The sequence below is a fragment of the Pseudarthrobacter sp. NPDC058329 genome (assembly GCF_042879835.1).
Classification (GTDB): domain Bacteria; phylum Actinomycetota; class Actinomycetes; order Actinomycetales; family Micrococcaceae; genus Arthrobacter.
This window is the reverse complement of the sequence record NZ_JBHVZR010000024.1, coordinates 1-47,323: the sequence shown is the minus strand read 5'-3', so window position 1 is coordinate 47,323 and position 47,323 is coordinate 1. Positions and strand designations below refer to the sequence as shown.

Here is a 47,323-nt window from a genome sequence, read left to right as displayed (position 1 = left end):
GATCCATATTGCGATTCTTGCATCACAGTCAGTCCGCGAAACGACTCGGTGCCGTTTGGGCATCCGTCACCGAACGCACCGTTAGCCGAACCCTCAACGGGATAGTCTCTCCCAACGCCCTATGACCGGCGTCAGGGGTGTGACTGGCCAGTTGAACCACAGGAAGACGCAACTCTTAGAATCGCTCTCGCGGCGGAATAGCTGCTTTGACTTCATGGCGCGGAGAGATGCGGAGCGATGCCATGACGATCGACCTTTTGCTGCTCGCTCCCAACTAGGTCAGCGCCCGTCGGGCAACATCGACCTGAGTTCTTCTGCACGAGAAGCGCTGCGCTGGCGCTGGCGTCGGGTGAAACTTCGAGCCTGCATATCTAGGACTGCCCGGCTGCCGACCGCTCCCACGCCCAACAGTTGACCCACCCGACGAATTGCTTCGTCCACGTCCCCTGAATCCTCAATCACTTGAAAGACCTCGTCACGCCGATCCATCGCCTGCATCAAAGCTTCGAGGATCATCAATTCTTCCCTGTGCCGCTCATCCTGATCCATATTGCGATTCTTGCATCACAGTCAGTCCGCGAAACGACTCGGTGCCGTTTGGGCATCCGTCACCGAACGCACCGTTAGCCGAACCCTCTACGGGACAGTTTGGTGCTGGCGCTGGTTCTAGTGGCTATTCATATCAATTTTCTGATCACACCTTGCGGCCGTGGCACTGAACGCCGAGGCCTAGACTTGGCCCAATATCCATTTCGTAGGAATGCTGATCAGGATGTTTGAAACTTTTGCCAACAGCTTTACGCCATCGTCCATGGAGTGCGCCCCCTCAAGACATACGACTGAAGATGCGGTTCCAATCCTCCAAGATCTTTTTGAGGAATATGGTGGAACTACTTTCGATGGCGGTCTTTACCGAGTCCATAGCGCCGCATCCTCCCGAGAAGCTTCGGAAGCCGCTGCGTACGCATTCCCCGCTCTCAAGACCGCCTGGGTATGCTTTGGTTTTGACTGGCTGGGACGCCAGTTTGCCCTCGACTTTCATCGAGGAAGTCCAGAGAACCCTGAGGTAGTGCTCCTGGAACCAGGAACCGGAGAAGCATTAGAGGTACCCGTCGCTTTTTCTGACTTCCACGACTACGGGCTTTCCCGCTACAGGGACTCCTGTCTTCTACCGGACTTCTTCCGAAACTGGCGTGCATCGGGAGGACAGGAGCCAAAATTCAATCAATGCATCGGCTACAAAACGCCCCTGTTCCTCGGAGGCAGCGACGACGAATCAAATTTGGAACTAACCGACATTGACGTTTACTGGTCAATCACAGGACAACTCATCGTCGCCACCCGCGATCTTCCGGATGGTGCTTCCATTTCAAGTTTGGGGATACGCAACTGAGGCAGAGGCTTCCTGTGATGCCCTTAGCGCCAAGGTCCCATCCCTGGGCCTTGCAGGTTGAGCGTCCTAGTACCCAACCCTCAGTGGGACGACGGGGCCGGCCAGCTGGCCTGCTGGGTGTCAGCTTTCGTGGCTCTGTCCGCGCTGCTTCAAGAGGGCTCTTTGCTCCTCATGTTTGTGTAACGGGAGTGACTATGACACTGCCAATCGAGCGGTTCACTCCCCACAGGAGGACAGAACCGTCATCTTTCCTGACGGCTATGGTTTGTTTGACTGCCAAGATGTCGATGTTCTCGGGGTAAGCGTGCCCCGTCTTGGTGCTGAATTCTTCTCCAAATCTGCGGTTGATAAGAGGCCGAAGCAGTTTCTGCTTACGGGATGCATAGAACGCGAACCCAGCGGTGAGGACGAGGGCTACCCCCATGATGGCGAAGCTGATCTCTCGGGGAACCTCGATGTTTCCGAATGATAAAACGAGCGACAGGATCCAGAAGACTAGAAAGAGTAATCGCCACGAAACGTCCAGCGTTTTGTATTTTCGCATCTCGGGCAAGTCGATCGTGAAAGTGTTCGAGTCATTACCCATGGATCTCCCCCGATTCGGTGATGGGCAAATCCTATTACCCCGTCGTTTAGGCGAGAAGGCTAGTCGGGATCCTAAGGCCAGGCCAAGGGCCCGTAAGGGGCCGGTCCCGCAAATGTCCCATTAGACGGTGGCTGGCCGCGACGCTTCTACGCACCTTACGACCGCAATGCTTCTCCGCCGCGTTTGAGGAACCTCCAATGGGGCAATAAGTCACATCCGCTTTTGGAAATAAGTGATCAGCGGCGGCACTGAAATCAGGATGGTGACTGCCGCTCCAGCCGTTATATAAAGGATCTCCGCTTCTGGAAAGAGCGCGCGAAGGCCAAAAGAGATAAAAATGCCCGCTACTAGCCCAGAAATACAGAGAAGCAAAAGCTTTGGGAAGCCTGGTTCGCCCGCCATGTCGACCTCCTTGGTCACTGTCCTTCTCTCAACATGGTGAGGGGCTGCTTGAGGTGACCTTCACCCTGTGGTGGGCCAATCCTACGCGCCGTTTGAAAGCCAGCTGCTGATAGGCCTTTACTGTCCCATTTGAGGGTCCCTCACCGCGACAGTAGTTCTCTGACCTGCGGTTTTACACTGCGGCCGTTCAAGGTACTGCGTATACCCCGCCCGTAAAAATGCCCGGTGAAGGTAGCTCAAACGCGACACTCCAAAACAGGCCGCACTCGGCACTGACCGCCCCCCCTTGGCCGTGCCCCGGGTTGAGCCTTATGAACTGCTTTTCAGGGTGCCACGGTAAGGCGTGCAGGCCCTGAGCGCGCATTCAGTTACCTTCATAAGAGCCTGTTGCGACGATGGTTGGAAACCGCCCAGCCTGAGCTGTGCGGAGGGCTCCGCCTGCCCGCCAGTGGGCATAACCGTTCCCGCAAGCCCTGGGTTCCGCTGCGCTCCACCCAGGAACCGGTCCTGCGCTGCGCTCCGGACTGTAGAGCGTTGTTTGCCCTGCATCTGGCTGGGTTTGTTCTCCGCACCTAAACTGCCCGCAGGCCGGGGGCCCGACAGGGCTGGCCCGGTCCTAACCCGCCGGCTTTGTGTCTGCCGAGGAGGCCTCTGCCGGAAAGCTGCGGAGCATGGCGGCCATGCTCCGCACGCTCGCTGGGTCTTCCTGCCAGGGCTTGCCGTTCCGGGTGCAGGCATGAAAGCTTTTCACGGCCGAGTCCTTAGCCGCTACGGCGAGGTCGGCCCAGGCCTCCTGTAGTTCCGCCAGCTGCGCCGGCGTCAGCGGCTCCGGCACTGCCGGATCAATGACGGCTGTTGAACCTGCCATGCCGTCGGCTATCGCCGGGCGTCTCTTAAAAAAGCTTCGCAGCCACATAGCCCTTGCCCCTCTGAAGTAGATGTCCCGCCAGGAGGAGAACTCCCCCGAGTTCCGCTGCACCTGGCGAGATCGCTCCTACGCTACCAATGCGGGCAGGATCCCCGGCAAGAAAAGAGAGGGCGCGCATTCCAGGGAATGCGCGCCCGCTGCTTTGCAAACATCCTGCTGCTTACGCCTTCGAGCATCCCACAATGGGGTCGCGGTTGATTCTTAGGCCCGCCGCCACCGGCCAACTGGGGGGAGTGGCCGATGACGGAGGACAGTCTCATTTTACGCTCGCCAAGCCTGGTTTCCGCTGGCGCTTCAACCAGTTGAGGGGCGTCCGCTGGCGCGGCCGACTGTTGGGTGTTGCCGGTCGTCGCAGAGCTCCTGCCCGTCATCACCTGTTGTTTAGAAGCGTTTTTTGTGGCTGTCCTGCGGATCATACGGTTCCGCTCCGGCTCAAGCTCCTGACCCTTCGTTCCTCAGGGCCCTGCGGCACCGGGATTCTTCGACGGCGCTCCTGCGTCGCTTATTCCCTTACGAAGATTCCCGGCACCTTGCCCTGGCGGGAGGAGACGCCTCCGTCGGCCCCGTAGAGCACTTCGTGCCAGCAACAAAAAACAACTGGGGGAGCGGGGAAGCTGGCCGGTCACCATTGGCCGCCCCACCCACCAACCCTTTCGGCAAAAAAGGAGCACCACCACATGAACGCAATCACGATCAAGACCGTGACCACCGCTGACACCGGCGAAACCATCGACAACGTGCCAGCACTGGGCGATTACCACATGAACGACGGCTACGACTGGATGGACCTCATCAGCGAGCACGGCTGGGCTGTGATCCCCAGCTGGGGTTGTGACGGTTGGGATTTGGGCCAGTGGCCTTACGTCATGGTCGCGGGGATTCGCACCGCCGATGAGATCGGCAACCTGTTCGGCATGGCCACCTACTGCGAGGGCGACGTTCGAACGACGTTCTACCGGACCAAGGCGAGGTTCTGGGATGCCATCACCGAGCAGGCGTTCTTCCACTGGAAGAACGGTCAGGCCCAAGGCCCGGAGGACCTGCCCGAAGCCGCTGCCGAACTGCCTAGCCGCTACCGGATGCCCTCCATGTTCCAGGAAGCGGCCTAACCATCGCCACCAGCCGGTGCCCCGCCCACAGCGGCGGGGCACCGCACCCCCAAAAAACACCATCACCTGAGAGGACGAACTACCGATGAGCACCTGCACCGCCCTAATCATCCCCGCGGACCTGAACGAACCGGCCCGCATGGAATCCATCGACGCCGGTCTGGACAACCTGCAGACCCTCGTTGAAGGCAACATCGAAGCCGTCAGCGGCGACGACTGGCATTTCTACCTGAACGAGGAAGGCAAAATTCGAGGCCTTGACCCCAACCGCCGCGCCGCGCTGCTGGTCCTTGAAGCCACCGGGGCCCTGTTTGACGTGTATTGCGGGAACGTCGTGGTCCTGGGCGAGACACCCGACGGGGACGAGGGCGATGTACCCGAGCACCTGATCGACCTCGCACAGCAACTCTTCGGCCTGCGCGAAACAACGCCCTAAGCACAGGCGGGATGCTCACTGACTCAAATGAGTGAGTGAGCATCCCGCTAATGAAGGATCGACCACTCGCCCAGGGTGCGCGGGCGGTCCGCCGCTAGTGGCCGGCTTTGGGTGGGTGGTTGCCGGCGGCGGACCGCCATTTCCGCCAACGAACCCGTGCGGTCACCTGGTGCGTGCGGCAAGCCCGAGCAGGGGCGGACGTTGGGAAGGATCCGTGGGGACGAACGAATGCAGCTCGCAGGGCTCGCTCCGTTTGGGCGTCCGCTGGCGCGGCCGACTGTTGGGTGTTGCCGGTCGTCGCAGAGCTCCTGCCCGTCATCACCTGTTGTTTAGAAGCGTTTTTTGTGGCTGTCCTGCGGATCATACGGTTCCGCTCCGGCTCAAGCTCCTGACCCTTCGTTCCTCAGGGCCCTGCGGCACCGGGATTCTTCGACGGCGCTCCTGCGTCGCTTATTCCCTTACGAAGATTCCCGGCACCTTGCCCTGGCGGGAGGAGACGCCTCCGTCGGCCCCGTAGAGCACTTCGTGCCAGCAACAAAAAACAACTGGGGGAGCGGGGAAGCTGGCCGGTCACCATTGGCCGCCCCACCCACCAACCCTTTCGGCAAAAAAGGAGCACCACCACATGAACGCAACACCCACGCTCGAAATGCTCGACCCCGCCACGCTCACCGTTGATATCAACGTCCGCAAGGACGCCGCGTTGACCGCTGACTTTGTTGCCAGCATCAAGGAACATGGCGTGATGGAACCGGTGATCGCCCACCGGAAGGACGACGGCACCGTGCACGTCCTGATGGGCCAGCGCCGCACCCGCGCCGCTGTCGAAGCCAAGCGCCCGGAAATCCCGGTGATGATCATCGACTCACCCGAGGAAGCCGAGCGGATCGTGACGCAGGTGGTGGAGAACATTCAGCGCGCCGAACTGACCGAAGCGGACGAAGCAGACGCCTATCACCAGCTCTCACTGATCGGTGTTTCAGCGGCAGCGATCGCGAATAAGACCGGCCGGACCAAGACCACCGTGGAGGGTGCTTTGAAGGCCAAAGCATCCGAGGCCGGAGCCGCCGCCCTGGGCAAAGGCTGGAGCATCGAGGAAGCGCTAATCATGGCTGAATTTGAGTTGGACGAAGAGGCCACCCTTGAGTTGGAATCGGTCATCATGGACGAACCCGACCAGCTGCACCACGTCGCGCAGCTGCTGCGTGACCGCCGCGAAAGCGCCGCCGCACGCGCCGCGCTGATTGAGGAATTGGAAGCCCAGGGCAAGGCCATCGTTGAGGACGCTGGACACTACGCGGATGAGGAAAACCTGTATGTCTCAGCGGCCAACAGGGCGGACGGTGAACCGGCCACCGACGAGGACGCGAACGCCTATGTGGTCAGCACTGACTACCGGGGCCAGCACCATGCCAAGCCAGCCATCACGGGCTGGAAGGATCTTGGTTTTACACCGAAGTACGAACGCTACGACGGTGGCAGCAATGTGCAGAAAGGTCCGATGACCGAGGAGCAGAAGGCTGAGCGGAAGACCCTGATAGAGAACAACCGAGCCATGGTTTCGGCTACGACGGTACGCCGAGGGTTCGTCAAAACCCTGTTGTCGAAGAAACAGGCACCCAAGGGCTGGCAGTACTTCACCGTCCACGCGATCACCCACCACTCTGAAACGGCCAGCGGGTACGAGGGGGAGGTGGCCGCTGACATGGTTGGTGCGAAGGTCGAAGGGTCCAAGAAATGGGGTTGGAACCCGCTGCGTGATCACGTGGCAAAATCTGCGACCCGGCCCGAGTTCTCCCTGATCGCACTGGTGTGCGCAGGATATGAGAGGACCATTGCCAAGGACTCATGGCGGTCCCCGTCTCAAACCCATCGTGACTACCTGAATCAGTTGGTCCTTTGGGGTTACACGCCCTCGACCGTTGAACTGCTGATTCTCGACAGCGGCAAGGCCAGCGAGGTTGCCGCCGCCTAAACTGGCGCACGCTTTGCCGGGCGGTATCCTGTCGAACCCGCCCGGCAAGGCCCTCCGGGCACTCACCACGAACATGCCGGACACCTCACAAAAGTGGGGCGGTCCGCCGCCGCGTGCGAACCACAGTAGCCACTCACCAACGACGGACCGCCGTTCAGCGCCACCAGCCGAGCATTCACCAGGTGCCGCGCTGCCAGGAACAACGACGCACCTTACCCGCTCCCACACACCTGACGAAAATTTCAGCTACGCTGAACCTAGTTTTCCTTTTGCCGAAGGACAAAGAACGACCGGCCCACAGGCCGGTCGTTCCTTGTTTAACCCGCAAAGCAGGTCACGCGTTTTCTTGGTGATCCGAGGCCACGCATTCGCGAACCTTAGCAGGCACCTTCCCTGTCCCTGCATGGCACGCTATAGAGGCTGTGCACAGCCACCGCTCACCCATGGCGGACGTGCGCACCGGGTGGTGACGTGGTGGTTGTGTGCAGGTGGTCCGATGGGTCCCGTCGTCCAGGTGTGTGCGGGAAAAGCAGCGGAGCGATTGGGCTTTTGCCGTGCACAGGTGGGCGAGGGGCAAGCTACCCGACCGAGACGCTTTCTGCCCCTGCGGTTTCTGCCTGGGCAGACGTTGAGCGGCGGGGCTTGATGGTCCCGCGCGGGCGGCCGCCGGCCTTACGGGCCGGAGCATCGATGCCGAACCCTCGAAGGTCCGTTTCGGTCCAGTCCGAGCGGAGCGCGGCGGCATAGTCCTTTGCGTACTTCTGTTCAGCGGCGGCGAGCAGTTCGGCTGCCTCGCGCAGTTCAACGCCGCTGGCAGCAACGGTCCTGACGGCGTCTACTTTCCGGTCACGGGCGGCGTCGATTTTGGCTGCCGCTTGGGCGGCAATTGCGTTGATGTCCATGCCACGAGCGTAACCGCCCAGGGCCGGTGGCTGGTGGAGGTTAAAGCTGTGTCGGCACACGGGTGCCGAAAACCAGCCAAAGCAACCTGCCGGAGCAAGCTATGTGGTTATGTGCCATAACCGCGTGTCGATCCACGGCCTTCGGTCGTGGTTCGGCGACACTGGAGTGGCGGCCCGGAGATTCCGGGGCGCTGCGCTGGGCATTTGGGGGAGGGGCAACGGATGGGCGAAGAGCAGAAGCCAGTCCGTCGTTTCACACGCCGCCGCCGCGCCAACATCGACGGGGACACCCAATACGTTCGGGTTTCCATGTCGCAAAGGGAACGCGCTCAGCTTGCTGTCCTGGAAGAACGCACCGGACGCAGCCCGTCGGAGATTCTGGTCAGCGCAGCGTTGTACTCCGAGAACTCCGAATCCCTCGCAGAGCGACGTGCCATGGCGGTGGAGTTGATGGCCGCCCGCCGCTACCTCGCTGCCCTGTCGAACAACGTCAACCAGCTCGCCAAGCACGCCAATGCGACCGACGAATTTCCCGAAGCTGTACGCGTCGTTCTCACGCGCGTCCGGGCCATCACTGACCGCATCAATGGCATGCTCGATTCGTTGGTGCGCTGATGATTCCCAACATCACCAAGGGCACCCGCATGCAGGGCCTCATCGCATACCTTGCCGGTCCAGGGCGCGCCAACGAACACACCGACCCGCATCTCGTTGCCGGCTCACCGTCGATCATGGCGTGGCACAACGACGACGAACTCAACGCCTCCGCAGCGCAGGCCATCGCCCGCGAACTCGACCAGGCAAAGGACGTCCTCGGAATTGAAGTCACTGGCGGCCACGTCTGGCACTGCTCACTTTCCCTGCGTGCGGAAGAGGGAGATTTGACGGACCAGAAGTGGGGAGAGATCGCCCAGGACTTCATGGACGAAATGGGATTCACCGAAGCCAGCGGACGTGCACCGGTCCAGTGGGTAGCGATACGCCACGGCCACAGCAAAGCCGGAAACGACCACATTCACATCGCAGCATCCATGGTCCGCGAAGACGGCACCAAATGGGACAGCTGGAAAGACTTCCCCAGGGCCCAAAAAGTGGCACGTGAACTGGAAAAGAAGTACGGCCTGGAAGAACTGTCCCCCACGCACTCCACGCGAGGACTTCGTCCAGGAGAACGCGAAGCGTCCGAACGACGTGGCGCACCGGAACCCGAACGGCGCTCACTTGAACGCAAGGTCCGTGCCTGTGCCACGTCCGCCAAGGACGAAGCAGAGTTTGTGCGCCGTGTCCGTCGAACGGGAGCGCTGGTCCGTCCGCGCTACGCGTCGGGACGTGATGATGTTGTGGTGGGTTACAGCGTGGCCGAACGTCCCCCGAAAGGTGGCCGGCCCGTGTGGTTTGGCGGCGGTCATCTGGCCAAGGACCTGGCGCTACCTAAGCTCCGCCGCGAGTGGCAGGACACCCCTCAGTCAGCAGGCGAGGCCGTAGCCGAATGGGGAGCTGCAGCGCGCGGACGGCGCCCTGTCATTATCGGTCGTGAAGCTTACGAACCGGACCCCCAACAGTGGGAGCGGTACAGCAACGAGGTCGCCCAGTTGCGCGAAACCTTGCGCTCCGTACCAGTGGACGATCACGCCGCCTGGGCTCACGTCGCGCGGGAGACGGCTGGCGCTTTCGCGGCCTGGTCAACAGCCACCGAAACCGTCCCTGGTCCGCTGGCCGCGGCCGCGACGGAACTGTCCAAGACAGCCCAGCTGCGCCGGTACCCGGTCAAACCGGTGAGGACCGTCGGACCGTCAGCCCGCGGAGCTTCCCTGCTGCTGATGACGGCCACAGCTGGATCCGGAACGGCCGCCCAGGCAATCATGCTGCGGCAACTGCTCAACGTCTCTAAAGCCATCCATGACATGCACCAGGCGAACAACGACCTGCGCCGCTCACGTCAGATCAATGCCATGGTCCGCACACAACTGGTGATGGTAGCCAACGCACTACCACCCGTGCCGGCAGCGCCTCCTGCGCCCGCGGTACAGCAGGAAGCAGCGAACGTTACCCCTGTGGCGGTAGTGGACGCCGAGTTGGCCGAAACGGTACGCCGTGCACGCGAAGGACTGGCACCAATCAATAAGCCAGGCTCTGTCCTGCCACCCAAATACGAACGCCCAAGAACGCCCACAACGACCCGGACCGGAAACGACCGCCCGGACATCGAGCGATAGCACCAGGAAGGCAACTCATGAGCGAATCAGACGGACTGGACGAAGTAGTAGAAACGATGTTCCGCACAGGCCTGACGGCCGCGGGACGAATCGGTGAAGAACTGGCACGCGCACGAGAAAAATCAGCGCGTGAAGCCGCAGCAGCCGAGGACCAAAAGGGGCGCGAACTGATGGCCCGTCTCGAGGGCGAACGCGCAGCCGCACGCGCGCAGCTCGCACCCGCCCTGGATGCCCGCTGGTGGGACACCGCCAAAGCAGAAGACATCGTGCGCGTCCACCAAACCGCCACAGCATGGAAGGGCCACGACCCCATGGCGCGCTCAGCCGCCGACACTATCCGCGAGCAGGTACAGCAACGCTACGGGATCGACGTCGACGGCTTGGGAAACGGTGCGGACGGTGCGGCTGAACTGAATGAAGCTGCACATGCAAAGACTCAGGCCCAGGAAGAACGCACAGCAGCAGCCGGGGAGAACGCCCAAGCCGGCCAGCTTTTAGCAGAAGCCGAACGCGCCGACAAAGCCCACCGGGAAAGCGTCGACGCCGACAATGCCCAGCCCGAACAGCTGACGGGCGAAGCCGTTGCGACATACGATTCAGCAGAACGCCGGGAAGCCCTCGCAAACAGCCTCGACCACATCGGAGACAGGGAAGCCGTGCAGGCCCGCCTAATCGCCGACCGGAACCAAGCAACACCGCCGGGGGCAGCGGTGACATCGAAGCAGGGGAACGCGCCAAAGGCTCGAAAGACCCGCGGCACTCCTGGGGCTGCCAAACAGGCCCAGAAGGATCTCACACGCTAGGAGCATGCACGCATGTCTGCGCATCTGGTCGTTCCCGAAACACTCTAAGGTGCCTGGCGTTTCCGCCATCCCTCTCCTGCACCGAACGCCCACCGTTCTACCTCGTCAGCACCCACGGTGCGCTCGGCTGAGGACAGTTCAGCGGCCCATGCCTTCATCACTTCAATGGCCGCAAGATATGTGCCCACCGGGTAGTTCGTGGATCGCGGTTGGAACACCGGCTTACCTGTCTCCTTGAAAAGCGTGGCTAGCACACGCGCATCGACGATGAGACTCGGGTGCCCGACGGCGCCCGCCCCAGCAAAATACAGGTACTTGGTGAAGAAGTTTGGACCCCATGACTTCAGGGCCGGGTACCTTCCTGGTTGCAGCAGCAGAAAAGCAGCCTTCGGATCATGTACAGCCAGCTGGGCGGCGTTGCGTAGAAGCGACGCCGCACGGATTGGGGCGGCGTTGATCGATGCGATTCGCCCCGGAGTGTTTCGGTGATTAGTTCCTGTGCCCCACGCCAGTGACTGCCAAAAAAGATGGAGCGCTGCCACGCCGCTCTCGTCTTCTCGTGCGGCAGCAGCGAGGCCGAAAAGACCGCCACGGCTAATCAGACCGATTTCCGTGCCGCCGTCTTCACCCAACAAGGGGGTACCTGGCAACTGTGCGGCCATTCCGTTCCATTTGCCAATATTCAACTTGAAGCCGTGGCCATCGATCGTATGGTTTCGTGGGTGGGATTGAACCCATGCGGCTAATGCCGTCGGATGCGTCGTCATCGGGACAGCCTACGATTTCTAGGCATATTTTTTGCAATGATTTTCGTGGTCCAGTGGCTTTATATCCGCTCAGAAAATGCGCCGTTCGACTTTTTGTCGTGGCTCACGGCTATCCTGACGTCCAACGAACACACTGTGCAGGGCGGAGTGCGCCGGCACTTGGGGGACAGGAAATACGGCATGCCACGAACCAGGGTTTTCGCTGGCAACAGCTGCGAGATTTGTGGGCAGACTATTCCCACAAATGGGACCACCATCGCCCAGCAACGCAAGGCACGGTTCTGTTCCATGACATGCCGCCGCGCAGCGTCGACCCGGCACGATTCCAGCTGCGAACACTGCGGCAAGAGCTTCAGCGTGACAGCCTCAATCGCGAAGCAGAGATTTTGTTCCGTTCCCTGTCGTAGTGCTGCCGGCCGGAGGGAAGTCATCTGTGAGCACTGCAGAAAGACGTCCAGCCTCAAAGCCAACCGGGCGAAGTTTCAGCGTTTTTGCAGCCGGGCCTGCATGTTTGCGGCTTTGGGGTGCGCTGTATGTTCCAAAATCCGTCCCGCGGCCAGGCAAGCGGCGGGTGACAGGTACTGCTCGGACGACTGCGCCGTAATTTCGAAACTTGACGAGCTTGCCGCCCTAACCGGGACGCGCTTTGCTGTATGCGGCAGATGCAAACAAATGCTATCGGCCGACCACTTCACCCAACAGCAGAGCAACCGGAATGGTCTGTCCGGGATTTGTAAGGACTGCGCCCGCGGATACTACGAGCAAAATAAGGACAGTTACCGCCTTCGGCGCTATAGCTACCAGGCAGCGCCGGGCGGCATCGTTGTTGAGTTCACTACAGTCCAGCAGCTAGCGCGCTTCGCACTCTGGGGTGGACGCTGCTGGATGTGCGGCATCGAGGGGGCAACGCAGACGGACCATGTGAAGCCCATCTCCAAAGGTGGGTCCCATTGCTTGGCCAATTTGAGACCGATCTGCCAATCCTGCAACTCGTCAAAAGGTGGCCGCTGGCCACTAACCAAGGCACAGCTAGCAGCTAACTTTCGGCACCCAAATCCCCGTGCGGGGAGGGACGAGCATGCGTCTCGTAAGCCCCGTGTCGAATGGACCTGCCCACAGTGCAAGACGTCATCACTCATCAGGGCACATCTGGTAGCGAGGAAAAAGTACTGTTCGAAGGCGTGTAGTACCGAGGCAAGGCGCATGCGGCGGCTGCCCAAGACATGCCTGAACCCACAATGCGCTAAGGCATTTGAAGTGCCGGACCACAAAGGGAGCAGAGAACGGAAATTTTGCTCCATCGAATGCGCCTGGGCCGCCCGAAACCGGCCAGCCCACTGGGCCCCAATAGCTGAAGGTCAGCTACGGCTGTTCTAGCAACGATCTGCTCACGGCTCTGAGAAGCCAGGGTCAGGATCCGCACCTCGTGCAGTCACCTGAAACTCCTCGGGTATCTCTTCAAAGTCCCCTTTTCGCTTGGGGATGGGATCCGAGGCGTTTACCGCCCATCCATCACCGGCTAACTCCAGCGTCCTCAGCTCGCGCGGAGTGAGGCAAAGCCCGCAGTTAATACAACCAAAAGCCATGGGGGTCCACACTTCCCCCTGAGCCCAGGCCTTAGGCTCCCGGTCTGGCTCAGCAGGCTCATAAAAGGTTGTGTTCTCTATCTCGCACAAGAGTGCGCCGTTCTGCGATTTGCAGGACGGACACTTCCACGGAGTCTTCTGCGGATGCGTGAAGGAGTAGTCCTCGTCGAAGATAGTGGCGGACCAAAGGCCAAGGAACTCGTTGGCATCATCAGGTGCGGAATCGGCAACCGACCCCGTTTGGGAAGCTTCCTTATGCTCCTTAATCTTGCCCTTGATCAGTTCCGCGGAGGACTGGCGATACTGATACTGAAACACTTCTACGAAATGGTCCACCCCCATGAAGGGCCACTCAAGACCTGATATGGCGTTCTTGGCCCTGTCATACATAGAAGTAAGTGAATACATTGCCTCTGCAATGTCACTAAGCCGGGACTCGGCTGCCAAGTGGCATGCGGCATTCCGGACCTTCATTAAGGTTTTGAACTCGTCTAGGGCGAGGACTGTCGGTATCTCATCAATCTTCGTATGAATATAGAAAGCGTCTTCCGCGGTGCAGGATCGAACGTCAGCCAGATCCTTCGAATAGTCCTCTGATGAGAAAGTTAGTCGGGCAGTCAGGGCGCCGCCCTTCTCACCTGGGGTGAGCTCAGCCAACAGACCAGGAGACTGGCGAGCCAAAAGGTACTTCAGCAGTAGTTCGGTTGCCATTCCTGCACACGCGGCGGCATTTAGCCTCTTGTTTAGATCTGGGTCTTGAAACTGGTTCCAAGCAGTACGGGCGTTCCAATTTGCGTACGACAACAAAACTTCAGTGAGCTTCACTTCTCCCCGTATCACTTTTCGGTGACCCTCACCGGCAGAAGAGTTGCTACCGGTGCCTTCTATGACTTCGATAACGATACCCACGCTTCGAATGCCCGTAAGCGAATCAAACCCGATTGCCAGAGTCTGGCAAGTCTCGGGTGTCACTTACGGTGATCTGTCGGTCTAGAACAAACCCTCAGGAGGAGGGTCGCACGGGAGGGCTTTGAGTTTGTTCGCTGCATGGCCGCCGGCAACGGGTTTGCAGCCTTTGAATGGCCCATCGGCAGAGAGCAGGACGCCCATGTGATGGTCCGCGTGGTCCCGCCACCAGATGCTCATTCCGGTTGATCCGTCGAGACGGAGGAATTCCCAGGACCGCCATAAGGCTTCCAGCCGACTAATGGCTTCTTCGTGTTTCCACCACGAGGGGCACCAGGTTCGGTCGGTTCCGCTGAGGCTCCTCCGGTAGGACGGGGACAGGTGTTCCTGGACGAAGGTGATCAGGTCCTTGTAGAACAGTTCCGGTTCAGCTGTTTCTTCTGCTTCCTGCTCTTCTGCTTTCAGTGGCCCTGAAGGTGGGTCGGATACTTCGGGCTCGTCGTCCCATTCGCCCATGTCACTCATCGATTGCGGCCCTGCTGGATGCTGCAGCCGTCACCCAGGGATTCACCGGTTCCGCGTCGGCTGTCTTAGTCGTTGTCTTATTGGAGGGGTCGTGGGCTGCGATGGAGGCCCGGATTTCGGCGTCGTGTTTGCCGCCCATCCAGGGCACTGTTTCGAGCAGCGCGGCGGGGGCGCCGGAAGCGAACATGATGGCGCGGCCGCGGGGGAACGATGCGAGGTCGGAAACGTCCAGGGTGCGTTCCTTACGGTCGTTGTCGTAGTTGTAGGAGACCCCTTGTTTGGATCGGCTTTTCGTCATGTTGGAGTACCGGTACTCCCCCACGAGCTGGGAGACCTCGTTGAGGAATTCGGCTTCGGCGACTCCGCCGCCGTAGACCTTGATGTTGGAGGCGGACCAGAGTTTGCGCATGCCTTCCCGACCCCAGACTTCCACCCCTTGGGACCAGGACTGGAGGATGGTCATTAGGACGATGCCGCGGGAGCCGTAGTGGCTGTAAAGATTCGGGAGCTCGCGCCAACGGCAGACGTTGGCTGCTTCATCGAGGACGCCGATCATGGGTGTTTCGAGGCGGCCGCCCCGTGAGTGGACGGCGAGTTCTTCGGCCGCTTCCACGGTCGCCACCGTCAGGGCGGTCACCAGGGGGCCGGCAGTGCCTTTGCCTTCTTTGGAGAGGCTGTACAGCGTTCCCTTGGAGCGGACGAAGGCGGCTGGGTCGAACTGCGGCCTGTTATCTGCCGGGCCCTGCGGGGTGACCCAGCGGGAGACTTGCCGGTTGGTCAGGCAGGAGGCCATCTGCAGGGCGGTGCCGTAGATGCCGCCGCGTTGTTTGTCGTGGAGATTGATCACGCCCTGGACGGCATTGCCGGTCTGGGTGAAACCTGCCTCCATCAGGATCGGCACCGCTGCGTCGTCGGTGGGATCGGTCAGCCAGGTGTGCACCTGGGTGATGGGAAGATCCGCCAGGGCGGCCGCGAGAAGGAGCCCGGCCAGCAGGTCCTGCCCGGCAGGGTCGAAGTACGCGTCGGTTTGGGCTCCCGGCCCGCGTGAGCCGGAGGCGAAGTGGTCAGCGAGGCGGGCGGCACGCACTTCGTCGGTGACGTAGGACAGCGGGTTCCACCACCAGGTGGGTTCTTCCAGGGCGACGGCCTGCGGGTCAAAGACCCACACGGGGCCCTCAGCGGCGCGGACGTCGCGGGTGCCGTCAACGATGTCGCGCTTGTTGGAGGTGACCAGGGCCGCGCCGGGCGCGGAGAGGATTGCGGGGATCGCACGGGAAGTAGTTTTACCCGTCCTGGGTCCCCAGATGTCGATGTGCATGTCTTCCCAGGACCCGAAGACCATCTGCTTCCCGATCACGGTCTTACCCACCGGGATGCCCGGTGAACCCTCCACGCCCAAGCTTTTGGCCTTCTCCGTGGCGCCGCGCAGGGTCTGTGCCTTCAGGTCTTTGGGAGTTGCCATGTACCGGGCGGCAGCATCAACGCGGGAGCGCTTGGACGCGCCTTTCCGAACTGCACGGGTGATCAGGACAGCCAGAGCCACCAGGAGGAGGCCGAAGCCGACTAAAACCCACGTGGCCGGGGCCGGCCACGTGGCAGTGCCTTTGATCAGGCCCACCAGGAGCTCTGCCGGGTTCTTGGGCAGCTGCTGGCCATCTCCAGCGATGATCGAGCCGAGGTGGACAGCTCCGGAGGTTGCGCCGGCCCCGACCAGGATGACGGCGAGGACGACCCAGAGGGCGATGGTTTCGCCGCTGAGGCTTGAGGCCTTCTTGTTAGGGGCTCCCATTAGACAGTCTCCATTTCGTGGGCGAAGGCGACGCGGTTGCTGCGCTCGTCCGTGATGTGTTTGGCCTTCTCGATGGCGGTGAGGGTCATCTGCACTGGCAGGCCTACCCGGCCGGGGATTTTGAGCAGGATTTTCCCTGCCCCGGGTGGCGGGGCGGGGGTGCCATCGGCGTTCATGTTCGGTTTCCAGTCCGGGGGCGTGTTGAACCCGGCGACGGTGGCGATCTCTTTGCCGTTGAGCGGCTGGACCGCGGAGAGGGCGTGCAGGTCATCCAGGGACAGGGCCATTAGGCCCAAGACGCCGCAGCGCTGGGCGAAGCCCTTGGCGGTTTCCCTGTCTTTGGCGTTGGGGAGGGAGAGGAAGTCTTTGGGGCTGTGGGTGATTTTCAGTTCGCTGACACCGAGGCCGCGGTTGGTCCGTCCGATCCGGTCTGCCCGGTCGATGATGCCTTCACAGGCGCGCATCGGGTACCAGAACTCGTCCTGGACGGCGAGGTAGCCGCCCCAGTGCACGCTCGGGTCGTGCCGGGACAGTTCCCAGTGGGCGTCGATGGCGGAGAAGCCGATGTTCCAGGTTGCCAGCATCGCGGCGGAGAGCAGTTTGGTGTTCGACGCCGGGATGGAGGAGGTGTCGAAGCAGAACCCTCCGGGGTTGCCCACTGGGATGGACATGGATTCGCTGCCGCCAATAAGCGCACCCATTTCGCCGGAGAGCAGGGCCAGCACGGACAGGTGCAGGGCCCGGTATTCGCCCAGGAACTGGGCGGCGTCGTTGCAGGCCACGGCGGAGAGGACTTCCGGGGGCGGGGCAAGGAACGCGTCCACCAGGTCATGCATGGAGGGGCGGCGGACGCGGGAGATGACCGAGCGGACCATCAGGGCCAGGACCGCGTCCTCGCTGTCCGAGAGCGGGCTGCCCCGGTTGATCTGCACGACGAGGGCGACCATGTCCACGGCCTGGCTGACCGCCTGGCGGCGCATGTCCTCACCGGTGGTGCCGCCGATCATGGCGGCGGCCTCCCCCAGGGCGCCGAGGTGTAGCAGGTTGATCTTGTCCCTGCCGCGGGGCCCCACGCGCAGGACCCTGCCGCCGAGGGCTTCGACCATTTCCCCGTACTCGTCCTTGAGCGGGTCAAAGACCATCGGGACGATTCCGCGGGCAGCCATGGAGTAGATGAACCGCTGCGCGACCGAGGACTTGCCGTTGCCGTTCAGGCCAAAGAGCATCATCGAGGACGAGGAAATCAGGCCCGCGTCGTACCAGGTCTTCATGTCCCCGCACACGGCGGTCTCGACGTTCATGTCCCGGCCCAGCGGGGTGCCGGTGTTGGGCCGGGAGGTGCCGGCCGAGAAGGGGTAGATGCCGCAGAGCTGCGTTGAGGAGGAGTACCACTGTGGCGGCTGGGGCATTTTGCCCCAGCGCCCGCCGCCAAAGCCGGTAAACCCTTTGGAGGTTTTGATGTGCCGCATCTTTTCTGCGAGGAGTCGTTTGGCCATGATTGCCTTGCCGTTGCCGGACTTGCCTGAGGTGCTGTCTTTCATCTAGAGGACGCCTTCCATCCAGAGCGGGGTGCTGCTGTACTTCCACGGGAGGATCCCGAACGGCAACGTGGTGTGGAACGCCGCGGACCCGGCGTGCTCCACGAAGCGGTAGGGCATGATGAGCTGGTTCATGATCGACTTCACCTGGTTCAGGGCGTCCCGGTACGACTTCTCATCGGGTGCGAACGTGACGGTGACCATCATCGAGAACAGGGACAGCCGCGCGCCCTGTGCCAGCTCTTCTTCTGTCTTTTCCGCGACCGCCTTGGTGGCCCGGTCAAAGGACGTTGGCCGGCCCTTGCGGGTGCTCATCTTCCAATCCGCGGTTTTCACCAGGCGGTCCACTGTCTTGGCTCCCGTGCCGGGATCCACCGGCCGGTAGAACAATGCGACGCGTTTGCGGAGGAACTTCGCGTTCGGACCGAACACCCGGTCGAAGCTGCGAGACGTGATGTGCGCTCCTGGAGGGACGGTCATCATCAGGGTCATGGACGCAACGCCGTCGTGGAACACCACCCGGCCCTGGGAGTCATCGAAGAAGCCGGGCCCGGCGTGTTCCCAGTCCTGGACAGCGCGGCGGCCGTGCAGGGCGTCCAATGCCATTTCCTGATCCCGCATCGGCTGATAGGACAGCTGCGCGACATGGGCCAGGTCCTCTTCCACGAGGGGAGTCGGTGACCCGGCACCGGCGGCCGCGAGCATCTGGGTCTGGCCGGGAAGGCGGGCGGCGACCTCGGCAACAGCGGAGGACACGTCCTTATCCGTTGCCCCCAGCGCGGGAGCGTCCCAAACCATCGTGGCGTACACGTTCATTACCGCCGAGCGGGCAGGCAGGGTTCCAACAGCATGGTCAAGAACTTCCTTGGCGAAGGCCGGGGCGTTCGGTGCGACATCGTCGCGGATGGCAGCGCACGTCGCCGCGGAGGACTCGGAGGCCGAATCAACAACGATCGTCGCTCCGGTGAGGCCATCTTCGACGCTCAGTGAAGAGACCCAGGCCCCGAAGTTGGCGACCTGGGCGTTGACGACAGATTGTTCCTGCATGGCCGCCCCGTCCGGGGAGCAGCCGAAGACGGCCGCCAGCTGCCGGACCGCCTTATGGTGCAGCAGCGAGTACGCACGTCCAAGGCCATCAGTGCCGGAAATCGTCTCTACGTCCAGCAGTGCACCAGGCAGGCGCTCCGCATCTTCCGGTGGAAGCGTGGACAAGGCCCCGGTGACGTAGAACGCCGAACCGGTGGACTTCCGCGAAGCCAACGACAGGGCATCAGTGGCCTTGCCGATAACAGTGCGGCCACCGAACCGCACGACACCGAGCAGGACCACCAATGCCGTGCCCACAAGGACAACAAGAGCCAAAAGAAGCAGGCCCCGCATCAGGCTCAAGAGACCAAAGAAAAGGCCCGCGCACGAGATGACTATCCCGCCCAGCGGCAGACCGAACAGCCCCGGAGAAGCGGGCTTGAGCCAATTGCCGAATTTTTCCTGTGCAGCATTCTCGCTCATGATCCAAGCACATCCTTTCCGTCAGTGTTCTGTGTTCCCTGCGCGATGGAACCGCCCAAGGACTGGGTCGCAGCCTGCAACCCACCGTTACCGCCGGAGGCTCCCTTAGCGACCGCCCCACCCGCTGAAGAGCCGCCCGTGGAGGCTCCCGCGGAACCGGCGCCCCCACTGCTGCCGCCGGAGCCACCCGGGGCGACTGATCCACCAGAGTTTGAAGGAGCAGAGTTGCCGGAGGGCCCTGCAGGGGCGCCACCCGGTGCCATACCGCTGGAGCTGGCAGGAGCAGCCATGGACGTCATTCCTTGGGCGGTGACGGCTCCACCAGAGGGGCCGGCTGTTCCAGCGAAGCCTGCGGCGCCCTTGGCACCTGCGCTGGCACCACCGGTGGCGACGGCAGCGCCGGCAGCAACACCAGCGGTCACGACCGCGGCGCCTGCCCCCAGCGCCATGGATCCACCCGCAGCGGAGCCCATCGCAGCGGTGGCGGGGCTCAGCAGCTTCATCAGCGCGGGCAGAGCAGCAACTGCCAGGACCAGCAGCAACATTCCGTTGATGACCCCTCCAATGCCGTCACCACCGGACTTCAACTTCCACGCAAAGGCGTAGATGATCGCCGCAATTGGTTTGTAGAGCAGGAACGCGACAAGCCACATCGTGACTTTGGAGAAGCTTTGCTCGGCACCGCGGATCATGGCTGCAGCAGCAGCGACAGGCCAAATAGCGACCAGTAAGGGCAGCACCGTGGCGCGCACAATCATGATGACCCACTGCAGCAAGGTGGCGACGACGCCGAAGATCCCGGCCACGATCGCCAGCCCGGGCCCTATCTGGCTCACCGCCCCTGCGGCAGGTCCCAGCTGCTCATAGCCCTGAACGGTGACACCTGCTTCATCGAGGATGTACTTCGAGAAAGCGTCACCGGCCGGGATGGCGACCTGCATCAGAGTTGTTCCTGCGGTGGTCACGAGAAAAACCATGAGAAGGGACTTGGCTGCCTTCACGGCCTTGTCTCCACGGGCGTGGACCATCGTCCACACGCAGGCGACCATGATGCCGACGGTAGACATGAAGATGCTGAGGAGCTGCAGCTGATCGGTCAGCCATGCCATGGATTCGCCCTCGAGGCTGACCATCATTCCCGCATCCAGCCACGAGGTGAGGAAGCCCTTCATGATGGAGTCCCAGGCCCCCATCATCGCCTCACCGAGGCTGTTGGCACCCGAATCCACGGCACTGTTCACTGCTCCCTGCGTCGCGTCCTGAACGCCCCCGATGACGTTCGCGGCGGCACAGGCAGGTCCGGAAAAGATGGTGCAGTCAGCCATTCGAACTAACCCATTCCACGAAGCTGCCCTTCACCGGAACGGGAGGTTGTCCTACGAACATCGAGCCGTCGTCAACGACTTTTAGTTTCCAGTCCCCGTCAATCCAGCGGAATGTGAGCGGGAGCCCCGTGTAACCGCTGGTACTAATAGGTGTCTCTATTACGAGCGTGATGGCAGCTTCGTCCTCGCTAAAGCTGTCCACAACGAACCCGGCGAAAGAAGCCGGACTGCTGGCCGCAGGTTCATCGGGAGTCTTTCCCAGGAGTACATCCTTGCCCTTTGATTCCATCGTGTAGAGCTCCACGGTTTTCCGGGCACTGATCACGTTCGCCGACGCGTTCATAGACACGGCGGTGAGCGCCGCTCCCAGCGGTGAGTGGGCGAAACAGACAGGAAAGCCGTCCTTTGTCTGGGTGGGGCCGTAAGTGTCAGAGACTGGCCATGTCCAGCCGTTCTTTGCTTCCCAGCGGAGGTCACTGGGCATGGCCGGCTTGGAGGACGTGTCCCCTTCCGGGACGTTGCAGCCTTCCGTCGGTTGGGCGGTGCTCTCCTGTGCCTGCGGTGCGTTCTGCGGGGCTGGCTTTACGAGGATGAGGAACGCCAGGACAGCGACGATGAAGACGACGGCGATAGCGGCCCACCATGCGGTTTTGCCTCGGAGGGTTTGAGGCTTTTGTACTTGGCTCATGGGCTGTTCCTTAGCTGACGAAGAGTGTTGCCAGCACACCGGAGGTGCCTAGTCCGATGGCGCCGGTGAGCCACCAGCCGGCTTTGGACATGAACTCTTCGCCGCGGCCGCGCTGGTGGGCGAAGAAGAGACCGATGAAGAGGATCATGAGGCCCAAAATCGCGAGGGACCCGCCGATGATCTGTGCCCACAGGATCACGGTGTCAAGGCCGTCCTGGACTTCCTGGGGCAGGGGCTTGGCTTCCGTGACGACGTTGGTTGCTACGTCGGTGAGTGTGGTCAGGATGGTCATTTCATTTCTCCTTTAGTCGTGGAAAGCGCGGCACGGACTTTTGCCAGGTCCTTGGCCGGTACATCAGTGAAATCAGCCAGCGCGGAGCGCTTGATCAGCAGCCCTGATACCCACGGGACGGGGATCAGGGGCACTGCACCGGCTAAAACTTTGAGCTCGTTCTGAATCATCCGCGGAGTCCGTCCCGGTACAGCCGGGACGATCAGGACCGCGCTGAACGCTGCCGGGCCGTGGGCGGCGATAGCTGCCTTCGCCGCGTCGATGCCGTGCAGGCTGGCGCGGGCGACAAGCACGACCGGTGCTCCATCGGCGGGCAGTTGCTGGCCGTGGTCTGCCCCGTCCAGGATCGCGGCCCAAGCAGTGGCTCCCGCACCGCCATGCGCGGCTACGAAACCGGTTCTCTGTTCCTCAGCGGCCGGGGCCGGGTCCTCAACAGGTGCGGAGGCCCGGACTTCCGGTGCGATGCTCTGCGCGGCCGTCACCCAGGGGCTGACGCTCTCGGTCTTTTCGGTCACGTTCATAGCCCACGTGCCACCGCAGCTGCCGCCCGCAACCACGCCCTGCGGGTTGGGCGTTTGAGAGCACCGAAGCGGATTTGCCCGGACTTGAGGGCCGGGTCAAATGGGACAACGACAACGTCGCGGACGTAGGGCCGGAACTTCTCGGCCGTTTCCTGGGAGAGCCTGGCTTCGCCTTCCTGCCGTTCGGAGACGACAACGACGGCGTTGGCGGCCAGCCCGGCGGAGCGTTCGCTTTTCAGGTCCAGTCCCTGCAACGTCAGGAGGGCAGCCTCTACCCGGTCTTCTTCGTTGGTGGTGGGAACCACCAACTGGTCTGCGTGGTCGATCATGCGGTTCCACTCGGCGCTGCGGTGGTTGTTGCCTGAATCCATCAGGATCAGCCGGTAGTACTTGGAGACAACCCGGTGCAGGATGTCGACCTCTTCAGCGGTTACTTCGTGGGTGCCGTCTACATCTGAATCGGAGCGCAGCACGTCGTACTTGTCGGTGCTCTGGTGGTGGACGAAAGCGTTGATATCCGCGGACTGTGCCGTGGGAGAGAGCAGGGCTTCAGCGTTGGCGATGACGTCCAGGGCGCTGCGGGAGTGATCGCCCTGTTCGGTGCGCCATCCCAGCGTCCCGGTGGTGGGGTTGTTATCCCAGGCCACGACGCTTCCGCCGTTACGGCCGAAAACGGCAGCGAGGTCGGCTACTGTGGGCGTTTTGTTTGACCCGCCCTTCTGGTTCACCACGGCAATGGTGCGGGTGCCGGCGAAGTGCTTGGATGCCAGCCGGACATCTTCACGCTCGCTCAGTTCGTCCTCAGAAGGAGCAATCGAAAGTCCCAGGCTGTTCAGCATTCCCCGGATACCTTGTGTGGCCGGCTCAACAGTACTCGGTGCTGCGAGGAAACTTTCGGCCTCTCTGATTGACCTACGGGTGGTCGCGCCGGCCACTGCTGAGGGCGCAGCCGGGGTGGCTTCTCTAACGAGGGGTGGAGCGGGTTTAGCTGCTGCAACGGTGGTTGTGGCTGCACGGGTGGACGGGATGGCCTCAATGATTGTGCTGGCGTCCTCCGGGACGGTTGTGGGCTGCTCTTCCTCGACCTCGCCGGTCGGTGAGACAACGAGGTATGAAACCCCTGCGTCATCCATCGAGGTCACACGGACCGGGCGGTTCAAGGTGGCTGCTTCTCCGATTGCGCGCTTCATGAGCGCCTGGCGCAGGTCGTTTAGGTCCGGGGCTTCGTAGGGGTGTTCTTCGCCGTTGATTTTCAGGATGCCGGTGTTGTCACCGTTGATGATGGCGCTGATCACCGGTTCCGGCTGGATCAGCGATTTTTCGATGGCCATGGGCCTACCTCTTTCTTTCGGAGTGGTGATGCTGCTTAGGAATCTTTGGGTGCGATGTTGGTGATCAGCCAGGGTTCGTCCTGGCCGGAGCGGTGCAGGGACATCACCCAGAGGCCATCGTTGGTGGGAAATTCGGCCATGACGGACATCGGGTTCTCCTGCTCCCTGACCAAGGCGGGGGGCGAGTGGATCTCCCGTACGGGGATGCGGCCGGGGTCGATGTACTGCGCGGACTCCTGGTACTCGGCGCTCATGTGAGGCTGGAGAGTGTCGAACCATGCCCGTTCCGTCACGTCAGGACGGGCAAACTTGAGCATCAGGTCAGCGGCAAGGGCCTTAACCTCGGCATCGGTGGAGGGCCCCCAGGTCACGGCGGGAACGCCGTGGTCCTCGTCGTGGTCGTGGATCTCAGTCGCGCTGCTGGCTGTGACCGCGGGCCCCGGGGTGTTGTTTGAGGTGGGGGCGGCGCAGCCTGAGACGGCTACGGCAGTCGCGGCCAGGACAAGGCCAATGATGGTGATGCGCATTAGAAGCTCACTCCCTGTGCTTTGAGGATCGGGGCCGGGTCGGTGGTCTGGTTGATCGGCACCATGGGGTTGGGCAGCGCGCCCGGGAAGAATTCCATGTGGAGATGGCGGCCGGTCACGTTGCCGGTGGCTCCCTCGGTCCCCAGCGGGGTCCCGGCGGCTACAACGTCGCCTTCTTTGACCTTCAAGGACCCGGCTTCCATGTGGTAGTAGCCGATGGTGAGCTTCCCGTCCGTCGTCTGGCCCGTAACGCCGCTGCCGAACGTCCCGTCAAGGTGGCGGATCTTGACGATCTTCATGTCCGTCACAGCGATGATGGTGCCGGCCCTGCCCGGGGTGGCGAAGTCGATTCCGTAGTGGAAGTTCGCCAAGACTCCCCCGACGGTCCCGGCAGGTGCGGCACGGGGGCCGTAGCCGCTGGTCATGCTGGCACCGGCCAGGGGATGAACCCACTTACCCGACAGCTCCCCCAAAACCGCTCCCCCGGCGCTTGGGCACGCGCCACTCGCGTCCAGCCCGGCGGTGGCCTCACCACCCAGCGCCTTTACTACTTCGGCCGCAGGGGCGCGGAACTGTGCGTAATGGTTCTCCACCGCGTTGCGCTGCACCCGGTGGATCGCGGTGCTGGGTTCCAGTTGGTCCCAGCCAGGAACGCGGCTCAGAGCCCTGAAGAAATTGGTAGCACTGATGTAGGGGTCCATCCGGTCCGAGTAGCTGCCCCAGGCACCGTTCGCCCGCTGCTGAAACAAACCCCGTGAGTCAGGGCCCGCAGCATCGCCGTAGTCGATTACGTGCAGCGTAGATTCACCGATAGCAGCCTGTACCCCAAGGATCTGCGCGGCCGCAGGAAGCCCCAGGTCCTTTGCCGCTTTCATGATGGCTGCTGCGTTCTCCAGCTGTTTTCCGGAAAACGCGCCCACGGTGGTCGGGATGCTACCCACAGCGACACTGCCACCACTTACGCCGCAGGACTGCGCTGCCTTAGCCCCGCCTGCACCTAGGAACAGCACAACAACAAGAAGTGGTGCGAACAGGAAAGCCATCACAGCTACAGCTGCGGCCGCACTGCTCGATTCCTTTTTCATTGTTCCTCCCCCGTTTACTGCCGCATCTGCGCCCGCAACCCCACTATCAGAATAAACTTCCTAGTGGTGAGACTATCGCATTAAGTTAGTCAGTAAGAAGCCTTCAAGTACTGATGAGACAGAATGAAGGGATGCCCCGCTATGTCCAGCCCTCCCAGCCCGCTCCCCCATGGGCGGCCGATGTCATGAACCTCCTCGGCATCAATCCCCTCAGGCTGGAAATCCTCCGGTTCCTTGCTCAGAACGCGGATGGGGGTACTTCGGGTGATATCGGCCGGGCGGTCGGCGCTGGGTACAAGACTGTCGCTTGGCATCTTCGCCAGCTGGAGTCCCTCAAGGCGGTGGAATCGGGAGCGGAGGGTGAAAACAGGCAAGGGCAGCGCCTGGTCTACAAGTTGCGTGGGGCTGCCTTTGAGGACGCGCTCATGGCCGTCCAGCGCTACGTCAGAGGTTCCTGAGGGCTGGAGTCCAGCGAGTTCCCCTTGCAGCGACTTCAACTTCACTCTCCGAGCTAATGCTCTTTTTCGTTTTGGCGTGTGACAAACTTGTCAAAGTGGATGGGTTCGAAAGCTCAATATATCATCAAGATTGATAATGATGATTTTGTCCCACGTTCCTAAGTAGAGTGAGTCGTAACACCCCAGCCGAACAAGCCCGGAAGCAGAGACATGGCCGTAAGCGCGCAGGAATTTAATGACTGGCTGCGGGCCCATCGTTTGCCTGAGGGGACTTCTGAGCTAAGCAAGCTCCTTGGGCTGAACCGGGCAACTCTCAACAAACAGCGGCTCCGTGGCCGTGTGAGCGAAACCGTCATTGTGGGCTTAGCCAGAGTCGCTCGGATGAATCCCATTACGGCGCTCGGGGAGTTTTCGCAGTACCGCGGGGTCCCGGCCGGCCTCAAACCACCCACCGACGCTGAACTACTGAGTCAGATGACGTACACCGACGTGATGGTGGAGCTTCTGCGTCGGTCGAGGGCTGACCTCGCCCATCGTCTGGCCGGCTACGAAATGAGCCAGATCCCCCACGAGGATGCGGTACGGGCGTGGATCGATGCTGTGGACCCGGGCGATCTCAGGCGCCAGATTGCAGAGCGGGTGGGTCTCAAACTCACCAACCTCTCAGCATTACTGACAGAGAACCGGCTGCCGCCGGAAGTTGCTGTAGCAGCAGCGGAGCTCGCTGGAACGTCCTTTGCCAGCGGCCTCGTTGTAACGGGCCTAGTAACCCCACAGGAAGCAGGATGGCCCCTGTACTGCAGGGAGAACAGTTTTGATCTTATGGATGATCTGGCACTCATCGATGCCACCGAGGCGAAGTTGAAGCAGCTGCGCCGCACAACGAAGAAGAAAATGGACGCCGAAGCGACGGTGCAGAACTTTTGGGAGACATTGGGCTGATGGAAATACTCTTCTGGGCTGTACTCGCGGTGGCAGCTGGCTTAAGCCTTACGCGCATTCCCGGGCTGAGCCGCAGTCGAAACCAAGCCATTTTCCTTTGCGGTCTCTCGTTGTGCGTTGCGTTCGCGATCATGCTCCCGCCCGTTTACACGGCCATCGACTCGATGTTCGTCAGAACCAATTTCACTGACCTTTTCGCCAAGTTATGCCTCTTCCTCGCCGTCAACATACTTGTCGCCCAGGTAGCCAAGCCGCTCAAAGCTGCAAAGGCCCTACAGCTGACGGCAGGCATTCCAGGCCGACTGATACTTGTCCTGGTGTACGGGCTTGAAATGGTCCTCTTTGCCCTGACTACTACCGATATGCCCTCCCCCGGCCTCGGAGCCTATATGAGCGATCCAGTGGTGTTCGCCTACAACGCGGTCACGGTCCTCTACGTCGCCTCACTCTGCAGCCTGGTCGTCGGCCCACTGTTCCAGCAGGTGCGCAGAGGTGGCCATCTGTTCCAGCGCTGGTCTTCCGGCCTCGTCCTGGCCGGCTTCTCCCTGGCGATTCTGAGGGCCGTTGTTTTCCTCGTGGGCTGGGTGGTGCCCGGGCTATACGAAGTAGGACAAAGCATCAGCGCCATCTCCGCACTCCTCGTTGTGGCTGGCCTTGCCTGTGCTTGGTTTGGCCTGCGCAAATACAGCGTCCCCGCCATCCGTCAGAGCCACTTGCGAGGGGAATCAGCATGACTGCCAGCGTGTCGCCGCGTGTTAAATCTAGTCATATAGCTAGTGTGAGCGGCATGGGAAAAGTTCTCCGGCGTGCGCGCGGCACTGGCATTGGCAATGTGCAGACTAACTACCTCATCCCTCCCCACAGCAAGCAAAAGCTGGAGGATGTCTCTGCTCGGATGGGCATGAGTGGCGCCGAGGGACTAGAAGCAATTCTGGATCACCTGGAATTGGAGGCCGATGGCCTGCCGTCCTGGGCTGACCGCGAGAAGCTACAGGAGGCTTTGCCTATCGCAAAGGCCAGTTAAGAGTTGAAGGCCCGCACTAGGCGGGCCTTCACTAAGTATCCGTTCAGATCTGCGTTTCCTGGCAGTTACTCGATCTGAACTTTTGAAGCTTCCTCTTGCGAGGACGCTCCCTTTCTCACACCCTCCAACAAGAAGGTATTGCCCCTATGGTACCGGAACCCGGTTCCGGGTCAACGGCTGACCGCGTGAGTGTCGGCCGTCAAGTCGCAGTCGAACGAGATCCCAAGCGGCTGCTGCTGACCCCTGAAAATGTGTCTGCTCTAGGAGCTGGCTTCACTGACGTCGCTGAACCCCTGCCCCAAGACTCCCCTACCCAGCCCAGGCGGCGTATGGGACGCAAGGGCAAGCAAAGGCCCAGGCGGGTACGTAAAGCCAAAGAACGTAGCAACCGTGCTGTCTGGTCGGTCATCCCGGCAGGGCACAGGCCTGCCCGGCATATCATCCGGTGGCTGCGCAGCATCCAGGAGCTGGCAGAGTTCCAGCTGGCCCGCAAAGACCTAAAGGCGAACATTTGGCGGTTCGCCAATGCCGTCGCCCAGTGCCCGGGCTTTGACCCCGCCAGCATGACCGTGATGCCCCTCTGGCAGCGCCTTCAGGAACGGTTCGGCTTCCCGTCTAAGAGCATCTCAAACTACTTCCGTCGGCTCAGAGACTGGGGAGTACTGGCAGTGGTGGCCACGGGCCGTACAGCGGAGTTCACGCCTAAATCCAGCGGCCGCACGGACAATGAAGCCGCTATTTACGTACTGCTGGAAAAAGTCGAAGAAGAGGGTGTGGAAAAAAGTAGCGTACCGGTGCCCAATAGGGCTGTTAATAACCCCCCGCACGCGCGGGCGGGCGAAGAGTCAAAGCTCAACATTGATGCGGCTACGCCGCACGCTTCATTGAAGCGCGCCGCACAGCGGCGCGAGATAAATCACCAACTGCTCAATCGGAAGGCACCACTGTGGAACCCCAACGAGACGACAAGCGCCAAGACCAAGCGTGAGCGCCGCGAGGCTGAGCGTCTAGCCTCGCTTGAGCTTCAATTCAGGTCTTTTCCGCTGCAACGCATCTCCACCCCTCACGTGGCTGCTATCTGCCGGCCATTCTTCCGAGCGGGATGGACAATCAGGGACATTCTTCACGCCATCGACTGGCGGCCGAACACGGACGCCAGATATCACCACGACGGCGCCAACGGCGTGGAGAACACGGGGGCCTGGTTGAAGTTCCGCCTTGGCAAATGGGTCCGTAAGGATGGCGGTTTCTACCGCTCCCCCAGCCAAAAACAGGCCGCAGAGAACGCCCAGCGCAAAGCAGAGCAGCGCGCAGCAGATGAGCGAAGGACACGCGACCGCGCCGAGCGGGCTGCGTACACCCCGCCCGCCCTGGGATGGCGAGAGCGCTTCGCCCTCCTGCAGGAAGCGAAGGGAGCTTGATGAATCAGCTCCACCGCCCCGCCAGCGAGGACAACGAGAAGCTACACGCCGGGAAAACCGACCGCCTGGGCCGTCTTGTTCCATTCCTCAATGCGAGAGCTGAGCATTTTATTCAGCTCCTGCGCCGTCGATGAATGGAGGTAGTGCCGGACTCCGTGGATGGTTACCTCGATGCATTCATCCTGGTCGTCGTCTGTCAGCGCAACACCAACATGGCCGTCGGGCCAATTTCGAGGCACGATTGGCTCGTGCGTCTCGGTGACAGGTTCCCTTATCACCTTGATCTGCTGACGCTCTACTTTTAGGCGGCTTGCCTTCCCCATGATTCTCCTTTTGTACGACTGGTCCAGTAAGTATCACTGACCGAGCGACAAGTTCCCCATGGTCCAAGACTTGGGGGCGGCCGTCTCCCCCGGCGTTAGGCTGGGGTTTCTTTCAGCAGGGACGACACAAGCGAGTGTGCAGGGCCGAGGCTGTGCAGGCACAGGAACCCGGCCGCCGTGGCCGGCCTCAAAGGCACAGGGGGTGGCTTTTGGGCCCGGTACAAGGGCGGCGCCTCGCCGGCCAGCCAGACAAGCGGGCGCGCGCGGTCGGGCCCGAATATAGTCATTGGGTACTTTAGGTATAAAAGCACTGAAAGGTACTATATAGTGTTTATACCTAATAGATATCTCATAGCCGCGGGGCGAGTTACCTGACGCGGTTCCACGAGAGCCCGCCATTTAGGGGTAATAGCGATCATGAACCTAATAGGAGGCGTGTCGTTATAAACCCTAATAGGGATATTGGCTATATTTGACCCACCACTGATTGGAGATTCCATGGCAGCGACCATCTACGCGCTCATCAACCAAAAGGGCGGCGTCGGCAAGACGACGGAAACATACAGCCTGACCAGAGCTTTGGTTGCGTCCGGAAAGCGCGTCCTGGCGATAGACGCCGACCCACAGGGAAACCTCAGCGGCATCCTGGCTGCAGAGAACGTAGAAGCGGACCAACTCACATTTGCTGATGTACTGCTGGGGGAGAAGGTCCACGACGTTGAAGTGGAAGGCATCTGGGAAGGGCTAACGGTTCTCCCGGGCAACTCCAACACGACCAAAGCCATTCAGCAGCTACACACTGAGCACGGCCGCGAGTACCGGCTCAAAGAAGCTCTGGCGAACAGCCTGGAGCGCTACGACATCATCCTCATTGACTGCGCACCAAGTCTGGAACTGCACACCATCAACGCGCTTGCAGCGGCGCACCGCGCCCTGGTGATCTGCCAACCCGGCAAGTTTTCCCTTGATGGGTTGAGTCAGCTGCAGCTGAGCTTCGACAGCGTCTCGCGGTACTACAACCCCTTGCTGACAGTGGCAGGAGTGATAGTCAACGGAAACCGCAACACCCTGACGCACAAGGCATGGATAGGTGACCTCGCCGAAGCCTCGCCATGGCGCGTGTTCACGCCCTACGTGCCGTACTGGAGCGTTATCCAAGACGCGATGGAGGCCGGCCTGGGCCTAGACGAGTGGCCCGGAGACGACAAAGCGCGGCAAGCCTACGAAATCTACGCAAGGCATCTGGCGCACCTGGACGAAATTGAACTTCGTCCGCACCTGGAGAAGATCTTCCCGAAGTATGACTACAGCACTCTGGAGAGCTGACATGGCACAACGACCCGAACGCCGGAAGAGCACTCTCGGGGCTGCGCATCCGATCGAACACCAAAACAACCAGGCGCCCGTGGGGGAGAAGCAAGAAGCCGCGGAGCGTTTGACCACGACCACGGACCAGGCCCCTTCGCCCTCGCGGGCAGAGGAATCCGCCGCGCCGGCCGCTGCGCCGAAAGCCACCAACAAGGCTGGCAAGGCACAGCCCAAAGGGGCCTTCTACGCGGACGAAGACGTCCTGGAACGGATTCGGGCTGCATGGTTTCACACCCCTACCACCGCGGCCGAGCGGGAAGCATCCTTTTCGGACTTCCTTCGGGAAGCTGCCCTGGAGAGGATGCAGCGGCGCGAGAAAACCTATAACGAGGGCAATCCATTCCCCACCGTTCCATCAGGCAAAATCGCGCGCGGACGCCGCTAATAGGTACAAATGCCCTTATAGAACTAAAAGGTATAAAGGCCAGTGCTGGCTTTGTATCGCTCAGGCAGGCTTTGGATGGTATTGCTGGCTAATTGCGCAGCTCGATCAGGAAGAACGTAAGTGTCTATATCAGTCGTTTCACGAAAGCTCCTCTGGGGCCGAGCCGCCGACCGCTGTTCATGGCCGGAGTGCCGCCGCCCACTCAGTCAGGATCTTGCGCGCAGCGCAAAGGCAATAATCCTTGGCGAAGAAGCGCATATCGTCGCGAGGGAGAAGGATGGGCCTCGCGGCGAATCCACGCTGACTACGGAGGAACGTGACGAGTACGACAACCTGATTCTGCTCTGCTCATATGACCACACTCGCATCGACAAAGCTCCGGAAGAGTACACCGTTGAGTTCTTGCTTGAGACAAAGGCAAATCATGAGTCCTGGGTACAGGAGACCTTGGGATCAGAGGTAGACGCGAATGAAGTTCGGTGGGGACAAATCGTTGACCAACTCGTGGCAAAACTGGGACTGGACACGTGGGCTTCCGACGTCAGCCCGTTCTTTAGCGGAAGCCCGATCAATTTAGCTGTTACCACGGAGGAACGGCTTCGTGAATGCGCATTGTGGATTGCGACGCGACCTTGGCCACAAGGGCGTGACAGGCTCAAAGCTGTAATAGTCAATATCGGTCTTTTTCTGAACGAGTTGCTCAATACGTTCAATGAGTACGCGGAGCTGCAAACCGGCGGACACCGCCGGATCTATCCAGCCTTCTACCGGATTCCGAGGTGGGATACGGAGCTATATAACTCCCTCTTGGTGAAGTACAAGGGCCGGCGGGCGTATCTTTCGGATCTAACACTTGAAATCACCCGCTACATCAATCTGTTTGGCGATCTGGTTCGAGAAGACTTGGACCCGTTCTTCCGCCAGGAGGTCGGACATCTTACGGTGATTGTCGAAGGCCAAATGCCTTGGGAGTACGGCGCCCACATACCTCAGTTCGCACAAGAAGATGTGGAAAGCGCGCTCGGAGTGCAGGCGCTAGCTGCTTTTGAGGAAGCCCGCTCTTCGCGGACGCCGCGTTTCCAGTGGTGAGTGCATAGATATGAGGCCGAACGGCACGGTAGCGGGCTGTTGAAACGACATTCGGGCAAATTATGAGCGAACTGACGTTGCGCTTTCTTCAAGGCCCTTCCCATCAACTCGTTTGTCCGCACGAGGCGGCAGATGCCGGTAAAGGGTGGTCCGCGCCAGGCCCGTCTTGGTGACGATTTCGCGCATGGGTGTTCCCTTGTCCCGCAGCATCAAGGCATGTTCGAGCTTGTCAGGATCCACGACGGAGGGCCTACCTGTGCGCCGGCCGTTGGCTGTGGCAACGGCCCGGGCGTGGGCAGCGCGTTCGGCCGCATAAGTGCGTTCCATTTCCGCAAAGAGGGCCAGCATGACCACGGCCAGCTGCGCCATCGGACTGTCCGGAGTCGATGTGTCGATGCGCAAAGGGTCGGCCAGTGTCCGGATCCCGACTTCACGCTCTTTGAGCTCGTGCATCAGGTTGAGCGTATCCCGCACTGTTCGCCCTAAGCGGTCCAAGGTGTGCACAACGATTACATCGCCGGCCCTGGCGTGCCGCAGCGCAGCATGAAGGCCGGGCCGGTCCCTTGTCGCCCCCGACCTCTTATCGGAAAAAACCGTTGTGATGCCGGCGACCGCCAAGGCGTCCAGTTGCCGGCCCAGGTCTTGCTTGGCTGTTGAGACCCGCGCGTATCCGATATCCATTCCCGCACGGTACCGAAAGTTGTCCTCGTGACGCTGAATTGTGGCTTACCTTTTGGCATAACATCCGGGACGTTCAAATTACGTGGAGCTACGTGGGTTCGAGCTGCCGGGGAGTGTCCCGTTTGGTTCTGTCCCAGTTCTAAGGAAGTGGGACAGGACGGTCACTAGCCCGCTGTTGCTATGTGGGGCGGTGGGGGAACTTAACTCTCGGTGCCGGACACTACTAGGTATGAACCAATTGGGGGAACAGGATGCTGAGCTGTGGGCGAGGTGCGTCAGCGGGGACCAGGATGCCCTCGGAATGCTGTTCGAGAGACACTCTGATGCGGTTTTCCGGTACTGCCTCAGCCGTACCGGTTCTTGGCATGACGCTGAAGAGCTCGTCTCGGTCACCTTCCTTGAGGCGTGGCGCCAACGCAATAGTCTGACCTTGCAGCGGGACTCGTTGCTTCCCTGGTTGTTGGGTGTGGCGACGAACGCGGCGAAGAACAAAGCCCGCTCAGTTCGCAGGTATGAGCAGTTCCTGGGCCGCCTGCCGCATTCAGCTGTTGCTGCGGACCATGCCACCGCGGCCGATGAACGGATTGATGTGGAGCGGCAGGTGAGGGAGCTGCTGGAGGGGGCTGCCGGTCTGAGCGCCGGGGAGCGGGACGTGCTGCTGCTGTGCGTGATGAACGGTTACAGCTACGAGGACACCGCGGCCGCCCTGGGCATCCCCATTGGGACCGTCCGTTCCCGTGTGAACCGGGCCAAGAAGAAGCTCCGTACTGCCGCACCCCATCTCGTAGGCCGTGGCGATGACTCTCAAGCAATTTTGGAATCGAGGCTGTCATGAACCTTTCAGACGTCCGCTATCCAGCCGACACCAAACAGGCCGTCCGCAACCTGCTCATTCAGGAAGCAGGCCGCCAAACCAAAACCGTCCCTTGGTGGCGTAAACCCGCCGCCCTTACCTTCGCCGGGCTGGCCCTTGCCAGCTCGACCGCGGCCGGCGTGTACGTGGCCCTGGCGCCGGTGGAGGACAAACGGGATATCCGCTGCTACTACCGGGCTGACCTCACCACCAACTATCCAGTCGAGACGTCTCCGGGGAAAACCAGGCCCCCGTACATCACCACGGGGATCTTCATCACCGGCTTCGACAGCAAAAACAATCCCAACCCGGCCGACAGGAACGCCGGCATGCAACAGGTCAACGACCCCATCAACCAGTGCAGCCGGGTGTGGGATATGGGAAACATGTACCTGAAGGGCATCAACGATGACCTCGTCCCAGACGACTTCGTGCCACCTCCCTTTGGACAACCCGCCGAGCGAACCGCAACCGAGGTACTAAGGGACCAGAACGGCAATCCTCTCTATCCCGATCCAGCGATTAGGGAGTTGGGCAACTACATACCGTTCCTCACAGAGTGCGTCGTGGACAACACCGTCGCCGTGATCCCCGGTCCTGCCGAAGTGTGCGCGCAGCTCGGCATCCCCGCCCTCGAAAAGTAGCCATGGACACCGTGACGGAAATGAGCAGCACATGAAGAAAATCAACCACCACGCTGACCCTGCTACTTATCTCATTGGACGTCGTCATCTTCGCGCATCAAGCGTGGGCCGGCACCGCTCCGGCAAATTAGAGGAGACCTCACAGGTAACAGCCCCGAAATCAGCGGGGCCAACGCCGGCGGCTGGGAACTTCAATGACAGGAATTTCGTGGGGCTCAAGTGGGCGTTGGGGAACGGGTCGGATGTTGTAGGGGGTGATGCGGTCCGTCTCGTGCTCACTTTCAATGGTTGCGGCGATGCTTTCGTTGGACCGCCGGATGTAGTCAAGTGACCAGGCAAGGAGGACGTCCAGCCGATTGACCTCTGCTTCTGCTGCTAACAGCCGCTCGTGAGCGGTGACGGAACGATACCCGCACCACTGGCGAAGAAGTTCGTGTATGGGCTTCGTCCAGCGTAGGTAACGCTCGTATTCGTATTTGGGGGAGGTTTCTGTGGGTTCCCTGGTTTCCCAGTCCTCGCTTGTGCCGCCTCTTTTAGATTTCTCACGGGCCTCCGCTTCCTCTGCCAGTATCCGTTCGAGAACCGGTGTCGGATTTTGGTGACAGGCCCATTCCGCGATGGTCAGGGACGCGAGTGGTGAAAGGCATGGTTTGCCGTTGTAGGTGATCCATGAATGATTTGTTGGAAGGGCATCCAATGGGTGGTTTGTCAGGGATTCCAACGCCGATAAATCGTGGATTACCAAGGCATCGTCCACAGGGGTGAGGAACAGCTCGGCGACTGCCGAGGGTATGAGAAGTTCAAGTGCTGTCCACATCGCCGACGATTCGTTTTCGTCGACGGATTCTGACCGCAAGAGTTTCCAGTTGTCCATGCTGGCGTCATACTGGCCTACCTCGTTCCAGGGCACTTTGAGCCTGCTACGAGGGACGTTTTCTTCCTTCCCTGCGAGGTCGCCATCGAGATGTCGGATCTCAACCCTGAACTTGCGTGTTTGTCGGTCTATAGACAAGATTTTGACCCTTTGTGATGTTGAGTCGTCACGTAGGCGGTACGCCCATTCCTGTCCCGTGGCGGGGGTAGGAACAACTTCTGCATCAGAGTCCATAGCCGCCCATTATTCCTCCGTTCACTTCTCTGGCGGGACATCCGTTGAGCTGCACTAAGACCAGCTGAGGTTTGTCAGCGCTGCCAGCTACAGTGACGTGACAGGTATGCATAGAGGGAGAACTGCACATTGGTCGCTGTTGAAGATATCGCTCAAACAAGCACGGGCCTGCGTCACTTGCGCCTCATGGCCGCACTGACCGAGCTGGAGCCACTGGACTCAAACCGGCAGGTAGGAGTGGGAACTCTCTATAACGAGCCGGAGCGCTGGGGACTGGATAAGCAAGGGATCTCGAACGATCTGGAAGCTCTTCAGGGGCGGGGCTGGATTTGGTTCGAGCGTGCCGGAGCCGGCATACAAACAGTGGTTGTGGTCCAACCTGGTGTCGATGCTGCCGACGAGTTCGGCCAGTTAAGGGGCAACCGTCGTCGTCGTACCCAAGCGGTGAGGGATGCTGTTCTCAACTGGCTCTATGACCTTTACTTAGGTGGCGACGAAGCCTCGGGGATCAGTGACTTTCTCACCAGCGAGAGCAATCAGTATTTCGGCGATCCGTATTCAGGAGATGAGCTGGAGCGTGCTGCAACCTGGCTGATGGCCGAAGAGTACATCGACGGTATCGAGACTTTCAGCGGAGAGCTGGCGCGGCCAGAGATTACTACCAAAGGCATACGAGTTATAGAGGCCGAGCAGTCCGTCAACAAAGCGCTAACTTCAGCTGGAATGACAGTGAACGAGATCAACATCAGCGACTCCCAGGGAGTCAATGTCGCCGTGGCAAGTTCTAACGTCACTCAATCAAACACCCTGTCAAAGGGGCAGATTGACCAGTTGGAGAAGGTTATCGGTTCTGTACGTGCCTTGCTGAACCCGATGGTTCTCGGTGTTACCGAGGACGTCGCTGAGGCAGCCCAGGCTATTACCGGAGAGGTTGAGGAGGAGATCCACTCATCAGCTCCTAGCGCAGGAACGGTAAAGACTCTGCTCTTGAAACTGATGGAGCTGGCAGCAACTGGGACCGTTCAAGGCGGCGTCGATGCCCTGAACGCCATCATGCAACAGGGCATCGACGGCATGAGCTAACAATAGAACCCCTCAATTAGCGGGCTTCGAGCTAGAGGAAGACTACAGCCAGGGCAGGACGTGTCACTGAAGATGCCTACGTGCCCGTTTGGGGCAGATCTGGCATGCTGACAGTGTTGGCCGCTATCCAACACAGCAGGAAGGGGGCCCCTGGTTCGTACCAGGGCGCCCCTTTTTTGTTGGACCCCACAATTCGCACGCTTGGCATCGCACCCAGCTGGTCATAGCTCGCAGAGACTGATGCAGTCCTGGTTGGCGTCAAGGATTACCTGGCTAGCTTTGTGCCATACCTTCTTGGCTAGATTCCTACGGCCATCAAGATCGCTGAGCCCAATTCGTTCCACGCCGGGCCTTCGCGTCTCTGGATCTCCGTTACGTCAAACCATCGGCGGGTCGTAGGCGACTCTCGTCTCAGGACGCTAGCATCCATGCCAGCTATGGAGATTATTGTCCAAAAATCACCAGCACCCCCTTGAAGTGCTTTGAGATGAGACTTCTCGGCTTCTCCTGCGCGATTGTGAGCATTGGACTGATCAGTTCCGCCCTTGATCTCGATAGCAACCTTGGTGAAAGCAACGCCTCCTACTTCTTCCACGACTACTACGTCGGGATCGGCGGCTAGGGCAATAGTTGTCTTCCGCCCTGCGCTGTTGAGTAATGTCAGGCTGTTGCCGTCCTCAGACTCCTTATAACTGGTTCCTTTTGCATCGATGATGTCTTTGATGGCCGCAAACACGTCTTTCGTTGCTCTTGACCCAATCTGCGTCCTCCAGGAGCCATCCAGTTGCGTCCCCAACATCAGTAGCGGCAGCTGTTCCACATCGGCTGGTGTCACACCACCGTCAATCCCGGTGATCATCTCGGCCATAGCTTCATTCAGGCAGCTACAGAGTTCTCCAAGTCTCGGCAACGCTGCAGGCCGAATGTCGTTCTCCGTCTCCATCGCTTTGAAAAGTTGCATCCCGGTGCGTGCATGGTAGAACTGCTTTTGCGAAACGCCCAGCAAGAGACGGTAGTAGCCGAGCAGCGTGGGCTGCTGCTTTAGGACAACCGGAAGAGCAAAAACATGTTCATCCCGTATACCGGCCGCCTGCAGTGCCTGACGCGCTTGCGCCGGCACATAGTTCTGAATTTCTGAAGACAAGGAATTGGGGTCCACCTCCCCGAGTGTCGGCAGAAGCGCATCGCGTAAAACTTCCTTCCGTGCCCTGCTCAGCAGACTTTGAACATAAAGCTGGCGAACTGGGGCGGGAAGTGCGAACTGAGGCAACGTTGAGTTTGTCATGGGAGGTCCAAAGGGAGAGCTGCAGGGCAGTTATCGGGAGCGGTCACCATGGAAGCCTAGCGGGCCATTTGGTAGCACTTAGTCCGCCGCCCATTGTGTACTGCTACTGCGTTTGGGGGATACTTCCTGACCGGTTCTGTTGTAGGAACAGCCGGCCGCTAGGGTGAAGCAGAACCCACCAACATGGCGACCGGAGCGAGTTTCAATGGCAGTAGCCCGCAGACACCACACGGTGCCGAACTTTTACCTCAAAGGCTTTGCCACAAAGGCCAGCCAGATAGGGGCAGTTCAGTTGCCCGGAACGCGCCGATTTGTTCAATCCACCAGCGACGCGACCATTCAAAAGGACTTTTATGCCATACCCGGTCATAGCGACGGGCCGGATGTATTCGAAAAAAGCCTGTCAGAACTCGAACGCGACGCAGCCAAGATCTTCAGGAAGATTTTGAACGACGACGTTTGGCCCCTGCCCCACGAGGACAGGGAAGTCCTTGCAACGTTCCTCACGATTCAGTTTCTAAGGGGACCCGATCAGCGCCGCCACATGGAACAAACTATGGCGTTGCTGACCCGTCTAGAGGTGGGTGCGGGCGGGAAGGCAGGAGTGGAAGCCTGGGCAAAGAGGAAGCACGGCGTCTCGGTATCCCCTGAACAAGCAGAGCGAATTTGGACAGAAGCCACGCAGCCCGGAGGGCCGCCCATCAAGCTTGCAGCCGTAGGCCATATACGGCAGATGCTGGAACTGACTCCACAACTAATTCGGTACTTTGCTGCAAGGCCTTGGCAACTGTACCGTTTCTCCCGCCGCAGCTTGGTCACCTGCGACGCCCCCGTCAGCCTGATTCCCGATCAGCACGCGCAGTGGGACGAAGGAACTGGCCTCATGAATGCTTGGGCCATTGCGGTGCCTCTTTCCAGGAAGACAGGCATCCTGCTGGGAAATCCTGAAGCCTTCTTCGGAGAAGTCGCCGCGGCGGAAGTATCAACGGGTCAATTCGACCACCGCGGAGAGCCCTCTACCGCAGTAGCCCACATGTTTAACGCGGCGACGATCGAAAATGCCCGCCAGTGGGTCTATCACCATCCAGATGACAAAAATCTTGTGCCCGAAGCGTTGCCAGAGCCGAGAGCGGCGGAGATACAAACTAGCGGGGCAGCTATAGAGTTTTCCGGCGAACCTTACTTTGGACGACTTTCACCCAATGAGGAGACAGAATGAGCGAGTTGTTGGAGAGCGTCAAGGCCCGCTATCTGACTTCTCGGGACTTCAACGGATTCTATGTCTCCCAGGAATCGGCAGCACACATTCCCGAAGCTATCCGTCTGGTGGAATCCGGACTGATTCAGGTTGTGTCGGAAGAGGATTACCCCAATCCGCACATCCGCCCTTGGCCGTCTCGACGAAGCATCGAGGCCCAGGTGAAGTCTCTAGAGGCCCTTATACAGAGTCAGTACGGTCTCTGCCTCTATCCCACCCCAGAAGCTGTTAGCCAGGCGGAGCTTGAAACCATTGACGCGGGCGAACCCTTCCGACGTGCCTTGGCGGCAGGACAAGGCACGCTAGAGCTGGCCTACTTCGAGTTTGAGGTTCTGGAGCCTTACCGAAACGATCCCAAGTTCATCTTCCAGTTTCGAGATTTTGGCGCTGAAACACTTCTTTCGGATGAGTCGCATATGACCGCAGACGAAAAGGACAGCATCATCATGAGCCACATCGGTTACGCCTACGATCTTTCCAACTATGAGCTCCACGACCCGACGAGCAAGCTGGTTCGACGAGCATGTGCCTTTCTAGGCGACCTGGCTAAGCTGCACCCGGTTCATCAGATGAGGTGGAAAACGTTTGAAGTCGCTGCTTCCCCGGACCTGGAACCTCACCCGGCATGGTGGGCGCAGCAGATGGGTCGCTGGCCGGAGCGGATAGGACCCTTTCAGCGCTTCTTCTTCGAACTGGAGACATGGAACGAGTTCCACACGGCAATTTACGGTGCTCCAATTCTGAGGACCACAGCAAGGCCTCGGGAGTTCGGGTGGATGATCCGTCCGTCAAAACGCGAATTTGACGCTTTCATCGTCCAACTCGATCAGCTCCTCTCGGACAACATATTGCACCGAGCCCTAGATGAACTGGGAGCTGATCGAAAGGACGCTAACGAAAACAACATAGGATCCCTGCGTCGCCTGGAGACAGCGATGGTGCTGCGCGGGGCGACCGAGGAAGAAGCCCAAGTCGTCCTAAAGCCGTTCAAGGATGTTCGGAAGCTGAGGCAGAAGCCGGCCCACGCACAAGAAGCCAATGTGGTGGACAACGCGCTGCTGCACAAACAGGTGAGCGTACTGCAGGAGGTCACAAAAGCGCTCTACGCCCTCCGCGCCTTCTGGCAGTCGCACCGGACGAACCGCGAGTGGACGGAACCTTCCTACGTAGCGAAGGACCCCTACCCGATCTGAGACATGGCTAGGCTGATGGAGGCGTGTCCTGCTGGAGGAACCGGAACCTTAGACGAGGTTCAACGGGGGGAGCCATTCTCCCCGCAGGCTCAGTTCCCACTCGTGAGCTTCTTTGATGCCGTCGCATTGGATCCATCCAAGCTCACAGTCCGCAAGCCACTGGTTCACAACTGCTACTTGCTCTACCGTCATTACGCTTGGGCGCTGGCGCGCAACTGAGCGAGGGACGCCGAGCTGTGCCGCCGCAACGCTCGCTCTGAGAGTACTTCGGCTAAGGTCGCGTCCTTTGGCGAAATGCTTTCTGAGGCGCCCGCGCAGACCTTCCGCCCCGAGGGCTTCACCTACATAGATGGGATGCCCATCCCGGTACCAGATGTAAACGCCGGGGTCAGTCGGAACACCGCCTCTTGGGATAGGTAGCGGGCGAGGCTTGGCTATGGACAACGCCACTTTCCACTGGTCCCCAGGTGATTTGGTGTTTGTCATGCTGACCTCTGGGTGTTGGGGTTTTCGGGCCTGCCTCGCTTCGGCCAGCTTTACCAGGTCATTCTTGGATGGTCCGCCTGGCGTATAGGCGGCTTCAGCGATCTCTTCGGGGGTCATGGCGTTCATCATGGCTGTCGCTTGGGCGAGTACTCTGCCGGCGGCCACGATATGAGGGCGCGCTTCCGGGGGTAGGGGTCCCGAACCTGGTCGTTTCACTTCAAGCCCCTCCAGGAATCGGAAAAATGCGCCTAGTCGAGCCTTCCCACCCTACTGGGCTGAACCTACGCATGGTCAGGGGTATGCAGACACGACACGATGAGCCGCGGGGCTCCAAGAAATCTCTTTCGGTCCAGGCCTTGGAGGCGTTTGTGCTTGGAGCGGCCCGTACTGCCGGAGCGGCAGCAGTTGGCGGCCTTTTGACCTGGTTGGCAACGACTATGGAAGGCCTCCCGCTCTAGTCCGTTTCATACGGCTCATTGGCTGCGGGGACTTGGTTATTCACGGGCGCGCGCACGCGCTTTGCGGAGCAGCGCAACTGGGCTCTTGCCGACGGGCCACATGCTGCCGCAGTCATTGCACATCCACCAGCCGGGTTCAGGTTGACCTGCTCTGCCGTGGCAGAGGGGGCATACTTTCGTGGTTTTCGTCATTGCGACAGGGTACGAGTAGCCACTGACATTGAGAGGTGGGCGCCTGAGGGCTGCCATCGTCGGCTCTCAGTAAGATTGTCTCTCGTGACTGACGAACCAGGACTTTTTGATATCCCTTCGACACCAACTGTGGAGCCGGCTGCGGCAGCTCTCCAGGAACTGCCTATTCGCCCGGAACAGGTTCAGCAGATTCGGGAAGCTTTCGACAAGGCAGGTGTCACCGAACAAGACGAGCGGAAGGCTCTGATCAACTCCGTCATCGTTCGGGACATTGCATCCCTGCGTGAGCTGCATGCAGCGGAGGTGCGGAGAGTAGTCATGGCAATCGAACAGCGGACTAAGCCCAAGTCGACTGGCTCTGCTTGGGATGATCGCGAAGAAGACACCTGGATTGACAAGCTATAGCCCAGAGTCTCTGCTCTTGTTGCCAGAGTTAGCGGGACTGTCGTTCTCCGGACAGTTTCCACTGACCGTGAATAGTTGCCGCACTGATATGAACAGCTAGCTTCACCTTGGCGTCAGACCGGTCGATTCCGATCTTGAAAGTTGGAACGACGGCATCGGCCGGGAAGGGGATAGTCCCCTTCTGCGCGTTTTCGACGGAGAGCGTATCCACGGCCTCAAAGAGGGAAGTGGGGATCTCGACTAGCTGGTAGCGCACGCCGTCATCCTCTCGGAACGCCCTGAGGATGATGATGCCGTCCGTGATCTGCCGGTATTCCTTGAAGAGCGCGACGATGCGGTCACGCCGTTCGGCCTGTCTGCGGGCGTCCTGAATCCAGGCACCTTCTGTGAGTTTGGATATTTCGACCCAGTTTTCCTTCAGAGCCTTTGCCGCCGTCGATTTGAGCGACAGGACGACCCTGGCTCCGTCCTTGTTGATTACGGTGTCGAAGAACCTGTTCGTGGCACCCGCGGCAGCACTCACTGTCCAACCAGCAGCCTCTGAAGCGTCATTGAACGCCGCCTCGAACTGCAGGGTTCCAAGCGGCTCCCTGCTAAGCCCGTGATGGACCCGGAGAAGGGCGAGGAAAGCCTCGGCCCATTCCTTGGCTGTTAGCCACGAACCGTGCAGGACAGTGTGCTCCGCCGGCGCCTGGATGGAGCTAACGACGTTGTCAACAATGATGATTTCCTGAGTATTCAGGTCTTCAATTTTGCTGTGGAGCTGGGTCTTGCGATCGCCGGAGGTGGCAGGAGATGTCACGAGTCAGAGAGTCTTTCGGAAATGAGCGGCAAGTAGTCATCGTTGATTTCGCAGCCGATGAATTTCCGGTCGAGCTTGTGGGCCACAGCCCCGGTCGTACCTGAACCGAGGAAAGGGTCCAGAATATAGTCACCTGGTTCTGAGCCGATGAGGGCACAGCGGCGAACCAGTTCTTCGGGGTAGACAGCGAAGTGAGCACCGTTGTAGCCCTTGGTATTGATCTCCCACACATCGCGCAGACGGCGGCCATTCGGGCCCTTCACTGCGTCGATATCGTAGTAATACTTCTCGTTCTTGCTGAAGAGGAATACGTGCTCGTGACTCCGCGTCGGGCGGTCCTTCACCGACTCTGGTTGAGTGTTTTCCTTGTACCAAATGATGTCGCTGCGGAGGTACCAGCCTGCCTGCTGCATGGCAAAGGCAAACATCCAGGGCACGCCAATGAGGTCTTTCGGCTTTAGGCCTTCGGGCGTCTTTGGACGAACTGACATCGCACGGTTCGCGTTCTTCTTGTCCGGTGCACGGTAGCCGCGGTTGCCGGAGGTGTAGCTGTCTCCGAGGTTGACCCACAAAGTTCCATCGTCCGTGAGTACACGAGAAACTTTGTCGAAGATGACGGTCAGCGACTTAATGAATTCGGGAAGACTTTCGTCTCTGCCGATCTGCCCGTCATGGTTATAGTCCCTTAACGACCAGTAGGGCGGGGACGTAACTACAGACCGGACCGATTGGCTGGGTACTCGATCCAGCATCTGTGCGGCGTCACCGAGGAGCACGGCAGAGCGGCCGGATGTAAAGGTGGAGGCGGCGGATTCATCCGATGTAGACGCGTTGATCACATCAAAAAGCATGGCAAGTCTCTCGTTTGGTCTGACTCAAAGATATAGGCAGGCGCTCGGACAGCAGGTATTGGCGGAGCGTGAGTTTGGTCCTCCCCGACTCATCTGAGTTGGTGCGGGGCGGAAGGCGTGGATTACTTTTTGTCGGACCAGCGTTCGTGAGCGGACTGCCGGCTGATGCCGACTGCGCGGCCAATATCTGTCCAGGATGCCCCTGCGGCCTTCGCGGCCGCGACGGTCTTATTCAGTCGGTTGCCGGCTTGGCTGTATTCACGTGCTGCCGCTTCGACTCCCAGGATGGCTTCTGTGGGAGCTATATGAGCTTTCCATTCGTCATGGACTGCTTCTTCAAGTCTCTGGGAAGCGTCCGCGAAACCATCACGGGAAACGTACTCACGATGCTGGGCGGGATCTGCCTCAGCTGAGGAACCGACGCGCTTCCACAGCTCACCTTGCCAGCCGCAGTCGCAGGCCCCTCGCCAACCAATAATTTCCCTGTCAGGGATTATCTCGTAGTCGGGCATTGATTCGTCCCGCTTGTAGCGGCCAGAGACCCCTTTAACGAGCATGCCTTCACCCGATGAGGACGAGGACAGCCGGCCGTCCGGGGCTACGCAAGCAACCCATCCTTCGTGCTTGTTGTCGCTTGATACCCATCCCATAGCTACACACTTCCTGTCAGGCGCTCCTGACGGGAAGTGTGTCAGGAGCCCCTGACAAAAGCCAATCGGTGGTCACCTAGAGCCCTATGGCTCAGTTGTCGTGGATGGACTCCAGCAGCCACTGTTCCGACAGGGGGTCCCGCCGCAGCTCGAAGGTCCGCAGCGCTGAGGTTGAGGATCCGAGACGCACCTGTAGCCTCCAGTGTTCGATATCCACGACGTTCCCGACGCCGACCGGCACGGTCCGCTGTGTCTCCCACCAGGAGTCCCTGGTAAACCAGCGCAGCGGGTCCGCCGCGACTGCCCACACCCGCCCGTCGTAGCGGACGGCCAGGGGAGTGCCGGCCGCCGTAAATCGTACGTCCACGGGGGTGTTGAGGGTTGTTTCACTTACTGTTGCTGTCACGGTTGGTCCGCTCTCCCAAATTCCTGTTCATCATTGCTTCCCGGCGGGTGACGGCCGAACTCCAAACCCAGGTCCGGTACGTCACCGGGCCGTCCTTCCACGTCACTTCGGCTGCCTTCGCCGTCCACGCGAACACTTCCCCGTCCACGAGCTCCGCGCAGTTCGGGAATCGGATCCACGCCTTCACCGGGATCCCTGGATACCCGTTTTTAGCGGGGAAGTGCTCGAAATCGAGCTCTTCCACGGTCAGCCCTATCGGGCCGGCACGGCGGGCGTACTGCGCCTGCAGCGCGGCAGCTTGCTCCGGTCCCATAACACAACCTTAGAACATATATTCGAATAGACACGCCAAGAAAAAGCGGCCGTCGAAGCCGCAGGTTTCATTGTGGGGGAGGGGTACGACAAAGAACGGGTTGTACCCAATGGGGACAGAGTGCTTTCTCGTGAGGGGCCGTCCTCGGATGGGCCAGCGCGGCAACCACCTTCGCCTCCCTGCAAACAGCAGCTGCCCTGCAACTTGCTTCGGCTTCCACCCCGACAGGGTCTCCGGAGACTCAGGCGCGCCTCGCGTCTCGCTGCCCACAAATGGGGACAATCCTCAAAGGTTATCCACCGCTCCGGCGGCCAGGGGAGCTATCCCAACGGCTCCCCAACTCAGCCGTGGATAACCCGGATTGACCCCAACTATGGACAGCGGAAGTGGAGGGCGGCGCCTAGTCCCGTTTGAGGAACCCTGACCGGGACACTTTTCACCACTATGAGAAGAAGACCAAGTTCAGGGCCATCAACAGACTCCCTGTGATGAAGAGCAGAACGCTAAATGCAACTCCTCCCAACTCCATTGCCCCAATTTGCTGTTGTTCTTGTTCCTGCTCAGGCCGGTGCCGGCCGAACATCATCATGACGACTTGATATTGATAGCGCGCGATGTCTCTACGGAAGACGGTCCAAACAACTGAGATAAGGATGAGGACCAGCCCGAGTTCGCTAGTTCGGCCGGTGCCGGGTGGCATACCGAGCCCGTACGTCACCGTTAAGAACGTGCCGACAGCAGCGGCAATCCAAGCGGCTAACTGAAGCTTGCGCCGTTTGTCGAATTTCTGATTGGCCTCCTCCCAGCCCAGGCGTTTAGTCCTACGGTCGATGGTGCGCAAATACCCAAGCGTTGAAAGGGCTCCGATCACAAAGATCGCGCCAAAGATGAACAGCCAGGGTTCGCGCATAACGCTGACCCTATCCTGAGTGACTGCTGATGGCGTCTCTCAAGCGGAACCCTCGGCGAGACGATAGAGGTAGGGTCAGGGCATCAGATGCGCCAGAATCTTCAGGGCTGCTAACTGAGGGTAGTCATCCTGGGGCATTTTCGTTTGATAGTCGTCCAGCCAGTAGCTCATCGCCCTTTGCTCGGTGAGGCTGAAGAATTCGGGGTTTCCATTCAGGAACTGTTTATAAGCCTGCTGGAGACCCGGCCGTTCCGGCAGTTCGCGTTTCAGGAAGGCACACACTTCTTCTCCAACCTCGATGACGTACTCTCCACAGAGTTGAACGACGAAGGGGATGGGCCAAGAGTCTTCTGAAGCGAAGATCAGGGACAGAGCTTCTTGCCGTACCCGCCCATCGTGGTGCCTTGTCATCCAACAAGCAAGGACTAGCTGCTCATCAGGTGTGAGTTGCGACCTCACCTCCTGTTCGGGCCAGGAGTAGTGGATGCGGTACGGAATTTGCACCAGCTCTCCCTCGACATAAATTTCCGGGCTATCGGCCACGTGCCAGTTCGTATCCTGAATCAGGCGGGGAGAGGTACCAATTTCGGGTGGATCCAGGACTTTCATTGTCCGCTGAGCGGAAGGCCGGGCACTTAAAGGGATCGAACGCAGCAGTAGGGGATCTTTGAACCAAGGTTCCTTCATCCGCTCATTGAATCATTCCCTGAGGATTCGGCGGCAAGTAGCAGCGGTCAGCCGAGACACCCTCAGAGCAAGGTCGCACATCAGAATGCTTGGCGTTCGGGGGACGGATTCAAAACTGTGACTGTCGCGTAAGGGGTCTGTCCCGCAAGTGTCCCGTTAGACGGTGGGTGGCCGCGACGCCTCGTATAGGGAACCCTCTGCGCGACGGATCTCAACTCCTTAGAGGCCGCGCATTTGGCGTGCTGAATCGGCAACTTCACGGTAGTTCCACATGACTGTTGTTCCGCCGACAGGGGGAACGGAAAGCTGCGGGTCTGAGCTGTGCACCAAGCACATCAGGCGGTGACCAAACAAGGCTGCGTAGGAGGCCTGGCGGGCAAACACGTCCAAAAGCCTATGAGCCCCAACGGGGTCACAGGCTGAAAATTCAGCGTAGCCGCGGAGTACCAAGACTAGCCCGGTATCTGCGGCCACGGACCATCCATAAGAACCGACAGCAACCTCGCTCAGGCAATCGTTGAGCGCGTCAAAGCTGCCTCCGTAAAAGGCGGGAAATTCGAGGGCCGAAGCGATGTCGACGTGCATCTGCTCCAGGTCTTGCCACTCTGCGGCGTCAAGCGAAATGACTCGGTAACCATGGAGGGCAAGCCACTCAGCGGCATCTTCCAGGACCGACTGCTGAAAGAACAAACTAATGAAGCCGTTTTGGACGAGAAGGAAATCTGGTGGATTGTTCAGTTCATCAGCTGGGTCCCAAGTGGCCATTACCTCAAAGTACACGGTAGACGCCGGGGTGTGAGGCATCGCGATTGAGGAACCCTCAACGGGATAGTCTCTCCCAACGCCCTATGACCGGCGTCAGGGGTGTGACTGGCCAGTTGAACCACAGGAAGACGCAACTCTTAGAAT

Annotated in this window: 53 protein-coding genes; 22 read left to right on the top strand and 31 right to left on the bottom strand. The window is 60.2% G+C overall.

Translation table 11 applies throughout. The features are described from left to right. Window positions 1–279: 279 nt before the first annotated feature. Complete coding sequence (locus ACFVYC_RS21065; RefSeq protein ID WP_387553952.1) at window positions 280–549, bottom strand: DNA gyrase subunit A; 270 nt, start codon at window positions 547–549, stop codon at window positions 280–282. A gap of 223 nt (window positions 550–772) precedes the next feature. Here ACFVYC_RS21065 and ACFVYC_RS21060 point away from each other — a divergent pair, with 223 nt between their 5' ends. Continuing rightward, the gene (locus tag ACFVYC_RS21060) at window positions 773–1,393 is read left to right on the top strand and encodes a T6SS immunity protein Tdi1 domain-containing protein (protein ID WP_387553950.1); all 621 of its coding nucleotides are present in this window, start codon (window positions 773–775) and stop codon (window positions 1,391–1,393) included. 169 nt (window positions 1,394–1,562) lie between these two features. On the opposite strand, the gene ACFVYC_RS21055 is transcribed toward ACFVYC_RS21060, so the two are convergent. From ACFVYC_RS21055 to ACFVYC_RS21045, 3 genes are all read right to left on the bottom strand, one after another. Then, on the bottom strand, window positions 1,563–1,979 hold the full coding sequence (locus ACFVYC_RS21055) for a hypothetical protein (RefSeq protein ID WP_387553948.1): 417 nt from the start codon (window positions 1,977–1,979) through the stop codon (window positions 1,563–1,565). 210 nt (window positions 1,980–2,189) lie between these two features. Then, window positions 2,190–2,381, bottom strand: coding sequence for a hypothetical protein (locus ACFVYC_RS21050; protein WP_387553946.1), 192 nt, complete (start codon window positions 2,379–2,381; stop codon window positions 2,190–2,192). A 616-nt stretch (window positions 2,382–2,997) separates the two neighbouring features. Next, window positions 2,998–3,249, bottom strand: a complete 252-nt coding sequence (locus tag ACFVYC_RS21045) for a hypothetical protein (RefSeq protein WP_387553944.1) — start codon at window positions 3,247–3,249, stop codon at window positions 2,998–3,000. Window positions 3,250–3,986: 737 nt separating this feature from the next. Here ACFVYC_RS21045 and ACFVYC_RS21040 point away from each other — a divergent pair. The 3 genes from ACFVYC_RS21040 to ACFVYC_RS21030 all read left to right on the top strand — a co-directional run bounded on the left by ACFVYC_RS21040 (window position 3,987) and on the right by ACFVYC_RS21030 (window position 6,829). Continuing rightward, window positions 3,987–4,418 (top strand): hypothetical protein, encoded by a 432-nt coding sequence (locus ACFVYC_RS21040; RefSeq protein ID WP_387553942.1) that lies wholly within the window; start codon window positions 3,987–3,989, stop codon window positions 4,416–4,418. Window positions 4,419–4,503: 85 nt separating this feature from the next. After that, the gene (locus tag ACFVYC_RS21035; protein ID WP_387553940.1) at window positions 4,504–4,854 is read left to right on the top strand and encodes a DUF3846 domain-containing protein; all 351 of its coding nucleotides are present in this window, start codon (window positions 4,504–4,506) and stop codon (window positions 4,852–4,854) included. A 625-nt stretch (window positions 4,855–5,479) separates the two neighbouring features. After that, a complete protein-coding gene (locus tag ACFVYC_RS21030) occupies window positions 5,480–6,829 on the top strand; it encodes a ParB/RepB/Spo0J family partition protein (protein WP_387553938.1) in 1,350 nt (449 codons plus the stop codon). Window positions 6,830–7,407: 578 nt separating this feature from the next. Here the strand turns inward: ACFVYC_RS21030 and ACFVYC_RS21025 are convergent. After that, window positions 7,408–7,731, bottom strand: a complete 324-nt coding sequence (locus ACFVYC_RS21025) for a hypothetical protein (protein WP_387553936.1) — start codon at window positions 7,729–7,731, stop codon at window positions 7,408–7,410. 222 nt (window positions 7,732–7,953) lie between these two features. Between ACFVYC_RS21025 and mobC the strand changes: the two genes are divergently transcribed. The 3 genes from mobC to ACFVYC_RS21010 are packed head-to-tail and all read left to right on the top strand — an operon-like array spanning window position 7,954 to window position 10,750. Then, complete coding sequence (mobC, locus tag ACFVYC_RS21020; protein ID WP_387553934.1) at window positions 7,954–8,346, top strand: plasmid mobilization relaxosome protein MobC; 393 nt, start codon at window positions 7,954–7,956, stop codon at window positions 8,344–8,346. After that, the gene (locus ACFVYC_RS21015) at window positions 8,346–9,947 is read left to right on the top strand and encodes a relaxase/mobilization nuclease domain-containing protein (protein ID WP_387553932.1); all 1,602 of its coding nucleotides are present in this window, start codon (window positions 8,346–8,348) and stop codon (window positions 9,945–9,947) included. The genes mobC and ACFVYC_RS21015 overlap by 1 nt, the downstream gene beginning before the upstream one ends. 17 nt (window positions 9,948–9,964) lie before the next feature. Further along, window positions 9,965–10,750, top strand: coding sequence for a hypothetical protein (locus ACFVYC_RS21010; RefSeq protein WP_387553930.1), 786 nt, complete (start codon window positions 9,965–9,967; stop codon window positions 10,748–10,750). A gap of 44 nt (window positions 10,751–10,794) precedes the next feature. Here ACFVYC_RS21010 and ACFVYC_RS21005 read toward each other — a convergent pair whose 3' ends face one another. After that, the gene (locus ACFVYC_RS21005) at window positions 10,795–11,517 is read right to left on the bottom strand and encodes a hypothetical protein (RefSeq protein ID WP_387553928.1); all 723 of its coding nucleotides are present in this window, start codon (window positions 11,515–11,517) and stop codon (window positions 10,795–10,797) included. On the opposite strand from ACFVYC_RS21005, the gene ACFVYC_RS21000 reads away from it, so the two are divergent. After that, a complete protein-coding gene (locus ACFVYC_RS21000) occupies window positions 11,506–12,894 on the top strand; it encodes an HNH endonuclease (RefSeq protein WP_387553926.1) in 1,389 nt (462 codons plus the stop codon). The genes ACFVYC_RS21005 and ACFVYC_RS21000 overlap by 12 nt on opposite strands. An 11-nt stretch (window positions 12,895–12,905) precedes the next feature. Here the strand turns inward: ACFVYC_RS21000 and ACFVYC_RS20995 are convergent, their stop codons facing one another. The 12 genes from ACFVYC_RS20995 to ACFVYC_RS20940 all read right to left on the bottom strand — a co-directional run bounded on the left by ACFVYC_RS20995 (window position 12,906) and on the right by ACFVYC_RS20940 (window position 24,995). Beyond that, complete coding sequence (locus ACFVYC_RS20995) at window positions 12,906–14,012, bottom strand: hypothetical protein (RefSeq protein WP_387553924.1); 1,107 nt, start codon at window positions 14,010–14,012, stop codon at window positions 12,906–12,908. Window positions 14,013–14,093: 81 nt separating this feature from the next. Beyond that, window positions 14,094–14,534, bottom strand: a complete 441-nt coding sequence (locus ACFVYC_RS20990; RefSeq protein ID WP_387553922.1) for a DUF4913 domain-containing protein — start codon at window positions 14,532–14,534, stop codon at window positions 14,094–14,096. Beyond that, window positions 14,527–16,323: a type IV secretory system conjugative DNA transfer family protein gene (locus ACFVYC_RS20985; protein WP_387553920.1), complete on the bottom strand. Its 1,797-nt coding sequence runs from the start codon at window positions 16,321–16,323 to the stop codon at window positions 14,527–14,529. Before ACFVYC_RS20985 ends, ACFVYC_RS20990 begins: the two co-directional genes overlap by 8 nt. After that, entirely contained in the window at window positions 16,323–17,864 is a 1,542-nt protein-coding gene (locus ACFVYC_RS20980; RefSeq protein WP_387553917.1) for an ATP-binding protein, read from the bottom strand. Before ACFVYC_RS20980 ends, ACFVYC_RS20985 begins: the two co-directional genes overlap by 1 nt. After that, window positions 17,865–19,370, bottom strand: coding sequence for an SCO6880 family protein (locus ACFVYC_RS20975; protein ID WP_387553915.1), 1,506 nt, complete (start codon window positions 19,368–19,370; stop codon window positions 17,865–17,867). It lies immediately after the preceding gene. Further along, window positions 19,367–20,695, bottom strand: coding sequence for a hypothetical protein (locus ACFVYC_RS20970; RefSeq protein WP_387553913.1), 1,329 nt, complete (start codon window positions 20,693–20,695; stop codon window positions 19,367–19,369). Before ACFVYC_RS20970 ends, ACFVYC_RS20975 begins: the two co-directional genes overlap by 4 nt. Beyond that, window positions 20,688–21,383, bottom strand: a complete 696-nt coding sequence (locus ACFVYC_RS20965) for a hypothetical protein (RefSeq protein ID WP_387553911.1) — start codon at window positions 21,381–21,383, stop codon at window positions 20,688–20,690. Before ACFVYC_RS20965 ends, ACFVYC_RS20970 begins: the two co-directional genes overlap by 8 nt. A gap of 10 nt (window positions 21,384–21,393) precedes the next feature. Next, window positions 21,394–21,675 carry a hypothetical protein gene (locus ACFVYC_RS20960; protein WP_387553909.1) on the bottom strand — a complete coding sequence of 94 codons (282 nt, stop codon included), beginning with the start codon at window positions 21,673–21,675 and terminating at the stop codon, window positions 21,394–21,396. Next, window positions 21,672–22,190, bottom strand: coding sequence for a hypothetical protein (locus ACFVYC_RS20955; protein ID WP_387553907.1), 519 nt, complete (start codon window positions 22,188–22,190; stop codon window positions 21,672–21,674). Before ACFVYC_RS20955 ends, ACFVYC_RS20960 begins: the two co-directional genes overlap by 4 nt. A 2-nt stretch (window positions 22,191–22,192) precedes the next feature. After that, entirely contained in the window at window positions 22,193–23,527 is a 1,335-nt protein-coding gene (locus tag ACFVYC_RS20950; protein ID WP_387553905.1) for a MinD/ParA family protein, read from the bottom strand. 35 nt (window positions 23,528–23,562) lie between these two features. Further along, window positions 23,563–24,054: a hypothetical protein gene (locus ACFVYC_RS20945; RefSeq protein WP_387553903.1), complete on the bottom strand. Its 492-nt coding sequence runs from the start codon at window positions 24,052–24,054 to the stop codon at window positions 23,563–23,565. Continuing rightward, complete coding sequence (locus ACFVYC_RS20940) at window positions 24,054–24,995, bottom strand: M23 family metallopeptidase (RefSeq protein ID WP_387553900.1); 942 nt, start codon at window positions 24,993–24,995, stop codon at window positions 24,054–24,056. The genes ACFVYC_RS20945 and ACFVYC_RS20940 overlap by 1 nt, the downstream gene beginning before the upstream one ends. A 257-nt stretch (window positions 24,996–25,252) precedes the next feature. Between ACFVYC_RS20940 and ACFVYC_RS20935 the strand changes: the two genes are divergently transcribed. The 5 genes from ACFVYC_RS20935 (at window position 25,253) to ACFVYC_RS20915 (ending at window position 28,984) form a co-directional block, all read left to right on the top strand. Beyond that, window positions 25,253–25,597, top strand: coding sequence for an ArsR/SmtB family transcription factor (locus tag ACFVYC_RS20935; protein WP_387553898.1), 345 nt, complete (start codon window positions 25,253–25,255; stop codon window positions 25,595–25,597). A 339-nt stretch (window positions 25,598–25,936) separates the two neighbouring features. Continuing rightward, on the top strand, window positions 25,937–26,539 hold the full coding sequence (locus ACFVYC_RS20930) for a hypothetical protein (RefSeq protein WP_387553896.1): 603 nt from the start codon (window positions 25,937–25,939) through the stop codon (window positions 26,537–26,539). Window positions 26,540–26,670: 131 nt separating this feature from the next. Beyond that, window positions 26,671–27,273 carry a hypothetical protein gene (locus tag ACFVYC_RS20925; protein ID WP_387553894.1) on the top strand — a complete coding sequence of 201 codons (603 nt, stop codon included), beginning with the start codon at window positions 26,671–26,673 and terminating at the stop codon, window positions 27,271–27,273. Beyond that, entirely contained in the window at window positions 27,270–27,563 is a 294-nt protein-coding gene (locus ACFVYC_RS20920) for a hypothetical protein (protein WP_364275462.1), read from the top strand. Before ACFVYC_RS20925 ends, ACFVYC_RS20920 begins: the two co-directional genes overlap by 4 nt. A gap of 329 nt (window positions 27,564–27,892) precedes the next feature. Next, the gene (locus tag ACFVYC_RS20915; protein ID WP_387553892.1) at window positions 27,893–28,984 is read left to right on the top strand and encodes a hypothetical protein; all 1,092 of its coding nucleotides are present in this window, start codon (window positions 27,893–27,895) and stop codon (window positions 28,982–28,984) included. 41 nt (window positions 28,985–29,025) lie between these two features. Here ACFVYC_RS20915 and ACFVYC_RS20910 read toward each other — a convergent pair whose 3' ends face one another. Continuing rightward, a complete protein-coding gene (locus ACFVYC_RS20910; RefSeq protein ID WP_387553890.1) occupies window positions 29,026–29,307 on the bottom strand; it encodes a hypothetical protein in 282 nt (93 codons plus the stop codon). A 498-nt stretch (window positions 29,308–29,805) separates the two neighbouring features. Between ACFVYC_RS20910 and ACFVYC_RS20905 the strand changes: the two genes are divergently transcribed. The 3 genes from ACFVYC_RS20905 (at window position 29,806) to ACFVYC_RS20895 (ending at window position 32,149) form a co-directional block, all read left to right on the top strand. Then, window positions 29,806–30,633 (top strand): ParA family protein, encoded by an 828-nt coding sequence (locus tag ACFVYC_RS20905; RefSeq protein ID WP_387553888.1) that lies wholly within the window; start codon window positions 29,806–29,808, stop codon window positions 30,631–30,633. A 1-nt stretch (window position 30,634) separates the two neighbouring features. Then, entirely contained in the window at window positions 30,635–31,060 is a 426-nt protein-coding gene (locus tag ACFVYC_RS20900; RefSeq protein ID WP_387553886.1) for a hypothetical protein, read from the top strand. 120 nt (window positions 31,061–31,180) lie between these two features. Continuing rightward, window positions 31,181–32,149, top strand: coding sequence for a hypothetical protein (locus ACFVYC_RS20895; protein ID WP_387553884.1), 969 nt, complete (start codon window positions 31,181–31,183; stop codon window positions 32,147–32,149). Between the two features lie 60 nt (window positions 32,150–32,209). On the opposite strand, the gene ACFVYC_RS20890 is transcribed toward ACFVYC_RS20895, so the two are convergent. Further along, complete coding sequence (locus tag ACFVYC_RS20890; protein ID WP_387553882.1) at window positions 32,210–32,830, bottom strand: recombinase family protein; 621 nt, start codon at window positions 32,828–32,830, stop codon at window positions 32,210–32,212. Between the two features lie 229 nt (window positions 32,831–33,059). On the opposite strand from ACFVYC_RS20890, the gene ACFVYC_RS20885 reads away from it, so the two are divergent. Then, entirely contained in the window at window positions 33,060–33,665 is a 606-nt protein-coding gene (locus ACFVYC_RS20885) for an RNA polymerase sigma factor (protein WP_387553880.1), read from the top strand. Then, on the top strand, window positions 33,662–34,327 hold the full coding sequence (locus ACFVYC_RS20880; protein WP_387553878.1) for a hypothetical protein: 666 nt from the start codon (window positions 33,662–33,664) through the stop codon (window positions 34,325–34,327). Before ACFVYC_RS20885 ends, ACFVYC_RS20880 begins: the two co-directional genes overlap by 4 nt. Before the next feature lie 160 nt (window positions 34,328–34,487). Here the strand turns inward: ACFVYC_RS20880 and ACFVYC_RS20875 are convergent, their stop codons facing one another. Then, complete coding sequence (locus ACFVYC_RS20875; RefSeq protein ID WP_387553876.1) at window positions 34,488–35,435, bottom strand: hypothetical protein; 948 nt, start codon at window positions 35,433–35,435, stop codon at window positions 34,488–34,490. A 129-nt stretch (window positions 35,436–35,564) separates the two neighbouring features. Here ACFVYC_RS20875 and ACFVYC_RS20870 point away from each other — a divergent pair, with 129 nt between their 5' ends. After that, window positions 35,565–36,518 carry a hypothetical protein gene (locus ACFVYC_RS20870; protein WP_387553874.1) on the top strand — a complete coding sequence of 318 codons (954 nt, stop codon included), beginning with the start codon at window positions 35,565–35,567 and terminating at the stop codon, window positions 36,516–36,518. Between the two features lie 298 nt (window positions 36,519–36,816). Here ACFVYC_RS20870 and ACFVYC_RS20865 read toward each other — a convergent pair whose 3' ends face one another. Then, window positions 36,817–37,803 carry an XcyI family restriction endonuclease gene (locus ACFVYC_RS20865; protein ID WP_387553872.1) on the bottom strand — a complete coding sequence of 329 codons (987 nt, stop codon included), beginning with the start codon at window positions 37,801–37,803 and terminating at the stop codon, window positions 36,817–36,819. Between the two features lie 205 nt (window positions 37,804–38,008). Between ACFVYC_RS20865 and ACFVYC_RS20860 the strand changes: the two genes are divergently transcribed. Then, entirely contained in the window at window positions 38,009–39,022 is a 1,014-nt protein-coding gene (locus ACFVYC_RS20860) for a DUF4238 domain-containing protein (protein ID WP_387553870.1), read from the top strand. After that, on the top strand, window positions 39,019–40,254 hold the full coding sequence (locus ACFVYC_RS20855; RefSeq protein ID WP_387553868.1) for a hypothetical protein: 1,236 nt from the start codon (window positions 39,019–39,021) through the stop codon (window positions 40,252–40,254). The genes ACFVYC_RS20860 and ACFVYC_RS20855 overlap by 4 nt, the downstream gene beginning before the upstream one ends. A 48-nt stretch (window positions 40,255–40,302) precedes the next feature. On the opposite strand, the gene ACFVYC_RS20850 is transcribed toward ACFVYC_RS20855, so the two are convergent. Beyond that, window positions 40,303–40,740, bottom strand: a complete 438-nt coding sequence (locus tag ACFVYC_RS20850; protein WP_387553954.1) for a GIY-YIG nuclease family protein — start codon at window positions 40,738–40,740, stop codon at window positions 40,303–40,305. Between the two features lie 734 nt (window positions 40,741–41,474). Here ACFVYC_RS20850 and ACFVYC_RS20845 point away from each other — a divergent pair. Next, window positions 41,475–41,795 (top strand): hypothetical protein, encoded by a 321-nt coding sequence (locus ACFVYC_RS20845; RefSeq protein ID WP_387553866.1) that lies wholly within the window; start codon window positions 41,475–41,477, stop codon window positions 41,793–41,795. A gap of 28 nt (window positions 41,796–41,823) precedes the next feature. Here ACFVYC_RS20845 and ACFVYC_RS20840 read toward each other — a convergent pair whose 3' ends face one another. The 8 genes from ACFVYC_RS20840 to ACFVYC_RS20805 all read right to left on the bottom strand — a co-directional run bounded on the left by ACFVYC_RS20840 (window position 41,824) and on the right by ACFVYC_RS20805 (window position 47,179). Next, entirely contained in the window at window positions 41,824–42,597 is a 774-nt protein-coding gene (locus ACFVYC_RS20840; protein ID WP_387553864.1) for a hypothetical protein, read from the bottom strand. Further along, window positions 42,594–43,448 (bottom strand): DNA-methyltransferase, encoded by an 855-nt coding sequence (locus tag ACFVYC_RS20835; RefSeq protein ID WP_387553862.1) that lies wholly within the window; start codon window positions 43,446–43,448, stop codon window positions 42,594–42,596. Before ACFVYC_RS20835 ends, ACFVYC_RS20840 begins: the two co-directional genes overlap by 4 nt. A 122-nt stretch (window positions 43,449–43,570) precedes the next feature. Continuing rightward, on the bottom strand, window positions 43,571–44,098 hold the full coding sequence (locus ACFVYC_RS20830; RefSeq protein ID WP_387553860.1) for a hypothetical protein: 528 nt from the start codon (window positions 44,096–44,098) through the stop codon (window positions 43,571–43,573). Between the two features lie 91 nt (window positions 44,099–44,189). Further along, window positions 44,190–44,504: a hypothetical protein gene (locus ACFVYC_RS20825; RefSeq protein WP_387553858.1), complete on the bottom strand. Its 315-nt coding sequence runs from the start codon at window positions 44,502–44,504 to the stop codon at window positions 44,190–44,192. Continuing rightward, the gene (locus ACFVYC_RS20820; RefSeq protein ID WP_387553856.1) at window positions 44,485–44,817 is read right to left on the bottom strand and encodes a hypothetical protein; all 333 of its coding nucleotides are present in this window, start codon (window positions 44,815–44,817) and stop codon (window positions 44,485–44,487) included. Before ACFVYC_RS20820 ends, ACFVYC_RS20825 begins: the two co-directional genes overlap by 20 nt. A gap of 442 nt (window positions 44,818–45,259) precedes the next feature. Further along, on the bottom strand, window positions 45,260–45,727 hold the full coding sequence (locus tag ACFVYC_RS20815) for a hypothetical protein (protein ID WP_387553854.1): 468 nt from the start codon (window positions 45,725–45,727) through the stop codon (window positions 45,260–45,262). A gap of 75 nt (window positions 45,728–45,802) precedes the next feature. Further along, a complete protein-coding gene (locus tag ACFVYC_RS20810) occupies window positions 45,803–46,414 on the bottom strand; it encodes a hypothetical protein (RefSeq protein WP_387553852.1) in 612 nt (203 codons plus the stop codon). A 219-nt stretch (window positions 46,415–46,633) separates the two neighbouring features. Then, complete coding sequence (locus tag ACFVYC_RS20805; RefSeq protein ID WP_387553850.1) at window positions 46,634–47,179, bottom strand: barstar family protein; 546 nt, start codon at window positions 47,177–47,179, stop codon at window positions 46,634–46,636. Window positions 47,180–47,323: the final 144 nt, after the last annotated feature.

What these genes read in the sequence shown, in the direction of transcription:
- ACFVYC_RS20935 (WP_387553898.1), top strand. Translation starts at nt 25,253, where the DNA reads ATGAGACAGAATGAAGGGATGCCCCGCTATGTCCAGCCCTCCCAGCCC.
- ACFVYC_RS20945 (WP_387553903.1), bottom strand. Translation starts at nt 24,054, where the DNA reads ATGCGCATCACCATCATTGGCCTTGTCCTGGCCGCGACTGCCGTAGCC.
- ACFVYC_RS20815 (WP_387553854.1), bottom strand. Translation starts at nt 45,727, where the DNA reads ATGCGCGAACCCTGGCTGTTCATCTTTGGCGCGATCTTTGTGATCGGA.
- ACFVYC_RS20900 (WP_387553886.1), top strand. Translation starts at nt 30,635, where the DNA reads ATGGCACAACGACCCGAACGCCGGAAGAGCACTCTCGGGGCTGCGCAT.
- ACFVYC_RS20965 (WP_387553911.1), bottom strand. Translation starts at nt 21,383, where the DNA reads ATGAGCCAAGTACAAAAGCCTCAAACCCTCCGAGGCAAAACCGCATGG.
- ACFVYC_RS21060 (WP_387553950.1), top strand. Translation starts at nt 773, where the DNA reads ATGTTTGAAACTTTTGCCAACAGCTTTACGCCATCGTCCATGGAGTGC.
- ACFVYC_RS20920 (WP_364275462.1), top strand. Translation starts at nt 27,270, where the DNA reads ATGACTGCCAGCGTGTCGCCGCGTGTTAAATCTAGTCATATAGCTAGT.
- ACFVYC_RS20805 (WP_387553850.1), bottom strand. Translation starts at nt 47,179, where the DNA reads ATGGCCACTTGGGACCCAGCTGATGAACTGAACAATCCACCAGATTTC.
- ACFVYC_RS20975 (WP_387553915.1), bottom strand. Translation starts at nt 19,370, where the DNA reads ATGAGCGAGAATGCTGCACAGGAAAAATTCGGCAATTGGCTCAAGCCC.
- ACFVYC_RS21045 (WP_387553944.1), bottom strand. Translation starts at nt 3,249, where the DNA reads ATGGCAGGTTCAACAGCCGTCATTGATCCGGCAGTGCCGGAGCCGCTG.
- ACFVYC_RS20835 (WP_387553862.1), bottom strand. Translation starts at nt 43,448, where the DNA reads ATGCTTTTTGATGTGATCAACGCGTCTACATCGGATGAATCCGCCGCC.
- ACFVYC_RS21015 (WP_387553932.1), top strand. Translation starts at nt 8,346, where the DNA reads ATGATTCCCAACATCACCAAGGGCACCCGCATGCAGGGCCTCATCGCA.
- ACFVYC_RS21000 (WP_387553926.1), top strand. Translation starts at nt 11,506, where the DNA reads ATGCGTCGTCATCGGGACAGCCTACGATTTCTAGGCATATTTTTTGCA.
- ACFVYC_RS20830 (WP_387553860.1), bottom strand. Translation starts at nt 44,098, where the DNA reads ATGGGATGGGTATCAAGCGACAACAAGCACGAAGGATGGGTTGCTTGC.
- ACFVYC_RS20820 (WP_387553856.1), bottom strand. Translation starts at nt 44,817, where the DNA reads ATGGGACCGGAGCAAGCTGCCGCGCTGCAGGCGCAGTACGCCCGCCGT.
- ACFVYC_RS20905 (WP_387553888.1), top strand. Translation starts at nt 29,806, where the DNA reads ATGGCAGCGACCATCTACGCGCTCATCAACCAAAAGGGCGGCGTCGGC.
- ACFVYC_RS21010 (WP_387553930.1), top strand. Translation starts at nt 9,965, where the DNA reads ATGAGCGAATCAGACGGACTGGACGAAGTAGTAGAAACGATGTTCCGC.
- ACFVYC_RS20980 (WP_387553917.1), bottom strand. Translation starts at nt 17,864, where the DNA reads ATGAAAGACAGCACCTCAGGCAAGTCCGGCAACGGCAAGGCAATCATG.
- ACFVYC_RS21065 (WP_387553952.1), bottom strand. Translation starts at nt 549, where the DNA reads ATGGATCAGGATGAGCGGCACAGGGAAGAATTGATGATCCTCGAAGCT.
- ACFVYC_RS20865 (WP_387553872.1), bottom strand. Translation starts at nt 37,803, where the DNA reads ATGACAAACTCAACGTTGCCTCAGTTCGCACTTCCCGCCCCAGTTCGC.
- ACFVYC_RS20990 (WP_387553922.1), bottom strand. Translation starts at nt 14,534, where the DNA reads ATGAGTGACATGGGCGAATGGGACGACGAGCCCGAAGTATCCGACCCA.
- ACFVYC_RS20880 (WP_387553878.1), top strand. Translation starts at nt 33,662, where the DNA reads ATGAACCTTTCAGACGTCCGCTATCCAGCCGACACCAAACAGGCCGTC.
- mobC (WP_387553934.1), top strand. Translation starts at nt 7,954, where the DNA reads ATGGGCGAAGAGCAGAAGCCAGTCCGTCGTTTCACACGCCGCCGCCGC.
- ACFVYC_RS21040 (WP_387553942.1), top strand. Translation starts at nt 3,987, where the DNA reads ATGAACGCAATCACGATCAAGACCGTGACCACCGCTGACACCGGCGAA.
- ACFVYC_RS20885 (WP_387553880.1), top strand. Translation starts at nt 33,060, where the DNA reads ATGAACCAATTGGGGGAACAGGATGCTGAGCTGTGGGCGAGGTGCGTC.
- ACFVYC_RS21025 (WP_387553936.1), bottom strand. Translation starts at nt 7,731, where the DNA reads ATGGACATCAACGCAATTGCCGCCCAAGCGGCAGCCAAAATCGACGCC.
- ACFVYC_RS21055 (WP_387553948.1), bottom strand. Translation starts at nt 1,979, where the DNA reads ATGGGTAATGACTCGAACACTTTCACGATCGACTTGCCCGAGATGCGA.
- ACFVYC_RS20875 (WP_387553876.1), bottom strand. Translation starts at nt 35,435, where the DNA reads ATGGACTCTGATGCAGAAGTTGTTCCTACCCCCGCCACGGGACAGGAA.
- ACFVYC_RS21030 (WP_387553938.1), top strand. Translation starts at nt 5,480, where the DNA reads ATGAACGCAACACCCACGCTCGAAATGCTCGACCCCGCCACGCTCACC.
- ACFVYC_RS20890 (WP_387553882.1), bottom strand. Translation starts at nt 32,830, where the DNA reads ATGGATATCGGATACGCGCGGGTCTCAACAGCCAAGCAAGACCTGGGC.
- ACFVYC_RS20810 (WP_387553852.1), bottom strand. Translation starts at nt 46,414, where the DNA reads ATGAAGGAACCTTGGTTCAAAGATCCCCTACTGCTGCGTTCGATCCCT.
- ACFVYC_RS21035 (WP_387553940.1), top strand. Translation starts at nt 4,504, where the DNA reads ATGAGCACCTGCACCGCCCTAATCATCCCCGCGGACCTGAACGAACCG.
- ACFVYC_RS20960 (WP_387553909.1), bottom strand. Translation starts at nt 21,675, where the DNA reads ATGACCATCCTGACCACACTCACCGACGTAGCAACCAACGTCGTCACG.
- ACFVYC_RS20950 (WP_387553905.1), bottom strand. Translation starts at nt 23,527, where the DNA reads ATGGCCATCGAAAAATCGCTGATCCAGCCGGAACCGGTGATCAGCGCC.
- ACFVYC_RS20855 (WP_387553868.1), top strand. Translation starts at nt 39,019, where the DNA reads ATGAGCGAGTTGTTGGAGAGCGTCAAGGCCCGCTATCTGACTTCTCGG.
- ACFVYC_RS20910 (WP_387553890.1), bottom strand. Translation starts at nt 29,307, where the DNA reads ATGGGGAAGGCAAGCCGCCTAAAAGTAGAGCGTCAGCAGATCAAGGTG.
- ACFVYC_RS21050 (WP_387553946.1), bottom strand. Translation starts at nt 2,381, where the DNA reads ATGGCGGGCGAACCAGGCTTCCCAAAGCTTTTGCTTCTCTGTATTTCT.
- ACFVYC_RS20860 (WP_387553870.1), top strand. Translation starts at nt 38,009, where the DNA reads ATGGCAGTAGCCCGCAGACACCACACGGTGCCGAACTTTTACCTCAAA.
- ACFVYC_RS20850 (WP_387553954.1), bottom strand. Translation starts at nt 40,740, where the DNA reads ATGACAAACACCAAATCACCTGGGGACCAGTGGAAAGTGGCGTTGTCC.
- ACFVYC_RS20985 (WP_387553920.1), bottom strand. Translation starts at nt 16,323, where the DNA reads ATGGGAGCCCCTAACAAGAAGGCCTCAAGCCTCAGCGGCGAAACCATC.
- ACFVYC_RS21005 (WP_387553928.1), bottom strand. Translation starts at nt 11,517, where the DNA reads ATGACGACGCATCCGACGGCATTAGCCGCATGGGTTCAATCCCACCCA.
- ACFVYC_RS20970 (WP_387553913.1), bottom strand. Translation starts at nt 20,695, where the DNA reads ATGGCTGACTGCACCATCTTTTCCGGACCTGCCTGTGCCGCCGCGAAC.
- ACFVYC_RS20925 (WP_387553894.1), top strand. Translation starts at nt 26,671, where the DNA reads ATGCTCCCGCCCGTTTACACGGCCATCGACTCGATGTTCGTCAGAACC.
- ACFVYC_RS20915 (WP_387553892.1), top strand. Translation starts at nt 27,893, where the DNA reads ATGGGACGCAAGGGCAAGCAAAGGCCCAGGCGGGTACGTAAAGCCAAA.